General features: G+C 65.5%; 50 protein-coding genes, 3 tRNA genes, 3 rRNA genes and 1 pseudogene (2 of these 57 running past the window's edge). 40 read left to right on the top strand and 17 right to left on the bottom strand.

The annotated features are described in order from the left end of the window. The 5 genes from mnmG to ACP693_RS01425 form a co-directional block, all read left to right on the top strand. Positions 1-1,734: the 3' portion of a tRNA uridine-5-carboxymethylaminomethyl(34) synthesis enzyme MnmG gene (mnmG, locus tag ACP693_RS01445; protein ID WP_426019504.1), read on the top strand. Its footprint begins 147 nt before the window's first position; the window shows 1,734 of its 1,881 coding nt (coding positions 148-1,881); its start codon lies beyond the left edge, outside the window; it ends in the stop codon at positions 1,732-1,734. Then, entirely contained in the window at positions 1,734-2,366 is a 633-nt protein-coding gene (gene rsmG / locus ACP693_RS01440) for a 16S rRNA (guanine(527)-N(7))-methyltransferase RsmG (protein WP_426019506.1), read from the top strand. Before mnmG ends, rsmG begins: the two co-directional genes overlap by 1 nt. After that, entirely contained in the window at positions 2,347-3,168 is an 822-nt protein-coding gene (locus ACP693_RS01435; RefSeq protein ID WP_426019508.1) for a ParA family protein, read from the top strand. The genes rsmG and ACP693_RS01435 overlap by 20 nt, the downstream gene beginning before the upstream one ends. 70 nt (positions 3,169-3,238) lie before the next feature. Then, positions 3,239-4,084, top strand: coding sequence for a ParB/RepB/Spo0J family partition protein (locus ACP693_RS01430; protein WP_426019648.1), 846 nt, complete (start codon positions 3,239-3,241; stop codon positions 4,082-4,084). Between the two features lie 26 nt (positions 4,085-4,110). Continuing rightward, the gene (locus tag ACP693_RS01425; protein WP_426019510.1) at positions 4,111-4,293 is read left to right on the top strand and encodes a hypothetical protein; all 183 of its coding nucleotides are present in this window, start codon (positions 4,111-4,113) and stop codon (positions 4,291-4,293) included. Between the two features lie 40 nt (positions 4,294-4,333). On the opposite strand, the gene holA is transcribed toward ACP693_RS01425, so the two are convergent. From holA to ACP693_RS01405, 4 genes are all read right to left on the bottom strand, one after another. After that, entirely contained in the window at positions 4,334-5,386 is a 1,053-nt protein-coding gene (gene holA, locus ACP693_RS01420) for a DNA polymerase III subunit delta (protein ID WP_135194328.1), read from the bottom strand. Next, positions 5,383-5,862, bottom strand: a complete 480-nt coding sequence (gene lptE / locus ACP693_RS01415) for an LPS assembly lipoprotein LptE (protein ID WP_426019512.1) — start codon at positions 5,860-5,862, stop codon at positions 5,383-5,385. Before lptE ends, holA begins: the two co-directional genes overlap by 4 nt. Continuing rightward, on the bottom strand, positions 5,862-8,441 hold the full coding sequence (gene leuS / locus ACP693_RS01410) for a leucine--tRNA ligase (RefSeq protein WP_426019514.1): 2,580 nt from the start codon (positions 8,439-8,441) through the stop codon (positions 5,862-5,864). The genes lptE and leuS overlap by 1 nt, the downstream gene beginning before the upstream one ends. 159 nt (positions 8,442-8,600) lie before the next feature. Beyond that, entirely contained in the window at positions 8,601-9,065 is a 465-nt protein-coding gene (locus ACP693_RS01405; RefSeq protein ID WP_017505409.1) for a DUF3576 domain-containing protein, read from the bottom strand. A 364-nt stretch (positions 9,066-9,429) separates the two neighbouring features. Between ACP693_RS01405 and ACP693_RS01400 the strand changes: the two genes are divergently transcribed. After that, positions 9,430-9,810 carry an NtrZ family periplasmic regulatory protein gene (locus tag ACP693_RS01400; protein ID WP_426019515.1) on the top strand — a complete coding sequence of 127 codons (381 nt, stop codon included), beginning with the start codon at positions 9,430-9,432 and terminating at the stop codon, positions 9,808-9,810. 15 nt (positions 9,811-9,825) lie between these two features. Here the strand turns inward: ACP693_RS01400 and ACP693_RS01395 are convergent, their stop codons facing one another. Then, on the bottom strand, positions 9,826-10,479 hold the full coding sequence (locus ACP693_RS01395) for a thiamine phosphate synthase (protein ID WP_426019517.1): 654 nt from the start codon (positions 10,477-10,479) through the stop codon (positions 9,826-9,828). Here ACP693_RS01395 and ACP693_RS01390 point away from each other — a divergent pair. Continuing rightward, positions 10,478-11,176 (top strand): YggS family pyridoxal phosphate-dependent enzyme, encoded by a 699-nt coding sequence (locus ACP693_RS01390; RefSeq protein WP_426019519.1) that lies wholly within the window; start codon positions 10,478-10,480, stop codon positions 11,174-11,176. The two genes, ACP693_RS01395 and ACP693_RS01390, sit on opposite strands and share 2 nt — an antisense overlap. An 80-nt stretch (positions 11,177-11,256) precedes the next feature. Next, positions 11,257-11,943 (top strand): response regulator transcription factor, encoded by a 687-nt coding sequence (locus tag ACP693_RS01385; RefSeq protein WP_135194334.1) that lies wholly within the window; start codon positions 11,257-11,259, stop codon positions 11,941-11,943. A 3-nt stretch (positions 11,944-11,946) separates the two neighbouring features. On the opposite strand, the gene ACP693_RS01380 is transcribed toward ACP693_RS01385, so the two are convergent. Next, entirely contained in the window at positions 11,947-12,546 is a 600-nt protein-coding gene (locus ACP693_RS01380; RefSeq protein WP_426019521.1) for a YczE/YyaS/YitT family protein, read from the bottom strand. A gap of 62 nt (positions 12,547-12,608) precedes the next feature. Here ACP693_RS01380 and ACP693_RS01375 point away from each other — a divergent pair, with 62 nt between their 5' ends. Then, positions 12,609-14,063 carry a PLP-dependent aminotransferase family protein gene (locus tag ACP693_RS01375; protein WP_426019522.1) on the top strand — a complete coding sequence of 485 codons (1,455 nt, stop codon included), beginning with the start codon at positions 12,609-12,611 and terminating at the stop codon, positions 14,061-14,063. A gap of 3 nt (positions 14,064-14,066) precedes the next feature. Here the strand turns inward: ACP693_RS01375 and ACP693_RS01370 are convergent, their stop codons facing one another. The 4 genes from ACP693_RS01370 to ACP693_RS01355 all read right to left on the bottom strand — a co-directional run bounded on the left by ACP693_RS01370 (position 14,067) and on the right by ACP693_RS01355 (position 17,735). Further along, on the bottom strand, positions 14,067-14,864 hold the full coding sequence (locus tag ACP693_RS01370) for an exodeoxyribonuclease III (RefSeq protein ID WP_426019523.1): 798 nt from the start codon (positions 14,862-14,864) through the stop codon (positions 14,067-14,069). 217 nt (positions 14,865-15,081) lie between these two features. Then, on the bottom strand, positions 15,082-15,585 hold the full coding sequence (locus ACP693_RS01365) for a hypothetical protein (RefSeq protein WP_426019525.1): 504 nt from the start codon (positions 15,583-15,585) through the stop codon (positions 15,082-15,084). A gap of 48 nt (positions 15,586-15,633) precedes the next feature. Next, positions 15,634-16,566, bottom strand: coding sequence for a Gfo/Idh/MocA family protein (locus tag ACP693_RS01360; protein ID WP_426019527.1), 933 nt, complete (start codon positions 16,564-16,566; stop codon positions 15,634-15,636). A gap of 5 nt (positions 16,567-16,571) precedes the next feature. Further along, positions 16,572-17,735 (bottom strand): DegT/DnrJ/EryC1/StrS family aminotransferase, encoded by a 1,164-nt coding sequence (locus ACP693_RS01355; protein ID WP_426019529.1) that lies wholly within the window; start codon positions 17,733-17,735, stop codon positions 16,572-16,574. Positions 17,736-17,910: 175 nt separating this feature from the next. On the opposite strand from ACP693_RS01355, the gene ACP693_RS01350 reads away from it, so the two are divergent. From ACP693_RS01350 to ACP693_RS01340, 3 genes are all read left to right on the top strand, one after another. After that, positions 17,911-18,996 (top strand): AGE family epimerase/isomerase, encoded by a 1,086-nt coding sequence (locus ACP693_RS01350; protein WP_426019530.1) that lies wholly within the window; start codon positions 17,911-17,913, stop codon positions 18,994-18,996. Next, complete coding sequence (locus tag ACP693_RS01345) at positions 18,993-19,502, top strand: D-glycero-alpha-D-manno-heptose-1,7-bisphosphate 7-phosphatase (protein ID WP_426019532.1); 510 nt, start codon at positions 18,993-18,995, stop codon at positions 19,500-19,502. The genes ACP693_RS01350 and ACP693_RS01345 overlap by 4 nt, the downstream gene beginning before the upstream one ends. A 64-nt stretch (positions 19,503-19,566) precedes the next feature. After that, positions 19,567-20,448, top strand: coding sequence for an alpha/beta fold hydrolase (locus tag ACP693_RS01340; protein WP_426019534.1), 882 nt, complete (start codon positions 19,567-19,569; stop codon positions 20,446-20,448). Here ACP693_RS01340 and ACP693_RS01335 read toward each other — a convergent pair. After that, complete coding sequence (locus ACP693_RS01335; RefSeq protein WP_135194344.1) at positions 20,445-21,419, bottom strand: ABC transporter ATP-binding protein; 975 nt, start codon at positions 21,417-21,419, stop codon at positions 20,445-20,447. The two genes, ACP693_RS01340 and ACP693_RS01335, sit on opposite strands and share 4 nt — an antisense overlap. A 186-nt stretch (positions 21,420-21,605) precedes the next feature. Between ACP693_RS01335 and ACP693_RS01330 the strand changes: the two genes are divergently transcribed. From ACP693_RS01330 to polA, 5 genes are all read left to right on the top strand, one after another. Further along, positions 21,606-21,899, top strand: coding sequence for a hypothetical protein (locus ACP693_RS01330; protein ID WP_409717172.1), 294 nt, complete (start codon positions 21,606-21,608; stop codon positions 21,897-21,899). A 55-nt stretch (positions 21,900-21,954) separates the two neighbouring features. Next, a complete protein-coding gene (locus ACP693_RS01325; protein ID WP_159848963.1) occupies positions 21,955-22,194 on the top strand; it encodes a zinc-finger domain-containing protein in 240 nt (79 codons plus the stop codon). Positions 22,195-22,289: 95 nt separating this feature from the next. Then, positions 22,290-22,730, top strand: a complete 441-nt coding sequence (locus ACP693_RS01320) for a VOC family protein (protein ID WP_426019537.1) — start codon at positions 22,290-22,292, stop codon at positions 22,728-22,730. Beyond that, a complete protein-coding gene (locus tag ACP693_RS01315; protein ID WP_426019539.1) occupies positions 22,730-23,353 on the top strand; it encodes a DUF6655 family protein in 624 nt (207 codons plus the stop codon). The genes ACP693_RS01320 and ACP693_RS01315 overlap by 1 nt, the downstream gene beginning before the upstream one ends. Positions 23,354-23,492: 139 nt before the next feature. Then, complete coding sequence (gene polA / locus ACP693_RS01310) at positions 23,493-26,327, top strand: DNA polymerase I (RefSeq protein WP_426019650.1); 2,835 nt, start codon at positions 23,493-23,495, stop codon at positions 26,325-26,327. 7 nt (positions 26,328-26,334) lie between these two features. Here polA and ACP693_RS01305 read toward each other — a convergent pair whose 3' ends face one another. Further along, positions 26,335-27,489 (bottom strand): hypothetical protein, encoded by a 1,155-nt coding sequence (locus ACP693_RS01305; protein ID WP_426019541.1) that lies wholly within the window; start codon positions 27,487-27,489, stop codon positions 26,335-26,337. A gap of 106 nt (positions 27,490-27,595) precedes the next feature. Continuing rightward, positions 27,596-29,767 (bottom strand): TonB-dependent receptor domain-containing protein, encoded by a 2,172-nt coding sequence (locus tag ACP693_RS01300; RefSeq protein ID WP_426019542.1) that lies wholly within the window; start codon positions 29,765-29,767, stop codon positions 27,596-27,598. Between the two features lie 159 nt (positions 29,768-29,926). Between ACP693_RS01300 and ACP693_RS01295 the strand changes: the two genes are divergently transcribed. After that, positions 29,927-30,130 (top strand): twin transmembrane helix small protein, encoded by a 204-nt coding sequence (locus tag ACP693_RS01295; RefSeq protein ID WP_159848945.1) that lies wholly within the window; start codon positions 29,927-29,929, stop codon positions 30,128-30,130. Between the two features lie 2 nt (positions 30,131-30,132). Continuing rightward, complete coding sequence (locus ACP693_RS01290) at positions 30,133-30,705, top strand: cob(I)yrinic acid a,c-diamide adenosyltransferase (protein WP_426019543.1); 573 nt, start codon at positions 30,133-30,135, stop codon at positions 30,703-30,705. A 3-nt stretch (positions 30,706-30,708) separates the two neighbouring features. Here the strand turns inward: ACP693_RS01290 and ACP693_RS01285 are convergent, their stop codons facing one another. Beyond that, the gene (locus ACP693_RS01285; protein ID WP_426019544.1) at positions 30,709-31,053 is read right to left on the bottom strand and encodes a hypothetical protein; all 345 of its coding nucleotides are present in this window, start codon (positions 31,051-31,053) and stop codon (positions 30,709-30,711) included. Between the two features lie 116 nt (positions 31,054-31,169). Between ACP693_RS01285 and ACP693_RS01280 the strand changes: the two genes are divergently transcribed. The 21 genes and pseudogenes from ACP693_RS01280 (at position 31,170) to ACP693_RS01180 (ending at position 51,013) form a co-directional block, all read left to right on the top strand. Then, positions 31,170-31,934, top strand: a complete 765-nt coding sequence (locus tag ACP693_RS01280) for an electron transfer flavoprotein subunit beta/FixA family protein (protein ID WP_426019546.1) — start codon at positions 31,170-31,172, stop codon at positions 31,932-31,934. A 1-nt stretch (position 31,935) separates the two neighbouring features. Further along, on the top strand, positions 31,936-32,865 hold the full coding sequence (locus ACP693_RS01275) for an electron transfer flavoprotein subunit alpha/FixB family protein (protein ID WP_426019547.1): 930 nt from the start codon (positions 31,936-31,938) through the stop codon (positions 32,863-32,865). A 75-nt stretch (positions 32,866-32,940) separates the two neighbouring features. Continuing rightward, entirely contained in the window at positions 32,941-33,231 is a 291-nt protein-coding gene (locus tag ACP693_RS01270; RefSeq protein WP_426019549.1) for a DUF167 domain-containing protein, read from the top strand. A gap of 54 nt (positions 33,232-33,285) precedes the next feature. Next, positions 33,286-33,486, top strand: coding sequence for a hypothetical protein (locus ACP693_RS01265; RefSeq protein ID WP_426019551.1), 201 nt, complete (start codon positions 33,286-33,288; stop codon positions 33,484-33,486). Positions 33,487-34,156: 670 nt separating this feature from the next. Continuing rightward, positions 34,157-35,617, top strand: a 16S ribosomal RNA gene (locus ACP693_RS01260). 224 nt (positions 35,618-35,841) lie between these two features. Beyond that, positions 35,842-35,918: transfer RNA gene (locus tag ACP693_RS01255), tRNA-Ile, on the top strand. Between the two features lie 83 nt (positions 35,919-36,001). Continuing rightward, positions 36,002-36,077, top strand: a tRNA-Ala gene (locus ACP693_RS01250). 200 nt (positions 36,078-36,277) lie between these two features. Continuing rightward, positions 36,278-39,063, top strand: a 23S ribosomal RNA gene (locus tag ACP693_RS01245). 122 nt (positions 39,064-39,185) lie between these two features. Further along, a 5S ribosomal RNA gene (gene rrf, locus ACP693_RS01240) occupies positions 39,186-39,300 on the top strand. The 16S, 23S and 5S rRNA genes sit together here with 3 tRNA genes alongside, the layout of an rRNA operon. A gap of 92 nt (positions 39,301-39,392) precedes the next feature. Further along, positions 39,393-39,469 (top strand) — tRNA-Met (locus tag ACP693_RS01235). A 150-nt stretch (positions 39,470-39,619) separates the two neighbouring features. After that, positions 39,620-40,598: pseudogene (locus ACP693_RS01230) on the top strand (IS3 family transposase); the annotation flags it as partial. A gap of 172 nt (positions 40,599-40,770) precedes the next feature. Beyond that, the gene (locus tag ACP693_RS01225; protein ID WP_426016025.1) at positions 40,771-42,042 is read left to right on the top strand and encodes a cation:proton antiporter; all 1,272 of its coding nucleotides are present in this window, start codon (positions 40,771-40,773) and stop codon (positions 42,040-42,042) included. Between the two features lie 104 nt (positions 42,043-42,146). Continuing rightward, positions 42,147-42,269, top strand: a complete 123-nt coding sequence (locus ACP693_RS01220; RefSeq protein WP_409719776.1) for a hypothetical protein — start codon at positions 42,147-42,149, stop codon at positions 42,267-42,269. Further along, the gene (locus ACP693_RS01215; protein WP_105625212.1) at positions 42,266-42,355 is read left to right on the top strand and encodes a potassium-transporting ATPase subunit F; all 90 of its coding nucleotides are present in this window, start codon (positions 42,266-42,268) and stop codon (positions 42,353-42,355) included. Before ACP693_RS01220 ends, ACP693_RS01215 begins: the two co-directional genes overlap by 4 nt. Before the next feature lie 18 nt (positions 42,356-42,373). Further along, positions 42,374-44,083: a potassium-transporting ATPase subunit KdpA gene (gene kdpA, locus ACP693_RS01210; protein ID WP_426016026.1), complete on the top strand. Its 1,710-nt coding sequence runs from the start codon at positions 42,374-42,376 to the stop codon at positions 44,081-44,083. An 18-nt stretch (positions 44,084-44,101) separates the two neighbouring features. After that, positions 44,102-46,168: a potassium-transporting ATPase subunit KdpB gene (gene kdpB, locus ACP693_RS01205; protein WP_426016028.1), complete on the top strand. Its 2,067-nt coding sequence runs from the start codon at positions 44,102-44,104 to the stop codon at positions 46,166-46,168. Continuing rightward, on the top strand, positions 46,168-46,323 hold the full coding sequence (locus ACP693_RS01200) for a hypothetical protein (protein WP_426016029.1): 156 nt from the start codon (positions 46,168-46,170) through the stop codon (positions 46,321-46,323). Before kdpB ends, ACP693_RS01200 begins: the two co-directional genes overlap by 1 nt. Then, positions 46,316-47,047 carry a TorF family putative porin gene (locus ACP693_RS01195; protein ID WP_426016031.1) on the top strand — a complete coding sequence of 244 codons (732 nt, stop codon included), beginning with the start codon at positions 46,316-46,318 and terminating at the stop codon, positions 47,045-47,047. Before ACP693_RS01200 ends, ACP693_RS01195 begins: the two co-directional genes overlap by 8 nt. Positions 47,048-47,057: 10 nt before the next feature. Then, the gene (kdpC, locus tag ACP693_RS01190; RefSeq protein ID WP_426016033.1) at positions 47,058-47,636 is read left to right on the top strand and encodes a K(+)-transporting ATPase subunit C; all 579 of its coding nucleotides are present in this window, start codon (positions 47,058-47,060) and stop codon (positions 47,634-47,636) included. Further along, positions 47,637-50,324 carry a DUF4118 domain-containing protein gene (locus ACP693_RS01185; protein WP_426016035.1) on the top strand — a complete coding sequence of 896 codons (2,688 nt, stop codon included), beginning with the start codon at positions 47,637-47,639 and terminating at the stop codon, positions 50,322-50,324. Then, positions 50,324-51,013 carry a response regulator gene (locus ACP693_RS01180; RefSeq protein WP_426016036.1) on the top strand — a complete coding sequence of 230 codons (690 nt, stop codon included), beginning with the start codon at positions 50,324-50,326 and terminating at the stop codon, positions 51,011-51,013. The genes ACP693_RS01185 and ACP693_RS01180 overlap by 1 nt, the downstream gene beginning before the upstream one ends. Before the next feature lie 75 nt (positions 51,014-51,088). Here ACP693_RS01180 and ACP693_RS01175 read toward each other — a convergent pair whose 3' ends face one another. From ACP693_RS01175 to ACP693_RS01165, 3 genes are all read right to left on the bottom strand, one after another. Next, complete coding sequence (locus tag ACP693_RS01175) at positions 51,089-53,176, bottom strand: catalase (RefSeq protein WP_426016038.1); 2,088 nt, start codon at positions 53,174-53,176, stop codon at positions 51,089-51,091. A gap of 200 nt (positions 53,177-53,376) precedes the next feature. Then, a complete protein-coding gene (locus tag ACP693_RS01170; RefSeq protein WP_426016040.1) occupies positions 53,377-55,308 on the bottom strand; it encodes a methyl-accepting chemotaxis protein in 1,932 nt (643 codons plus the stop codon). A 65-nt stretch (positions 55,309-55,373) separates the two neighbouring features. Continuing rightward, positions 55,374-55,997: the 3' end of an OprO/OprP family phosphate-selective porin gene (locus ACP693_RS01165; RefSeq protein WP_426016042.1), read on the bottom strand. Its footprint extends 777 nt past the window's final position; the window shows 624 of its 1,401 coding nt (coding positions 778-1,401); its start codon lies beyond the right edge, outside the window — the gene reads right to left on this strand; its stop codon occupies positions 55,374-55,376.

The raw sequence follows: 55,997 nt of genomic DNA, 5'->3' as shown, positions 1-55,997 counted from the left end.
AACCCGGCCATCGGCGGCCTGGGTAAGGGACATCTGGTGCGTGAGATCGACGCCATGGACGGGATCATGGGGCGGCTCGCGGACGTATCGGGCATTCAGTTCCGCCTGCTGAACCGGTCGAAGGGTGCCGCCGTGCGCGGCCCCCGCAGCCAGATCGACCGGCGGCTGTATCGTGAAGCCATGCAGGCCGAACTGAAGGCGACGCCAAACCTGACCCTGATGGCGGGCACGGCCGAGAGCCTGATCCTGGACGGAGACCGTGTGGTCGGGGTGACGACGGGAGCCGGTGAGACGATGCGGGCCGGGGCGGTTGTCCTGACGACGGGCACCTTCCTGAACGGCGTCATCCACCGTGGTGACGAGCGGATTCCTGCCGGTCGTCACGGCGAGGACCCGTCCACGGGCTTGGCCGCCGACCTTCATGCCGCCGATCTGATGATGGGGCGGCTGAAGACAGGCACGCCCGCGCGCCTGGATGGGCGCACCATCGCCTGGGATCGGTTGGAGATGCAGCAGGCGGACGAGACCCCGTCGGCCTTTTCTTTCCTGACTGACAAGATCGACGTGCCCCAGATCGCTTGCGGGGTGACCCACACGACGCAAGAGACCCACAGGATCATCGCCGAGAACCTCGGCGAGAGCGCCGTCTATGGCGGCAAGCTGTCGGGGAGGGGGCCGCGCTATTGTCCGTCGATCGAGGACAAGGTGGTGCGGTTCGCCGACAAGGCCAGCCACCAGATCTTTCTCGAACCCGAGGGCCTTGATGATCCGACCGTCTATCCAAACGGGATCTCGACATCTGTCTCCGAACCGACCCAGCTGGCCTTCCTGCGCACCATCCCTGGTCTCGAAGCCGTGGAGGTGTTCCGCTATGGCTATGCCATCGAATACGACTATGTCGATCCGCGCGAGCTGAGCCCGGCGCTGGAGGTCAAGAAGAGGCCGGGTCTCTATCTGGCCGGCCAGATTAACGGCACGACCGGATATGAGGAGGCCGCCGCCCAGGGGCTGATGGCGGGGCTGAACGCGGCCCGTGCGGCGTCGGGACAGGAGGCGGTCGTGCTCGGACGGGACCAGGCCTATATCGGCGTGATGATCGATGATCTGGTGACGCGAGGTGTCACGGAGCCCTATCGCATGTTCACCAGCCGGGCGGAGTATCGGCTGACCTTGCGCTCGGACAACGCCGATCAGCGCCTGACTCCGTTGGCGATTGAGCTGGGGATCGTGGGTGACGGGCGTCGGGGGCGTTTCGAAGCCAAGGCGGCGGAGCTAGCAAGGGCGAGCGCCGTTTCACGTGAAACACTATTCACGCCCAACGAAGCGGGAGCCCTGGGGATCACCGTAAATGCGGATGGGCGTCGTCGGTCTATGCGTGAACTTCTGGCCTTCCCCGATGTCACCCTGGATCACTTCATCGCCGCTTGTCCGTCCATCGCGGACTGGAGCGCTGAAGTTCGCGAGCAGGTCGAGATCGACGCGGGATACGCCAACTACCTTGATCGGCAAACGCTCGACGCCGAGGCCTTGCGGACGGAGGAGGGAATGATCCTGCCCGCCGGTCTCGACTATGCGGCAATCGGCGGTCTGTCGAACGAGGTGAAGGAGAAGCTGTCGCGTGTTCAGCCTCGCACCCTGGGTCAGGCCGGGCGGATCGAAGGTATGACGCCCGGCGCCCTCACGGCCCTTCTGGCCCACGCGAAGAAGTCGCCCAAAGCCTCGGTCGCCGCCTGATGCTCGAAACGGAGAAGGCCGCCTTTCAGGCCAAGGCCCTGGCGACGCCGCAGCAGATGGCGGACCTTGAGGCTTTTCGTATTCGTCTCGGCGACGCCAATTCGGTGATGAACCTGGTCGGGCCCGACAGCCTGCCGGACTTCTGGAACCGACACGTCTGGGACAGCGCCCAGTTGTTGACGCATGCGCCCGAGGCGCGGACCTGGGCCGATCTGGGGGCCGGCGCCGGGTTTCCAGGCGTGGTGTTGGCAATCCTGATGAAGGGGCGGGAAGGCGCGCATGTGTGGCTGATCGACAGTCTGGGCAAGCGGTGCCGGTTCCTGCAGGAGATCGTGGATGCGCTCGATCTGCCGGCGACCGTCATCATCGGCCGGGCTGAGGAACAGCAGGTGGCATGCGACGTCGTCACCGCGCGAGCCGTGGCGCCGATGGAGAAACTGCTGGGTTATGCACAGCCCTACTTCCAAAGGGGTGCACAAGGTCTGTTCCTCAAGGGGGAGAGGGCCGAATCCGAGTTGATCGAGGCGCGGAAATCCTGGCATTTCGAAGCTGAACTGGCCCCGTCGCAAAGCGACGCGCGCGGCCGTATCGTGACAATCCGGAGTCTCCGACGTGCCCGCACACAGCGCTAGAAAGAGACCTGCCCGCGTTCTGGCGGTGTCGAACCAGAAGGGCGGGGTGGGCAAGACCACGACCGCCATCAACCTGGGCACCGCCTTGGCCGCCATTGGCGAGCGTGTGCTGATCGTGGACATGGATCCGCAGGGAAATGCCTCCACCGGCCTGGGTGTTCCACGTGAAACACGCCGGGTCACCATCTATGATGTGGTTGTGGATCAGCGCTCCGTCGACGATGCGGCGGTCCAGACGACGGTCCCCGGTCTGTGGATCGTACCGGCCGACGCCGACATGTCGGGGGTGGAGATCGAGCTAAGCCAGGCCGACCGCCGCTCCTATCGGCTGCGGGATGCGCTGCGGGCCCATGACGACGGCCCTACCGCGTATGACTACGTCCTGATCGACTGCCCGCCGTCCCTGAACCTGCTGACGCTGAATGCGATGGCGGCGGCGGATGCGGTGCTGGTGCCGCTTCAGTGCGAGTTCTTCGCCCTGGAGGGCCTTAGCCAGTTGATGCGGACCATCGATATGGTCAAGCACAGCCTCAATCCGTCTCTGGAAATCCAGGGTCTGGTTCTGACCATGTATGACCGCCGCAGCGCCCTGTCGGGGCAGGTGGCCAACGACGTGCGCGCCCATTTCGGCGACAAGGTCTATGAGAGCGTCATCCCCCGCAACGTCCGCGTCGCCGAGGCGCCGTCGTTCGGCAAGCCGGCCCTGATCTATGATCTGAAATGCGCCGGCAGCCAGGCCTATCTGCGTCTGGCCAAGGAAGTGGTGAAGCGCGAACGCCAGCGTCTGAAGCTGGCCGCCTGAGTTTTATTGGAAACGGAACAGTATCTTGGTTGAACGACAAAGAGGTTTGGGCCGCGGCCTGTCGGCATTGATGGGGCAGGACGCCGAGGCGCCGGCGGCGTCTGACGCACCGGCGCCTGCCGGCGTGCAGCGCGTGCCGATCGAGAGCCTGAAGCCCAACCCCGATCAGCCGCGCAAGACCTTCCGCCAGGAGGATCTGGAGGAACTGACTGCCTCGATCCGCGACAAGGGCGTGCTGCAGCCGATCCTGGTGCGGACCCATCCGGGCGAGGACGGCGTCTGGCAGATCATCGCCGGCGAACGCCGCTGGCGCGCCTCCCAGGCCGCGCGTCTGACCGAGGTGCCGATCGTCATCCACGAGATGGACGACGTGGAGGTGTTCGAGGTCGCCATCGTCGAGAACGTGCAGCGCGCCGACCTGAACCCGCTGGAGGAGGCGGAGGCTTACCGTGTCCTGATGGAGCGGTTCGGCCGGACCCAGGATGCGGTGGCGGGCGTCGTCGGCAAGAGCCGTAGTCACGTGGCCAACACCATGCGCCTGCTGCAACTGCCCGAGCGGGTGCTGTTCTATGTGCGTGAAGGCAAGCTGTCGGCCGGCCATGCGCGGGCCCTGATTAATACGCCCGATCCGGGCCAACTGGCGGACATCGCTTTCGTCGACGGCCTGAGCGTGCGCGAGACCGAGGCCTTGGCCCGCCGTGCGGTCGAGGGGCCCAAGGCGGTCAAGGCCAGGTCTGCATCCGCGTCCTCGGGCGGCGAGGGGGCGGCCGATGTCGTGGCGCTTCAACAGGATCTGGCCGACGCCCTGGGCCTGAAGGTCCAACTGGCGGACAAGGGCGGCAAGGGCGACCTGACCATCCGCTACGGCTCGCTGGAGCAACTCGACGACCTGTGCCGCCGTTTGATGCGGGGTTAAACGGCCGGATGTGCTAGGATGATCGCATGACCGAAGACAACACACCGACCGCCGCCGAAAAGCTGAAACAGGCGCTCGCCGCCAAGAAGGCCAAGGCGGGACACGGCTTCAACGCCCAGGCCGGCGCCAAGGCCGAAGAGAAGACCGTTTCCGCGCGCAACGTCGCCATGGCACAGCCTGCGTTCCGCAAGGCGTCCAAGCGAGGGTGATGACTTCTCCTCCCCACTCGTGGGGAGGAGACAAACGGGTTCAGAGCCCGAGCCGTCGCGCTCGTCCGGCGATTTCCAGAAGCAGGCGTTCGGCGATCAGTTGATCGGGCATGCCGGTCGTCTTGGTGGCCACGTCGGCCGTGTTGATGCTGTCCAGCACCTCGTCGAGCGCCTCCAGCCGCCAGGACCGCGCTTGGCGCAGCATTTCCGCCTCCTGTTTCCAGAAGACGCCGGCGGCCTTTGCGGCCTCCTTGGCGTTTGCGCCGTTGGCCTGCAAGATATTGATGCGGCGCAGTTTTCCTAGATGCATGGCGGCTGAACGGACGGCCAGAACCGAGGACTCGCCCTCGGCGAAGGCGCGCCTCAGCCCCGCTTGCGCCGGGCCGGGTCGGGCGCCGAAGGCCTGAAGCGCCGCGTCGGACAGGGAGGCGTCGGGCTCGACGCCCAGGTGATGCTCCAGCGCGTCCATATCCAGCGTCTTGCCCGAACCGGGGCCGATGAACAGGGCCAGGCGCTCGATCTCCTGGCGCATCAAACCCCGCTCGCGCGGCAGACGGGCGACGAAACGGTCCAGGGCGTCGGAGGTCAGGCCGACCTTGTCGGCCGCCAAGGCTTCGCGGACCATGCGGGCCACATCGCCGGTCTCGTCCTCGTAACAGACGATGCCGACGGCGCCGTTTTCCTTTTCGGCGGCCTTTCGCAGGGCGGACTCGCGACCCAGCTGGTCGGCCTCGACCACCATCATGGCGTCGGGATTGTAGCCGCCTTCGGCGTGGATTTTCAGCGCAGCGGCGACGGCCTTGTCCACGCCGGGCTTCAGCGTGGACAGACGGATCCGCACCAGACGACGGCCGCCCATCAGGGACATGGCCGTCAGGGCCTCTTCCAGCTTCGTCTCATCGCCGTCGATGTCGCTGTCGGTCAGGACGGTGACGTTGAAGGGGTCGTTCAGGTCGGGGGTGACGGTCCGGCACAGGACCTCGGCCCGTTCGGCGACGCCGGAGCGGTCCTTGCCGTGGATCACCGCCGCCCGGATCGCCGGATCGGGCGCCTTCAGAAAGCGATCGATCTCGGGGCGTTTGGCCAGGATCACGGGTTCGACAGCGCCTGCATGAGATCAAGCCGGATCAGCCGGGCTAGTTCGGAAGCGGCGCGCTCCTCGCCGTCCTGCTGGGCGGCGATGGCGGCATAGGGCTGATCGGCGGCTGCGTAGGTGGTGGTGACCGTCTCCGTTCCGCTGACGGGCGTTCCGCCAGCGGCTGGGGTCAGGGTCCAGGTCGCCTTGACCGTCAGTTCGTAGCGGGTCGCGGTGTCGTCGATCCGGCGGCCCAGCGAGCGGCGGTTCTGCTCGACCTGGGTGGTCAGGCGATAAAGGGGCGTGGAGGACCGATCCCAGGCCAGGGCGTCCTCCAGCTGTTCGCGCAGGCGATAGCCCAGCCTGTCATCCTGGGTCGTGACGGCGATCCGGCGCAGGGATGAACCGACAGCCGGTTCGGCGTACATGGGGGTGAAGCCGCAGGCGGAAACCGCCAGGGCGGACAGGACCGCGAAGGCCGCCGCGATACGCATCAGCCGGCCACCAGATTGACGATGCGGTCCTTGACCACGACGATCTTCTTCACGCTCAGACCCTCCAGCCGCGCCTGCACGGTCTCGTCGGCCAGAACGATGGCCTCGACCTCGGCGGGCTCCATGCCGCGCGGCACGCGGATTTCCGCGCGACGCTTGCCGTTGATCTGGATGGGCAGGACCACCTCGTCGTCGGCCGCGAGCGCAGCGTCCCACACGGGCCACGGCGCGTCCAGAACCATCCCGTCTTCACCCAGCCGCGTCCAGGCTTCCTCGGCCAGGTGCGGGGTGAAGGGGGCGATCAGGCGGGCCAGGGCCGACAGGGCCTGAAGTTTGGCGTCGCCCCCGGCTTGGGCGTTGTCGCGGATGGTGGCGACGAAGGCGTAGAGCTTGGCGATGGCCGAGTTGAAGCGGAAGCCCTCGACCCCTTCGGATACGGCCTTGATCGCCTTGTGCGTCTCGCGCAGCAAGTCGGCGTTGGCCTTGTCCTCGCCGGCGAAACCGGCGTCGTAAGTGTCGAACAGGGTCCAGGCGCGCTGGACGAAGCGGCTGGCGCCCTCGACGCCGCCTGGTGTCCATTGCACGTCGCGCTCGGGCGGGCTGTCGGACAGGACGAACAGACGGCCAGCGTCCACCCCGTGCGATTCCAGGATTTCGGCCGGGGCGACGACGTTCTTCTTGGACTTGGACATCTTTTCGATGTCGCCGATGATCAGGGTTTCGCCGGTCGACAGCTGGCGGGCGGAACGGACGCCATTGTCGTTGGTCAGGTCCACGTCGGTCGGCTCGACCCAGGCGCCGTCGGCGCGGCGATAGGTCTCGTGGACCACCATGCCTTGGGTGAACAGGCCCGCGAACGGCTCCTTCACCGATAGCATGCCGGCGTCGGACAGGGCGCGGGTGATGAAGCGGGCGTACAGCAGGTGCAGCACCGCGTGCTCGACGCCGCCGATATACTGATCCACCGCCAGCCAGCGATCGGCGGCGGCCTTGTCGATCGGCGCCTCGGCCGTCGGGTCGGTGAAGCGGGCGAAATACCAGCTGGAATCGACGAAGGTGTCGAGCGTGTCCGTCTCGCGCGTCGCGTCGGCGCCGCACGAGGGGCATTTGACGTGCTTCCAGGTCGCGTGGCGCGCCAACGGGTTGCCGGGCACGTCGAAGGTCACATCGTCAGGCAGGACGACCGGCAGCTGGTCGGCGGGAACCTCGACCACGCCGCAGGACGGGCAGTGGATGATCGGGATCGGGCAACCCCAATACCGCTGGCGCGAAACGCCCCAGTCACGCAGGCGATAGATGGTCTCAGCCCTGCCCTGGCCGGCGGCCTCGACCTTGGCGATGGCGACGGCCTTAGCGGCCTCGACGTCCAGCCCGTCCAGGAATTCGGAGTTGAAGATCCGGCCGGCGCCGACGTAGGCCTCCGTCCCAATCTCGATGGTCTCGACGTCGTCCGGCTTGACCACCGGCGTAACCGGCAGATCGTATTTTCGGGCGAAGTCCAGGTCGCGCTGGTCGTGGGCGGGGCAGCCGAAGATGGCGCCCGAGCCATAGGTGGACAGGACGAAGTTGGCCGCCCAGACGGGCAGGGTCTTGTCCGGATCGAAGGGGTGGCGGACGCGGACGCCCAGATCGACTCCCAGCTTGTCGGCCTTTTCGATGTCGGCTTCGCTGGTCCCGGTCTGGGCGCAGGCCTTGATGAAGTCCGCGACGTCCGGCCGGTGTTCGGCGATGGCCTTGGTCAGGGGGTGGTCGGGGGCCAGGGCCAGGAAGCTGGCGCCGAACAAGGTGTCGGGGCGAGTGGTATAGACCTCGATGGGGTCGCGGGCGTGGTTCGGCTCGCCCTCCGGCGAGGCCGGCAGGAAGGCCGGCGCCTCGGCGATGGGCCACCACAGGGTCGCGCCCTTGGACTTGCCGATCCAGTTCTCCTGCATCAGCCGGACCTTCTCGGGCCAGCGGTCCAGGGTCTTGAGGCCGTCGATCAGGTCGTCGGCATAGTCGGTGATGCGCAGGAACCACTGGTTCAGCTTGCGCTTCTCGACCAGGGCGCCGGAACGCCAGCCGCGCCCGTCGATCACCTGTTCGTTGGCCAGGACGGTGTTATCGACCGGATCCCAGTTGACCGTCCCGTCCTTGCGATAGACCAGGCCGCGCCGATACAGCTCCAGGAACCAGGCCTGCTGCTTGCCGTAGTATTCCGGGTCGCAGGTGGCGAACTCGCGAGACCAGTCCAGCGACAGGCCCAGCAGCTTCAGCTGCTCGCGCATCTGGGCGATATTGTCGTAAGTCCAGCCCTTGGGGTGGATGCCGCGCTCCATGGCGGCGTTCTCGGCCGGCATGCCGAAGGCGTCCCAGCCCATGGGGTGAAGCACGTCGAAGCCCTGGGCGCGTTTCGATCGCGCCACCACGTCGCCCATCACATAGTTGCGGGCGTGGCCCATGTGGATGTTGCCCGACGGATAGGGGAACATCTCCAGCACATAGTATTTCGGACGGCCGGTGTCCTTCGTCACAAAGGCTGACGCCTCGGCCCAGCGGGCCTGTTGGCGAGGTTCGGCGGTCTTGGGTTCGTAACGGGCCACGGTCGTCCTGAAAGTCAGAAGGGCGCTGACGCCCTCCCGGCTCAACTAGCCCGAAGGACGACAGCGCCCAAGAAGTAATGCTTCCCACAAACTCTTGGGCGCGTCGCGCTCAAGTAGCCCGAAGGGCGATAGCGCCTACAAAGAACCTAATGCTGGCGATCAGCCAGCATTAGACAGGTTCAGCTGGCGCGCCTTGGTCAGGATGGCGTTTTCCAGATCGGCCTCGGTCTGGGCGGCGACCGGGGCGGCGGTCCATTGCCCATCGGCGCCCTTCACTTCCTTGGTCACCGTGACGTTCAGCGCGTCGGCGCGCAGACGGGTGTCCAGGATGAAGACGGTCGCCTTGAAGCGCTCGTTCGGCGTCTGGGGGTTGATGTACCAGTCGTAGTTGATGACGCCGCCCCACGGATCGGCGGTCAGCAGCGGCATGAAGCTGAGGGTGTCGAGCGAGGCGCGCCACAGGAAGGCGTTGACGCCTATGCCCTGTTGCACGTTCGTCTTGGGCGCAGACTTCTTGCCGCCGACGAAGGGAATGCTTGAGCAGGCCGACAGCGACGCGCCAAGGGCCACGCCCGAGACCAGGACGACCGCGACGTTCCGAACCAGGGCCTTGTTGAGGCTCATCAAGAGAAGTCTCCGTAAACTCAGGGACGCGCGGGCCTCGCCCACACGCGCGCACGGCCAAGGAAGAATGCCGACTGCGGGGTTCTATAACACGGTGAAAAGGGGCGATGACAAGGCGAAGTCTGCGGCGGCCGCATCCGGCGTCGCGCTGTTTTGCGACAGGACCATGTCATCCAGCGGGATTCCGTCCAAATCCCGTGACGCTTGAGACACATGCGCGGACAACAATGCGCGGGAACCTTGTTATCGAAGACTCATTCCGTTGACCGCAAGGACACCCGGTGTCTAATCGCCTGGCTCACGACCATATAAGGTCGGTTCAGGGTTGAAACGCCGCGTCATGGCGGGGTTCGAAGGATTTGGTATGCGGTTCGGTGGTTTCCTGGCTGTGATGATGGCGACGACGGCGATGGCCGCGTCGACGTCGGCGCTTGCCCAGAGCACATCCACAGTCTCGCTGTCGGACGCCCAGGCGGCCCAGCGCAGCGCCCCTGCTCCCCAACGTCGTGGTCTGCGCCTGAACGACAACGGTCGCTGGGGCCTGGACTTCAACCTGAACCAGCCCGTCGGCCGCGAGACCGATTGGGGCGATGTGGAAGCGGGTGCCTATTACCGTCTGAACGACCGTCTGCGCGTCGGCGCCGCCGCCGCCGTTGGCGCACCTGAGGCCGATCCGGCCCGCGCGCCCGAAACCAATGGCCGCGCCCAGCCGCGCGTGCGCCTGGAAACGATCTTCAAGTTCTGATTTCGCCCTGATCTGTCAGCGGAACGCTGACTGGATCGCGTCGATCGCCGCCAGACCACAGGCCCCTGTGGCTGTGAGGCTCGCTGCGTTGGCGGCCTTGATTCCACCCAAGGCATAGACGGGCAGGGGAACGCTCTGCGATTTTTCCTCAAACGCCGCGATACCCAACGGCGGCTTGTCGGCCGAGGCGCCGCCGGCGGGGAAGACCGGGGATAGGATCAGCGCGTCGAGCGCTTTGATCGATGGGGGCCCGCCATGCCAGGCTGCGGTAATCAGCCAGCTAGGGTGCGCTAACCGGATCGCGGGCGCGCTATGTGTCTCGCGCTCAGGCAAGTGAACGCCGTCGGCGGCCAGGGTCTGAGCCAGATCCGCGTCCAGCCCAACCAACAGCTTCACGCCGCGATCCGTTGTCGCCTCGCGCAGACGACGGCCGGTTTCGACCGCGTCGGCCGCGTCGGCCGCGCCGAAAGCGCGATAAACCACCGCCGAGCCGGCAGGCAGGCGAGCAGCCGTCTCCCACGGGCGAGGCGTGCGTTCGGGGTCGGTGAAGAACAGCAGCGGCGGCAGGCCGGCGGCCTGCGGGCTGACAGAGGCGGCGGCGCGGTTTAGAGCGGTGGCCGCATCCCAGAGTGCGCGCGCATCGTCGCTGTAACCGGCCGGCAGGGTCATGACCTCTTCTTCCTCCGCTTTAGCTCCGTCGTCCATCGCCGAAAGGGTCGCCGACGTCCGCGCCCGCATCGACGCCGCCTGCCGCGCGGCCGGTCGCGATCCGGGCGACGTGACCCTGACTGCCGTATCAAAGACCCAGCCGCCCGAGGCCATCGATGCGATCCTGGCGACGGGGCAGCGAGTCTTCGGCGAGAATCGGGTGCAGGAGGCTCAGGGGCGCTGGACCGAACGCCGCGCGGCGCTGCCGGACCTGGAACTTCGGCTGATTGGACCTTTGCAAACGAACAAGGCCGAGGACGCCGTCGATCTGTTCGACGTGATCGAAACCCTGGATCGCGACAAGCTGGCCCGCGCCCTGGCCCAGGCGGCCGAGAAACGCGGCCGATCGCCGCGGGTCCTGGTCCAGGTCAATACCGGCATGGAGCCTCAGAAGGCCGGCGTCCTGCCCGATGCGGCCGATGCCCTGATCGCGGCGGCGCGCCAGACCTATGGGCTGACGGTCGAGGGCCTGATGTGTATTCCCCCGGCGGATCGGGACGCAGCACCGCATTTCGAGATGTTGCGCGATCTGGCCGAACGGAATGGCCTGTCGGTCCTGTCGATGGGAATGAGCGGCGACTATGAGACCGCGATCCGGTGCGGCGCGACCCATGTGCGGGTCGGAACCGCGTTGTTCGGGGAACGAAATCGACCTTAAAGCCCCTCTAGGCCGTAACCCGATGTGAATTCGCACCCCCAAGCCTTGGCGCGGGGGCCAAGCCTCGCCATTGTCAGCTCATGCCCACGCCCAAGACCATTCTGATCATCGACGACGACGACGACCTGCGCGAGGCGCTGGCCGAGCAGTTGAACCTGCATGAGGAGTTCAAGACCCAGCAGGCCGCGACTGCGACCGACGGGGTGCGAATGGGACGCGAGATCCGCGCGGACCTGATCCTGCTGGACGTGGACCTGCCGGACATGGACGGTCGCGAGGCCTGTCGCCTGTTGCGCAAGGACGGGGTTTCGACCCCGGTGATAATGCTGACGGCGCAGTCGGCCGATGCTGACGCCATCCTGGGTCTGGACGCCGGGGCCAACGACTATGTCACCAAGCCTTTCCGGTTCGCCGTGCTTCTGGCCCGCATCCGCGCCCATCTGCGCAGCCACGAACAGTCCGAGGACGCGGTTTTCTCGATCGGGCCTTACGAGTTCCGTCCAGCCGCCAAGGTGCTGATGGACGCCAAGGGCAAGAAGGTGCGGTTGACCGAGAAGGAAACCAATATCCTGAAATACCTCTATCGCGCCGGGGCCAAGCCGGTGTCGCGCGAGGAGCTGCTGACCGAGGTCTGGGGCTATAACGCCGGGGTTACGACCCACACGCTGGAAACCCACATCTATCGCCTGCGCCAGAAGATCGAGCCGGAGCCGGGCCACGCACGGCTGTTGCTCACCGACGCGGGCGGATACCGGCTGCAGCCGTAAGGCTCAGTCGGTCGTCTTCGGGCGGATCGTGAACATCGGCAGGAAGACGTGCACTAGAGGACCGATGGTCACGGCGTAAAGCACTGTGCCCAGCCCGACCGAGCCGCCCAGCAGCCAGCCGACGGCGATGACGGCCAGCTCGATACTGGTCCGCACCCATTTGACCGGCCAGCCGGTGCGGGCGACGATCCCGGTCATCAGGCCGTCGCGCGGGCCGGGACCAAGGCCGGCGCCGATATAGGCCCCGCTGGCGACGCCGTTCAGAACGATCCCGCCGATCAGCAGGCTTGCTTGCAGCGGTAGGCCCAGGTCCGACGGGATCCAGTTCAGGCCGAAGTTGGCGACCGTGCCGATGACCAGAACATTGGCCACCGTGCCGATTCCCGGCTTCTGGCGCAAGGGAATCCACAGCAGCAACACGGCCATACCGATCAGATTGACGACCAGACCGAAGCTGATACCCGCCGGCCCGGCGAACCGTTCGAACACGCCCTGGTTCAGCACATCCCACGGATCCAGCCCCAGATCGGCGCGCACGATCAGGGCGATGGACAGGCCATAGAGGACGAGGCCGATAAAGAGCTGGATCAGGCGACGGGTCATAAATGACCCAAATGCGCCAAACCGGCTATGGAAAAAAGGGCCAGTCATGGCATTCTGGCCTGATGCCCCTCCGTTCCATCGGTCTTGTCTCCCTGACCCGCCATCTCGGCGCCTGGCGCGCGCCAGGCGCAGGGGCCGCCTATCGGCAGCTGGCGGGGGCGGTACGACTGCTGATCCTGGATGGCCGACTGCCGTTGGCGGCGCGGTTGCCTGGCGAGCGCGAACTGGCGCAGGCGCTGGGTTTGAGCCGCACGACCGTGTCGGCCGCCTATGGACGACTGCGGGATGACGGCTTTCTGACAGGCGGGCAGGGGGCGGCGGCGCGCACCAGCCTGCCGGCCGGGCCGGGACCAGGCCGCGAGGCCGCCGCAGAGGTGTCCGCAAAGTCGGGCCTGATCGACCTGACCGCCGCCGTCCTGCCGGCCGATCCGAATGTCCATGCCGCCTATGTGCGTGCTCTGGAGCGATTGCCGGCGAATCTGCCGGGACACGGCTATGAGACGGCGGGTCTGGAGGAACTGCGCGAGGCGGTGGCGGCGGGATACCGGCGGCGCGGCCTGGCGACCTCGCCGGGCCAGATCCTGATCACCCACGGCGCCCACAACGGCCTGGTCCATCTGCTGCGGCTGACGACGCGGCCCGGCGCCCCGGTGGTGTTCGATCATCCCACCTACCCGCAGGCCATCGACGCCATCCTGGCGGCGGGCGGTCGCGCCGTGCCGGTGGCCTTGCCCGACGGCGAAGGCGAGGAGGGCTGGGACGTTGAGGGGCTCATTGCGGCCTGTCGCAGCAGCGGCGCGGCGATGGCCTATCTGGTGCTGGACCACAACAATCCGACGGGGCGGATGATGCGGGCGTCGGATCGGACGCGGCTGCTGGCGGGGCTGAAGGGGTCCGAAACCTTGCTGGTGTTGGACGAGACCCTCGTCGAACTGACCTTGAGTGGACCCCCGGCGCTCAGCGCCTCCGCCGTCGATGCCCCGCGCATGGTCCGGCTGGGGTCCATGTCCAAGAGCGTCTGGGGCGGCCTGCGAATCGGCTGGATCCGCGCCGACCGGGCGGTGATCCAGCGCCTGGCCCAAAGCCGCGCTAGTTTCGATCTGGGGGTGCCGATCCTGGAGCAGTTGGCGGCGGTCGAGCTGTTGAGCGACGGCGGAAAGGCGCTGGCCGTGCGACGGCCCTTGCTGCGGGCGAGACGGGATCACCTTCGGGCGCGGTTGGCTGAACGGTTGCCCGACTGGGCCTGCCCGCGACCGGCCGGCGGCCTGTCGCTATGGGCGCGATTGCCTGCATCGATCAGTTCCGCCCTGACGATCCGGGCCGAGGCCGAAGGCCTGCGCCTCGCCGCCGGTCCGCGATTCGGCGTCGACGGCGCCTTCGAACGCCGTCTGCGCCTGCCCTACACCTTGCCTGAGGCTGATCTGGACGAGGCGGTGACCCGCCTGGCCCGCGCGGCGAAGAAGGTCGGCCGAGGCGGCAAGCCCGTGACGGCGACCAAGCCGGTCGCCGTCTATTAGGGATCAGACGTCCAGGTCGACGGTCACCGGAGCATGGTCGCTGGGGCGTTCCCACTCGCGGACGTCGTCGTGGATGCGGGCGGTGTCCCTGACCACGGCGGGGGTCAGGCCGGGCGAGGTCCAGATATGGTCCAGGCGCAGGCCGCGGTTGGACTTGCGGAAGTCGGCGGCGCGATAGCTCCACCAGCTGGCCAGCTTCTGCGGCTCGGGGAAACGGTCGCGCAGGACGTCGGCGAAACCGCCGGTTTCCTGAAGCCGGTTCAGGGTCTCGACCTCCAGCGGGGTGTGGCTGACGATCTTGGACATGTAGCGGTGGTTCCACACGTCGCCCTCGCCCGGCGCGATGTTGAAATCGCCGGCCATGACCAGGGCGCGTGACTTGTCCTGCTTGGCCACGATGGCGGTCAGCTGTTCGTAGAAGTCCATCTTGTGATCGAACTTGGGGTTCAGCGCGCGGTCGGGCACGTCGCCGCCGGCCGGGATGTAGAAGTTCTGGACGTCGATCCCCGCGACACGGGCGGACACGCAGCGGGCGTGGCCCAGCTTGCAGACCTGGAAGGTGTCACTGTCCTCAAGCGGCAGGCGGCTGGCGATGGCCACGCCGTGCCAGCCCTTCTGGCCCGCCACCCGCAGATGGGGCATGCCCATGTCCTCGAAGGCGCCGCGCGGAAACTGGTCCGTGGTGCATTTTATCTCCTGCAGCATCAGGACATCGGGCGCGCGCTCGGCGACGAAGCGCGCGACCTGGTCGATGCGCAGGCGGACGGAGTTGATGTTCCAGGTGGCGAGGCGAAGGGTCATGCCCCCGTCTAGCAGGCGCGCGGCGTAAAAAAAGCCCGGCCGCAACGGGCCGGGCTATGGGAGGTTCGTCTCTCTCGCCGCCGGGGAGGGGATATTGTCCGTGGCGGTAGAACGGCCGCCGCCGTTCATGTGGTCAAAGTGTCACTCGCGAACACAAAAGTCAAATCGTCACAATCAACGCTTGCGCGTGCTTATTAGGAAACAGTCCGAGGTCGGATCAGTCCGGCGTGTTGCGCGTCAGAGGGGCCGTCGCCCATTCGCCACGCCATTCGTAGGTCAGGGTGACGCAATGTCGATAGGCGCCGTCCGACCACCGTCCGACCGCCTGCATGGTCAGCGGGCGGGGCGCCCGCACCCGGCTCATGATCAGCCAGACCTCGTCCGAGCCAGGGCACAGGGCGCGAGCCAGACCGCGGCCGTCGCCGTCCTGATCCACGCCATAGATGTCGCTTTCCTCGGCCCCCGGCGGCAGGGCGCGTCTCGCCGCATCGGGGCCGCCACGCGTGAAGCCGGCCGTGCCGCGCGCCGAGGTCGAATAAAGCCTTTCGACCTGGACCGCGCCGAACAGGCCGCGGCGGACCTCCAGCGTCACGCCCTTGGTCAGGGCCTGGGTGATGCGGTCCGACGCATTGTAGGACAGGAACCGGGTGTCGGCCTGGGCCGGCGCAGCGGCTGAAGCCACGGCGGCGAGAGCGAGGGCGGAGGCGATGAAACGGCGCATGCGTCCCTCTTCGTCAGGCTTTGCGGCGAGAACTAGGCTTCGCCCCGATCAGTGCTCGCCAAGACAGCGCAGGGCGACTTCCAGATTGCGCAGGCCGTCCTCGCCCGTCACCGCCGGTGTTTCGCCGGTTGTGATGGTGCGCGCGAAGGCTTCCAGCTCCTTGCGAAGGGGCTCGGCGGGCCAGCTGTTCAGCATGCGGGTGGAATAGGAGCCGTCGGGCTGCTGGCCGAAATACTCCGTCACCTGGCGGGTGATCAGGTCGGCGACGATGAATTTGGTCTTGGTGGCGACCTGAAGCGTGCGGGTCTTGTAAGGGGTGACCCAGTTGGTGGTGATGTGGGCGATCACCCCATTGTCCAGCCGGAACTGGAGCAGGGCCGTGTCCTCGCGGTCGGCCCGGGTTCGGGCCAGTTGCGGCTGGACCTCGACGATTTCCGAACCCGTCAGATGGCGGATGATGTCGATGTCGTGGACCGCCAGGTCGATGACCACCCCGACCTCGCCCATGCGCGGCGGGAAGGGACCGACGCGGGTGATCTGGATGGAGATGATCTCGTCGTCGGCTACGGCGCGCTTGACCGTCTCGACCGCCGGATTGAACCGTTCGACCTGGCCGACCATCAGGACGCGGTCGTTGGCCTTTGCCGCGTCGATCATGCGCTGGGCGTCGGCGACGCTGGCGGCGATCGGTTTCTCAACCAGGACGTGGACGCCCTTTTCCAGCAGCGCCACGCCGATCTCGGCATGGAATCGATTGGGCGTGGCCACGATGGCGGCGTCCAGACCGGCGTCGACGAAGGCCTGGGCCGTGGTGACCGCGTTCGCTTCATAGGCGGCGGCGACGCCCTCGGCCGTCACCGCGTCGGGATCGAAGACGGTGGTCAGGTCGAACTCGCGCATCTCGGAGGCGACGCGCGCATGGTTGCGGCCCATGACGCCGACGCCGGCGACGCCGATCTTGAGGGCTGGAGTGTTCGGCATCAGATTCAACCCTTGTAGCTGGCGACGGCGACGATGACCTTGTCCTGGGTCGCCTCGTCCAGATCGGCGTGCATCGGCAGGCTGATGACCCGATCCTTGAGCCGTTCGGTTACGGGAAGGCCGCCTTCACCGCGCGGGAAACGCTGATAGGCCGGCTGCAGGTGCATGGGCACCGGATAATAGACGGCGGTGGGCACGCCCTGATCCTTGAGGTGGGCCGCCAGACCGTCCCGATCCTCATGCTCGACCGTATATTGGGCCCAGATCGACACGCCGCCGTCGATCACACGGGGCACGGCCGCGACGTGGGGCGCCAGCTTCTCGTTGTAGCGCGCGGCGATCCGGTTGCGCCATTCGATCTCCTGACCGAAGACATTCAGCTTCTCGATCAGGATGGCGGCCTGGATGGTGTCCAGGCGGCTGTTCATGCCGATGCGCATGGCCAGGTATTTGGGATCGTGAGCGAACGCGGCGGCGCCCGCCTGAAGGTCCTTGGCGACGACCTTTCCGTGGACGCGCAGCGAATCCATCTCCTGCGCCAGGTCGTCGTCGTCGGTCAGCACCGCCCCGCCGTCGCCATAGCAACCTAGCGGCTTGGCCGGAAAGAAGCTGGTCGTGGTCACGTCGGCCCATTTCAGCGGGTGGTCGCCGTTCAGGGTGCAGCCGAAGCCCTGGGCCGAATCCGAGATCAGCTTCAATCCGTGGCGGTCGCAGATCGCGCGGATGGCGGGATAGTCCGCTGGTTGGCCGAAAAGATCGACGGCGATGACCACCTTGGGCGTGAGGCGACCCTCGGCCTTGACCGCCTCGATGGCGGCTTCCAGGTGCGTCGGGTCCATATTGTAGGTGCGCGGATCGACATCCACGAATACGGGCGAGGCGCCCAGCCAAGGCACGACCTCGGCCGTCGCGGTGAAGGTGAAGCTGGGGCAGAAGACCGCGTCGCCCGTCCTTATGCCCCAGGCGATCAGGGGCAGGATCAGGGCGTCGGTGCCGTTGCCGCAACCCAGGGCGTGTTTGGCCTGACCGAAGGCGGCGAGGTCGGATTCGAACTGGCGGACCTGTGGCCCCATGACCCAGGCGCCCCCGACGACGGCTTCCTGGACGGCGGCCTCGATCCTGCCGGCGAGGCGCAGGCGCTGGGCCTGAAGGTCGATGAAGGGGATCATGAGGGACGCTCTCCACGGGGGATCGGGCGGCGACTCGACAAGGACGGGCCGCGAATGTCGGGCCGTCCTAGCAAGATCGCGCGCAGGGGCCAAATCGCGCGGCGTCACATCGCGTTGCCCTTTGCTACCACATCCGCCCCTTGGCGCCCGAAAGGATGCATCCTAATCCAGCGCCATGATGTCTCTCGCCGCCGCCCGGATCAGGGTCTCGAACTGGCTGTTCGACCATGCCCTGCCGCTGTGGGCCGACAAGGGCGTGGACGCGCAGGGCCGCTTCTTCGAGCAGCTTGATTTCGACGGTCGGCCCGTCACGGGCGTGCGTCGCCGCACCCGCGTTCAGGCCCGCCAGATCTATGTCTTCTGCGAAGCGGCCGCCCTGGGTTGGGAGCAGGGACGAGCCCCGGCCCAGGCGGGCCTCGACTGCCTGATCTCGACTTGTCGCAGGGATGACGGTTTGTGGATCGCAGCGACCGACGACGCCAGCGCGGTGATCGATGAGACATCTGATCTTTATGATCTGGCCTTTGTGCTGTTCGCCCTTGCGGCCTCGCATCGCATGCTGGGAGATGCGCGTGCGCGGCCGTTGGCGCTGGAGACCGTGACGGCGATCAATCTGAAGATGGCGTCGCCGCATGGCGGTTGGGAGGAGGGCTTGCCGCCGCGCCTGCCGCGCCGCCAGAATCCTCATATGCACATGCTGGAGGCCATGCTGGCCTGGCAGGCGGCGGCTCCCGATCCTGTGTTCGAGGCGGCGGCTCAGGTTTCGCTTGATCTCTGTCGGCGTCATTTCCTGATCGACGGGGCGATCCGGGAGTATTTCACCGACGATTGGCTGGTGGACCCCAGCGAGGGTCACGTCATCGAGCCGGGCCATCTGCAAGAATGGGCCTGGCTCCTGAAACAAGCGGGTAGTGCCGGCCCAGGCGCAGGCGTCGCCGAGGGGCTGCATCGCCGAGCGGTGGCGCAAGGCCGTTGCGATGGTTTCACGATCCGCGAGATCGACCCGTCCGGCGCGCCGCGTGACGCCGGTCGTCGGCTGTGGGCCCAGACCGAGGCCATTCGCACAGGCCTGAGTTTTGGCGACGCCGCCGCTCCAGCCTTGATCGCCAAGGTCTTCGACACCCATCTGGCCACCGACGTTCCGGGCCTGTGGGTGGACAGTTATGATGCTGACGGTCGGTCGCATGACCAGGCCGTACCGGCGTCCAGCCTGTACCACCTGATGACGGCCTTTTCCGAAGTCCTGAGATACAAGCCATGACCGGTGTTCCCGCCGCCTTTCTGGATCGGGACGGCGTCCTGATCGAGGACAGCGGCTATCCGCATCGGCCCGAGGATCTGAAGCTGATTCCCGGCGCGGCGGCGGCTGTGCGACGCATGAACCAGGGCGGCTATCGCACCGTCATCGTCACCAACCAGTCGGGCGTGGCGCGGGGGCTGTTCAGTGAGGCGCAGATGGAAGCCTTCAATGACTTGTTGGTCGCCCGGCTGGTCCAGGACGGGGCCGTCATCGACGCGGTCTATGCCGCGCCCTTCCACCCCGATGCGGTCGAGGCGCGTTATCGCCATCCCGATCACCCCGACCGCAAGCCCAATCCCGGCATGTTGCTGCGGGCGATCGCCGAGCATGATCTGGACCCGGCGCGATCCTTCATCATCGGCGATCAGAAGCGCGATCTGCAGGCGGGCGAGCGGGCAGGCGTGGCGGGGTTCCTGTTCGAGGGCGGCGACCTGGACGCCTTCGTGCGCGATGTGGTGGGTCTCTAAAGACCGGACGTCGCATTTCCTCGTCTGGTGAATTACTCTGATCGAAAATCGGAGGAGATCGCCAATGAACGCGCCCTATCCCTTTGTCGAACGGCGCTGGACCTCGCCGGATGGTCTCAGCCTTTTCGCGCGCGACTATGCGCCCGGCCCCGGCGTCGCGCGCCCGCCGGTCATCGCCATCCATGGCCTGACCCGCAACAGCGCCGATTTCGAAGCCATTGCGCCTTTATTGGCCCAGAGCGGGCGGCGGGTGCTGGCGGTGGACGTGCGCGGGCGAGGCCTGTCGGATCGTGCGCCCGACCCTATGACCTACATGCCCGACGTCTATGCGAAGGATGTGCTGGCCCTGATGGAGCAGTCGGGGATCGACCGTGCGATCTTCCTTGGCACCTCCATGGGCGGGCTGATCACCATGGCGCTGACGGCGATGAAGCCCAGAGCGGTGGTCGCGGCGATCCTGAACGACATCGGGCCGGAAGTGGCGCCCGAGGGGCTGGCGCGCATCGCGGCCTATAGCGGTCAGCCGGTCGAGATCGGGTCGTGGGCCGATGCGGCCGTCTATGCGAAGCGGATCAATGCGGTCGCCTTTCCGCACTATTCGGACGCGGACTGGGACGCCTTCGCCCGGCGCATCTTCCGCCAGCAGCCGGGTGGGGAGATCGGGCTGGACTACGACCCCGACATCGCCGTGCCGATCCGCGCGGCGGGCGCCAAGGCGCTGGTTCCCAATCTTTGGCCCATGTTCCGGCGACTGGCGCGGAAAAAGCCGACCCTGCTGGTGCGCGGCGCCAACTCGGATCTGCTGAGCGCCGACATCGCCGAGCGGATGAAGAAGGCCGCGCCCGCCATGGCCTATGTCGAGGTTCCCGGTATCGGCCACGCCCCCATGCTGGACGAGCCGGAGGCCAGGGCGGCGATCTTCGAGTTCCTGTCCGAGGTCTATTAGTCCTTGGTGGGATCGACCTGCGACGCATCCCCATAGGTCAGGGCCAGGAAGACGTCTTCCAGGTCCGGATCCTCGGTGGTGATGTCGGCGATGGTGACGCCGGCGGCGCGGACGGCGTTGATGACCTGTTCCACCGACGACTGACCCTTCTTGTAGGTTACGGCGAAGGCGCCGCCGGGACGGGGCGTGACCTGGAAGCCGTCAAGGATCGGCGGAGTCATCTGCGGCGTCTCTGGGGTCACGACCACATTGCGGCTGTCCAGACGACGCAGAAGCTGCGGCGTCGGTTCGCAGGCCACGACCTCGCCCCGGTTGACGATGGCGATGGTGTCGCAGAGCTCCTGCGCCTCTTCGAGATAGTGGGTGGTCAGGACGATGGTCACGCCCTCGGCGTTGATCTGGCGGACATAGGCCCACAGCTGGCGGCGCAGTTCGACGTCCACGCCGGCCGTCGGTTCGTCCAGGATCAGGATCGGCGGATTATGGACCAGCGCCTTGGCCACCATCAGGCGACGCTTCATGCCGCCGGACAGGGCGCGGACATAGGCGTTGGCCTTGTCCGACAGGCCCAGCGCCGCCAGCAGTTCGTCCGAGCGACGCTCGTTCTTCGGCACGCCATAGAAACCGGCCTGGACCTCCAGCGACTCGCGCGGGGTGAAGAAGACGTCGGCGACGATCTCCTGCGGCACGACGCCCAGGGCGGCGGCGGCGTCGCGCGGCTCCTTGTCGATGTCGCGGCCCCAGATTTTCACCGAGCCTTCCGACTTTTTCACAACCCCGGCCAGAATGTTGATCAGGGTGGACTTGCCTGCCCCGTTCGGACCCAGCAGGCCGAAGACCGATCCGCGGGGAATGACCAGATCGACCCCGCGCAGGGCCGTCTTGGGCGCGGCCTTCTTGGACCCGGCGTAGGTCTTCTTCAGCCCGTGCACCTCGATGGCGTTGTCGGGCAGGGCGGGGGTCTCTGACATGATCGGCTATTCACTCGGGCGGGACGGCGAGCGGCATAGGTAGGGCGCGCGGCTGTATTCGCCAACCTGTCCCATGGCGAGGGTGCGACAAGCGTGCCTGTCCTTGTGTCAATGATGCTTGACTGACTGCAAATTTATGTCTAGGTTGCTTGTCATAAAGACAACCTAGCTTGATGGAGACAGTCAATGACCACCGTTCAAAAAGCCAAGACGCCCCTGACCCGCACCCGCCTGATCGGCTTCATCGCCATGGGCGTCTGCGCCATCGGCTATATCGGCGGGGGACTGGCGCTGCTGGCGGGCAAGACCGATCAGATCGAGATGACGCATGCCGCCATCGCCGGCGCCGCCTTGTTGGTCATCGGCGAGATCGGTCTGTGGGTCGGCGCCGGCTGCCTGGGTCTGACCCTGTTCAAGAAGCGCAAGGCGATGCTGAACCGTCTTCTGGGCCGTCGCCCGGCGGCGCCCACCGAGGTTTGACCTTCGGGGCCGGTCCGCCTAGGAAGCCCGCAAGCCTTCCACACCGGACCGCATCATGCCCCCCCGCCATTCCGACGCCATCATCCCGCCGCCCGAAGAGATCGTGGTCTCCACCAAGCGCGTGGCCTGCGACGGTGGCGGTGGTGCGCTGGGTCACCCGCTGGTCTACATGGACATGGGCGAGGACGACTTCATCGAGTGCGGCTATTGCGACCGGCGTTTCGTCCTGTCGGCCCATCCGCACGACGAGAACGAATATCTGAGCCCGGCCGCCCGCGCGCCCGAGGCCCACTGAGCCCGAGTCCCTGAGTTCGTAACCTCAGTTCAGTCGCGGTGTGACGGCGTCTGGGTCTATAGAGCGCTGACACGCTGTTCGGACGGAGACGAGCCTTGCGCTATCTGCATACCATGGTCCGGGTAAAGGACATCGACGCCTCGCTGCATTTCTACTGCGACCTTCTGGGTCTGCAGGAGGTGCGGCGCACCGAGAACGAGGCGGGGCGGTTCACCCTGGTCTTCCTCGCCGCGCCCAAGAACCTGGCGCAGTCGGCGGCGGAACGCTGTCCTGAAGTCGAGCTGACGTTCAACTGGGACCCGGAAGAGTATCAGGGCGGCCGCAACTTCGGCCATCTGGCCTACAAGGTCGACGACATCTACGCCGCCTGCCAGACGTTGATGGACGGCGGGGTGACGATCAACCGCCCGCCGCGCGACGGCAACATGGCCTTCGTGCGCTCGCCCGACGGCATCTCCATCGAACTGCTGCAGGAAGGCGCGCCGCTGGCGCCGGCCGAGCCCTGGGTCTCGATGCTCAATACCGGAGCATGGTGATGCGTGGGGGGCAGGGTCTATCGCTGACCTTGGCGGCGTTGGCCCTGACCCTGTCGGCCTGCGCCTCGACCACCGAGAGCAATACGGGCCGTACAGCGACGGAGCAGCTTCTTCTGGCGCGGGCGTCGGACAAGGCGGTCGAAGGCCTGGTCTTGCCGCTGCCGCTCGGGGCCTCGGTCTTCGTCGATGACGCCTATTTCCAGGGCGAGGGCACGCGTTACGCCGTCAGCGCCATTCGCAGCGGCATCTCCGACGCCGGTTTCAGCCTGGCGCGCAACAAGGACGAGGCGAACGCGGTGTTCGAAATCCGCGCCGGCGCCCTGTCGCTGGAGCAGATGCGGCGCGTGTTCGGCATTCCCGAGATGCGGATCCCGATCAACGAGACCCTGAACGTCGTCTCCCTGCCGGAACTGTCGGTCTACAGCCACCGCGACCGTGTCGGCGTCGCCGAGTTTTCAGGCTTCCTCTACGAGGCCAAGACGGGTGCGCCTCTGGGCGCCGTGGTGCCGATGATCGGGACGTATCGCATCCGCAGCCACAAGGCCTTCATGGTGGTGGCCTGGGGCCAGCAGCAGGCTCAGCCGGGTCAACGCGATCCCGGATCGAGCTGGACCGAATTCTGACGCTGACGCGGGGGCTTCGGCCCCCTATGTTCCGGCCATGACCGAGACGACCGCCCCCGAAACGACCGAGACCGAACATCCCCAAGATCGGGCCCAAGATCGAACACTGACGCAGGACGGCCCCGCGCTGCGGCTGTGGATGATCGACGCCTCGGCCTATATCTTCCGCGCCTATCACGCCCTGCCGCCGCTGACGCGCAAGTCGGACGGCCTGCCGGTGGGGGCGGTCCAGGGCTACTGCAACATGTTGTGGAAGCTGCTCAAGGACATGAAGGGCGCCGACGGTCCGACGCACCTGGTGGCCATATTCGACCATTCGGAAAAGACGTTCCGCAACACCCTGTACGACCAGTACAAGGCCCACCGCCCGCCGCCGCCCGAGGACCTGATCCCGCAGTTTCCGCTGGTGCGCGAGGCGACGGCGGCGTTCGGCGTCCATTGCGTCGAACTGCCCGGCTACGAGGCCGACGACCTGATTGCGACATACGCCTGCAAGGCGCGCGATGCGGGCGGCGAGGCGGTGATCGTCTCGTCCGACAAGGATCTGATGCAGTTGATCGGCGGCGGCGTCGTGATGTGGGATCCGATGAAGGACCGGCGTCTGGCCGAGGCCGAGGTGTTCGAGAAGTTCGGCGTCGGCCCCGAAAAGATGGTCGATCTGCAGGCCCTGATCGGCGACAGCGTCGACAACGTCCCCGGCGCGCCGGGCATCGGGCCGAAGACGGCGGCCCAGCTGCTGGACGAATACGGCGATCTGGACACCCTGCTGGCCCGCGCCGACGAGATCAAACAACCCAAGCGGCGCGAGACCCTGATCGCCTTCGCCGATCAGATCCGCCTGTCGCGCGAACTGGTGCGCCTGACGTGCGATGCGCCGGCGCCGGAGCTGATCGACGACTTCGCCGTGCGCGATCCCGATCCCGAAATCCTGTCGGCCTTTCTGGAGACGATGGAGTTTCGCTCGCTTCAGCGCCGGGTCGGCGACGGCAAGGCCGGCCCCAGCGACGTCTCGGCCTTTGCGCCCAAGCGCGCGCCGAACCTGAACGCCCCCATCGCCACGCCGCGTTACGGGCAGGTCGTGGAAGGCCCGACCGAGGTTCAGACATTCGACCACGCCGTCTATGAATGCGTTCAGACCGAAGAGGCGCTGGATCGGTGGATCGCGCGGGCGACCGAGGTCGGCGTCGTCGGCTTCGACACCGAGACCGACGCCCTGTCGGCGACCCATGCGGGCCTGTGCGGCATGTCGCTGGCGGTGGGGCCGAACGAGGCCTGCTACATCCCCCTGACCCACGAGCATGAGCCGCAGGCGAACGACGGCGGCCTGTTCGGCGAGCCGGGAGAGGCGCGCGAGCCGATCCATCAGCTGGACAAGCCGACGACCCTGGCGAAGCTGAAGACGCTGCTGGAAGACCCGTCGGTCCTGAAGGTGTTGCAGAACGCCAAATACGACATCGCCGTCATGGCGCGTCGAGGCATTCGCGTCGCGCCCTATGACGATACCATGCTGATCTCCTATGTGCTTGAGGGCGGGCTGCACGGGCACGGCATGGACGAGCTGTCACGCCTGCACCTCGGCCACGAACCGATTCCGTTCAAGCGCGTGGCGGGGACCGGCAAGAGCCAGAAATCCTTCAAGCACGTCGCCCTGAAGCCGGCGGCGGAATATGCGGCCGAGGATGCGGACGTGACGCTACGGCTGTGGCGCATCCTCAAGCCCCGGCTGGCGCGCGAGGGCCTGTCCACCGTCTATGAGACGCTGGAGCGTGGGATGCCGACCGTGCTGGCGGACATGGAGCTGAACGGCGTCCGTATCGATCCCGACCGTCTCAAACGCCTGTCCAGCGAGTTCGGCCTGCGCATGGCCGAGCTGGAGGCCCAGGCCCACGAGATCGCCGGACGGCCCTTCAACATCGGCTCGCCGCGTCAGATCGGCGAGATCCTGTTCGGCGAGCTGAACCTGCCGGGCGGCAAGAAGACCGCCTCCGGTCAATGGGGCACAGACGCCAGCGTGCTGGAGGAACTAGCGCTCAGTCACGATCTGCCGCGCGTTCTGCTGGACTGGCGCCAACTGTCCAAGTTGAAGGGCACCTATACCGACGCCCTGACCGCCGCCGCCGACCCCAGGACCGACCGCGTCCACACCAGCTATCAACTGGCCGCCGCCACCACCGGCCGTCTGGCGTCCAGCGATCCAAATCTTCAAAACATTCCGATCCGCACCGAGACCGGCCGCGAAATCCGCCAGGCCTTCATCGCCGCGCCCGGCAATGTTCTGATCAGCGCCGACTACAGCCAGATCGAACTGCGCCTGCTGGCCCATATCGGCGACATCCCCGAGCTGAAGCGCGCCTTCAAGGCGGGGCTAGACATTCACGCCGCCACGGCGTCCGAGATGTTCGGCGTTCCTGTCGAGGGCATGCCGTCCGAGACCCGGCGCCGCGCCAAGGCCATCAACTTCGGCATCGTCTACGGCATCTCGGCCTTCGGCCTAGCCAACCAGCTGGGCATCGATCAGGGCGAGGCCGGGGCCTATATCAAGACCTATTTCGAACGCTTCCCCGGCATCCGCGCCTATATGGACAAGACCAAGGCCGAGGTCCGCCAGGCCGGCTTCGTCTCCACCGTCTTCGGCCGCCGTATCCACATCCCCGCCATCCACTCGAAATCGGGCGCCGAACGCCAGTTCGGCGAGCGCGCCGCCATAAACGCCCCGATCCAGGGCGCCGCCGCCGACATCATCCGCCGCGCGATGATCCGCATGCCCGCCGCCCTGACCGAGGCTGGCCTTTCCACGCGCATGCTGCTGCAAGTCCACGACGAACTGGTCTTCGAAGCCCCCGAGGCCGAAGCCGACCGCGCCATAACCGTCATCAAGCGTGTGATGGAAAACGCATCCGACCCGGCCGTCGCCCTGACCGTGCCGCTGGTGGTGGACGCACGCGCGGCGTCGAACTGGGACGCCGCGCACTGATCTGGCTTCAGGCCGCCATCATGCCGATGTCGTCGGGGACTTCGCCGCGGCCCAGAAGGCCGGTTTCGAAGTCCATGAAGATGTCCATCAGCTCTTCGACGTTCACCGGGGCGGCGCCGGGGCCGAAGCGGAAGCGCCAGTAGCTGACGATGTGCTGCACCGCGCCCAGCTGGTCGCCCAGCTTGGCGAACATCGAGGGGGCGTCCAGCAGGAAGTCGCGGAAGGCGGTGGGGCGACCCTCCTGCGTCAGCTTGGCGTAGGCGTCGTCATAGATGCGAAGGGTGCGGCTGACTTCGTCGCAGGTCTTGATGATGCGACCGCGCAGGACGTCGCGGCTGCGGGCCAGATATTCCTTGGCGGCGCGATCGGTCTTGCCGACGGGCTTGATGGTGCGCACGGCCTCGGCGACGGCGGCGACCTCGCCCAGCAATGCGGCCAGGGTCCATTTGTAATAGAGGAAGCCCTTCCAGCAGAAGACGCCCTCCTGATACTGCTCCGGCGCCAGGCGCAGGGTCAGGCGCAGGGCGTCGAGTTGGTCTCCTGGCGTGTTGGACAGGATCTTGGACGCCATCCGCCCGGCCGAATCTGAGTTCACCGCGATGGTGTCGGGCCCCAGGCTGAGGGTCACCAGCGGTTCGATCTCGCTGCGGACGAAGGCCAGCATGCGCTGAAGATCGCTGTCGCTGATCGAGAAATAGCAGGGCGAGGGATCCAGGCCGCCGCGCCGCAACTGCTCGCGCAGCAGGAAGGGATCCAGCGACGGCAGTTTGTCGATCAGGCGCAGGGTCTCGATGTCCGGATGGGTGGCGGCGACGCCGAACGCCTCCATCATCATCCGCTCGAACCCGATCTGATTGACGAAGACGTAGCGGCCGCCAGTTTTGAGATCCGCGTCGTCGATGGGGATGACCACCTTGGTGGCGACCTGGCGACGGCCGGTGAACAGGTCGGTCTCGTTGCGACGCAGCCGGTGCTTGATGATCAGGCCGCGGTTCAGGGCCGGGGTGCGGAAGATCGGACGCGCGGCCCAATCAGGATTGCGCACGGCGCCGTCGGCGGAGCTGTCGCCGTTCTCTTCCCACACGCGCAGCAAGTTGAGCACGCGGGCGGTGGAGGCCGAGCTCTTGAGATGTTCGAGATTGCGGACGGCGCGATCAGTCATGTCGTGCAGATTGCACCGGCAATCGTGACCAAATGGCTTAGCTTGGTGCAAAAAAGAACGGGGGTCGCCGAAGCGCGCCCCCGTCAGATGACTTCAGCTATGGGGATCAGAAGGCGGCCGTGACCGAGATCCACAGGCGGCGCGGCTCCTGATTGTTGGCGAACTCGGGGGCATAGGCGACCGGGCTGCCGTAGGGCAGCAGGCTGACGAAGTCCTTGTCGAACAGGTTATAGACGACCGCATTGACCGTCAGATTGTCGTCGATGCGGTAGGCGCCGCCGAGGTGGAACAGGCTGTAGGCCTCATAGTCGCCCAGCGCCGTCTGGGCGTCGCCGGCGCCGCGATAGCGCGCCGAACGGTATTCGCCCCGCAGCCACAGGTTCATCCGGTCGGTGGCGTTCCAGCGCAGATTGGCGTTGACCATATGCTCGGGCGTGTCGGTCAGGGGCTGGCCGGCGGCGGCGCCCGACTTCTGTTCGCTGTCGGTGAAGGTGTAGTTGCCCTGAAGCGTCCAGGCGTCATTGAAGCGGTAACGCGCTGTCGCCTCGACCCCCTGCGTGACCGCCTCGTCGATATTGATGCTCTGGCCGAAGGTGGGGACGGTCGAGATATAGGCCGTATAGAAGCCTACGTCGAAACAGCCCGATGTGTTGTAGCCGCCGGCCGCATACTGGGCTGGGGTCAGGCCGAACAGGCAGTTGGCGATGGGCACGCCGGTTGCGATCTTGTCGTCGAACTGGTTGTGGAAGACGGTGATCCCTGCGCGCAGGCGGTCATGATCGTCATAGAGAACGGCGAACTCGGTCGAGGTCGAGGTTTCCGGCATCAGACCCGGGCTGCCCAGCAAGGGCAGGCGGCCCTGGGCGCCGAAGCCGTTGATGCCTGAGGCCAGCTGTTCCAGGCGCGGGGTCTTGAAGCCCTGGCTGACGCCGCCCTTGACCGTCCAGACGTCGGTCGGATTCCACACCAGATAGGCGCGCGGGCTGAAGTGCGAGCCGAAGGTCGAGTGGTCGTCGTGACGCGCGCCGACCGTCAGAGCCAGGGTGTCAGTGAAACGCCATTCGTCCTCGGCGAAGACGGCCCACTGGGTGTGGTTGAACGTGCCAGAGACCACGCCGTCCGTCATCTCGGCTTCCCAGTGCTGGCCGCCGACGGTGAAGGTGTGGTTGCGCCACTGCGAGAACAGCTTGGTGTCGAAGATGCGGTTCTCGCTCTCCAAATCGCGCGGGCTGCCGGCGCCGGCGACGCCATTTGGGATGATCCGGCCCTTGGTCTCGGTCGTGGCGATCGAATAGTTGGATTCCAGTGTGCCGAACGGCAGGCGCCAGTTATGGGCGATGGCGATCTGGTCGCGGTTGAACTCCAGGAACTTGTCATAGCCGCCGGCGGTGGTGGCGGTGCCCATCTGGCCCTTGGCGTTGTCGTACCACTGGCGGCCGACGTCGGCGTCGATCCACAGGTCGTGGTCGGGGTGCAGGTCGAAGGCCAGGCGCGCGCCGGCCGACCAGATTTCGTTGGCGGTGGCGCTGCGGCCGAAACCTGTGACCGGGGTTTCCGCGCCGGCGACGTTTTCGAACGTCAGGCGCGACTGTTCGCGTTCCGAACGCGAGCCGCGGATCGACAGTCCCACGCGGTCCTTGATCAACGGGCCGGCCAGATAGACGTCCCCGCCGCGGATCGGCCCGAACTCGTCATCGCCCTGGATCGTGTAATGGGCGCTGGCCGAGCCGTGCCATTCGTCACCGATCTTGCGGGTGATGATGTTGACCACGCCGCCCATGGCGTCGGATCCATAAAGGGTCGAGACGGGGCCGCGCACGACCTCGACCCGTTCGATGGCCGAGACGGGGGGCAGGAAGCTGGTGGACGTTTCGCCGAAACCGTTGGGGGTCACGCTGCCGGCCGTGTTCTGGCGGCGGCCGTCGATCAGGATCAGGGTGTAGTCAGAGCCCATGCCCCGGATGTTGATGGTCTGGCCGCCGGACTTGCCGACGGCGGCGCCGGTATCGACGCCTTCGACATTGTTCAGGATCTCGGCGAGCGAGACGGCGCGGACCTCTTCGATTTCGGCGCGGGGAATGACGCTGATCGAGGCGGGGGCCTGGTTGATGCGCTGTTCGAAGCCCGAGGCGGTGACCACGATCTCGCTCAGCTCGGCCGTCTGCGTCGCCTGTCCGGCCGTGACCGGCTGAACGGTCTCCGCCAGGGCGGCGCCCGAGGTCAGGCCGAAAGCGCAGGAAGCGCCGGCCAACAGGCGAGCGCGGGTCGAGAAGGTCATGATCGGAATAGCCCCTGATATTTGCGAGCGCCTCTCAACAGCATTCGCAATCATAGTCCAAGGGGGGTGCGCCCATCCGTCGCAAGCGGCGCCGTATCGCCACAGGCTGTGATGGGGCGCCGCTGGCGTGTGATGGTGATCCGGGTTTAGAACGACGGCATGCAGATCTTCGACATCCTGATCATCGTCGCCATCGCCGCCGTGACGATCACCCTGGGCTTTGGCCTCTATTCCCTGTTCCGGGGCGGGGACTATGCGCGGACCAATTCCAACAAGCTGATGCGGCTGAGGGTCGGGCTTCAGGCGCTGGCCGTGATCCTTCTGGTCGTCGGCATGATGTGGAAGGCGGCGAAGGGGGCCTGATCATGGTGACGCTGAACAAGATCTATACCCGGACGGGCGATGACGGACGGACGCGGCTGGCGTCGGGCGCCCCGGCGTCCAAGAGCGACGCCCGTGTCGAGGCCTATGGCGCTGTGGACGAGTTGAACGCCGTAATCGGCGTGGCGCGGCTGAACAGCGGCCAGAACGACCGCATCGACGCCATGCTTGGCCGTATACAGAATGAGCTGTTCGACCTGGGCGCCGATCTGGCGACGCCGCTGGATCCGCCCCCGGCCTGGGAGGCTCTGCGGATCATCGACACCCAGGTGGCGCGGCTGGAGCAGGAAATCGACTGGATGAACGAGAGCCTCAAGGCCCTCGACAGCTTCATCCTGCCGGGCGGCGCCCCGCTGTCGGCGCATCTGCATGTGGCGCGCACCGTCTGCCGCCGGGCGGAACGCGAGGCCGTGCGACTGGTCGAAAGCGGCGAGGCGGTGAATATCGAGGCGGTCAAATATCTGAACCGCCTGTCGGACCATCTTTTCGTCGCGGCCCGCCGCGCCAATGCGAACGGCGCCAGTGACGTGAAATGGAAACCGGGCGCGACCCGTTAGTCGTTACGCGGCGGGCCTTGCCGCAGCCAGGGCCGCCTTCTGGCGTTCGACCTCGACGGCGCGGGCGCGGTCCTCGGCGGCGAGTTGCTGTTCGATGCGGACCAGTTCCCGGTTCTTTTCGGCCGAGGCTTCCTCGCGCGAGACGCCGTTGGGCCGGCCCGTGATCTGGGCGATGGAGATGGGCTGGGCGCAGATACGGCTGTCCATGTCGTACCATTTGCCGGCCGCTTCGCACCGCTTGCCCGGTGCGACCCAATAATCCTGCAGGATGAAAATCCCCACGATGGCGACGCCGAACAGGCCAAAGAAAATCATCGCCAGGCGGGGAAAGGTCAGGAAACGCTTCATCTCGTGGTCCGTTGGGTGAGGGTCGCAGCCACAGCTTGACCCCGCGTTACGTTGACAGGCCTTCGCGACCGCTCCATGTCCTGCCCTCACATTCAGGCGATTTCACGGATAGACCCATGAAGGTACTCGTCCCCGTCAAACGGGTGATCGACTATAACGTCAAGGCCCGCGTGAAGGCGGACCAGTCAGGCGTCGATCTGGCCAACGTCAAGATGAGCATGAATCCCTTCGACGAGATCGCCGTCGAAGAGGCGGTTCGTCTGAAGGAAGGCAAGGAACATCACGCCGCCGGCACCGCGACCGAGATCGTCGTGGTTTCCATCGGCGTGACCCAGGCCCAGGAGACCATCCGCACCGCCCTGGCCATGGGCGCGGATCGGGGCATCCTGATCCAGTCGGACACGGACCTGGAGCCGCTGGCGGTCGCCAAGCTGCTGAAGGCGGTGGTCGAGGAAGAAAAGCCCGACCTGGTGCTGATGGGCAAACAGTCCATCGACGGCGACAATAATGCGGTGGGCCAGATGCTGGCCGCCCTGCTGGACTGGCCCCAGGCGACCTTCGCCGGCAAGCTGGTGATCGAAGGCGGCAAGGCGACGGTGACGCGCGAGGTCGACGGCGGTCTGCAGACCCTGGCCGCCGAACTGCCGGCGGTGGTGACGGTGGACCTGCGGCTGAACACGCCGCGCTACGCGTCTCTGCCCAACATCATGAAGGCCAAGAAGAAGGAGATCGCCGTCAAGGCGGTCGCCGACTATGGCGTCGATGTCGCCGACCGTCTGAAGGTGCTGAAGGTCACCGAGCCGCCCAAGCGGTCGGCCGGCGTCAAGGTGGCCGATGCGGCCGAACTGGTTTCCAAGCTCAAGTCCGTGGGAGCGCTGTAATATGGCTGTCCTCGTCATCGCCGATCACGACGGCTCGACCGTTCGCGACACCACAAACAAGACCGTGACCGCCGCGCTGGGCCTGTCGTCCGACGTGGATGTCCTGGTCGTCGGGCAGGGGGCGCAGGCCGCTGCTGATGCGGCTTCGAAAATCGCCGGCGTCCGCAAGGTGCTGCTGGCCGAGAGCGGCGGCCTGGGCCACGGCTTGGCCGAGGCGGTGACGGACACCGTCACGCCCCTGGCCGCCGGCTACGACGCCATCCTGACGCCCGCCTCGACCGACGGGAAGAATTTCGCCCCCCGGATCGCCGCCATGCTGGACGTCGCCCCGATCTCGGACATCATCGAGGTGGTCTCGGCCGATACCTTCGTGCGGCCGATCTACGCCGGCAACGCCCTGGAGACGGTCCAGTCGGCGGACGCCAAGAAGGTGATCACCGTGCGTCCGACGGCCTTCGCCGCAGCCGCCGAGGGCGGGTCCACCCCGGTCGAGAGCGTCGCCGGCGCCGAGGCGCCCAAGACGGCCTTCGTCTCCGAGGAAATGGTCAAGTCGGATCGCCCGGATTTGGGCGCCGCCAAGATCGTGGTCTCGGGCGGTCGCGCCCTGGGCTCCGCGGACGAGTTCCATGCCGTGCTGGAGCCCCTGGCCGACAAGCTGGGCGCCGCCATCGGCGCCTCGCGCGCGGCGGTCGACGCCGGCTACGCCCCCAACGACTACCAGGTCGGCCAGACCGGCAAGGTCGTGGCCCCGGCCCTGTACATCGCCATCGGCATCTCGGGCGCCATCCAGCACCTGGCCGGGATGAAGGACTCCAAAACCATCGTCGCCATCAACAAGGACCCCGACGCCCCGATCTTCCAGGTCGCGGATTACGGCCTGGTCGGCGACTACAAGACCATCGTACCGGAGCTGATGACCGCTCTGGGCTAAGTCTTGGTTAGACCAATATGCGAGGGCGCGGCTTCGAACGGAGCTGCGCCCTTTTTCTTGCCCGTAGAGGATCGGATGGCGAACCTGCCCATAAGGCTGCAGCCCGGCGCGGCGGTGGATCGCATCGAGGGCTGGGAGGCGGACCCCGAGGGACGGCGCGTGCTCAAGGTGCGCGTCCGCGCCCGTCCCATAGATGGAGAGGCCAATGACGCACTGATCCGGCTGCTGGCCAAGAGCCTCGGCGTGTCGAAGTCTTCCGTGACCGTGGTGCGCGGCGGCCAGTCGCGGTCGAAGATGGTTGTCGTCGATGGCCTAGATGACGAGACGCTGGGCGCACGAATCGCCGAAATCCTTTCCGACGACTGAGGGCGACCGTTTCGGTGATTGGCGCGTTCTCCATACAAGTTGGAGAACAGACCCATGACCACGGACGCCCGTATCCTTCACGCCCGCAGCGGCGTCGTTCTCGAACAGAGGGGCGAAGCCTTCGCCGTCTCAAGCCTGCGCCTGGCGGAGCCGTTGGCCTTCACGGATGTATCCCAGGCGCAGCTCGCGTTCGACAAAGAGGTCACGGCTTCCGAGCAGGACCCGGAGCTGATGTCCCGTTTAGGCGGGGCCTGAGGCAGCCGAGTTGCCTGGAACCTGCCGGCTTACATAGCGGGCTGACGGTGTGTTCCGCCGCTGGCTGACCATGACTCTTTGAGAAACTTTCCCCGAACTGTCAGAATCTGGTTGCGGACAAAAGTGGGTCTACGTATAGAGCCGCCTCGCTCGGAAACGGGCCGGCCGACGGGGTCGCGGGGGTCTTGATCCTCACGGTTTCACGGAAGGAGGGGTTGAAAAACTTCTTGCTTTCATCGGTTGGTTTCACTAGGTTCCGCGCTCCAATCGAATGACGGGTTTTTAGAGGTAAGCCTCGCTTTCCTCCGGTGGTTTCTTGCGGTCTGAAGGGTTCGCCTTTCTCTCCAAAAGATCTCTGAAAAGAGCGGTTGACATGAGGTTCGGCGGTCTTTAAATCCCCGCCTCCGCCGACGACACGGCGCTAAACAAGTCGGGCCGCTGATGCGGTTTAGGTCTTTGACATTGTTGATTTGGAAAGAGAAACGCAGGCGGCGGTGTTCTTGCGATGATCCTAGAAGGTCATCATACGACACTGACTATCTGCGGTCTTTTTGAAAAGATACCATGCGTCGGTCTTCGGATCGATGAATGGGAACTCGTCAATAAAATACGTAGAACTAATGCCAAGACGTCCTTCGGGATGTTCTTAAGCTTAGGTCAGAAGTCAACTCAACCTGAGAGTTTGATCCTGGCTCAGAGCGAACGCTGGCGGCAGGCCTAACACATGCAAGTCGAACGAACTCTTCGGAGTTAGTGGCGGACGGGTGAGTAACACGTGGGAACGTGCCTTTTGGTTCGGAATAACTCAGGGAAACTTGTGCTAATACCGAATGTGCCCTTCGGGGGAAAGATTTATCGCCATTAGAGCGGCCCGCGTCTGATTAGCTAGTTGGTGAGGTAAAGGCTCACCAAGGCGACGATCAGTAGCTGGTCTGAGAGGATGATCAGCCACATTGGGACTGAGACACGGCCCAAACTCCTACGGGAGGCAGCAGTGGGGAATCTTGCGCAATGGGCGAAAGCCTGACGCAGCCATGCCGCGTGAATGATGAAGGTCTTAGGATTGTAAAATTCTTTCACCGGGGACGATAATGACGGTACCCGGAGAAGAAGCCCCGGCTAACTTCGTGCCAGCAGCCGCGGTAATACGAAGGGGGCTAGCGTTGCTCGGAATTACTGGGCGTAAAGGGAGCGTAGGCGGACATTTAAGTCAGGGGTGAAATCCCGGGGCTCAACCTCGGAATTGCCTTTGATACTGGGTGTCTTGAGTATGAGAGAGGTATGTGGAACTCCGAGTGTAGAGGTGAAATTCGTAGATATTCGGAAGAACACCAGTGGCGAAGGCGACATACTGGCTCATTACTGACGCTGAGGCTCGAAAGCGTGGGGAGCAAACAGGATTAGATACCCTGGTAGTCCACGCCGTAAACGATGATTGCTAGTTGTCGGGATGCATGCATTTCGGTGACGCAGCTAACGCATTAAGCAATCCGCCTGGGGAGTACGGTCGCAAGATTAAAACTCAAAGGAATTGACGGGGGCCCGCACAAGCGGTGGAGCATGTGGTTTAATTCGAAGCAACGCGCAGAACCTTACCACCTTTTGACATGCCTGGACCGCCAGAGAGATCTGGCTTTCTCTTCGGAGACTAGGACACAGGTGCTGCATGGCTGTCGTCAGCTCGTGTCGTGAGATGTTGGGTTAAGTCCCGCAACGAGCGCAACCCTCGCCATTAGTTGCCATCATTTAGTTGGGAACTCTAATGGGACTGCCGGTGCTAAGCCGGAGGAAGGTGGGGATGACGTCAAGTCCTCATGGCCCTTACAGGGTGGGCTACACACGTGCTACAATGGCGACTACAGAGGGTTAATCCTTAAAAGTCGTCTCAGTTCGGATTGTCCTCTGCAACTCGAGGGCATGAAGTTGGAATCGCTAGTAATCGCGGATCAGCATGCCGCGGTGAATACGTTCCCGGGCCTTGTACACACCGCCCGTCACACCATGGGAGTTGGTTCTACCCGAAGGCGCTGCGCTGACCGCAAGGGGGCAGGCGACCACGGTAGGGTCAGCGACTGGGGTGAAGTCGTAACAAGGTAGCCGTAGGGGAACCTGCGGCTGGATCACCTCCTTTCTAAGGATGCTTCTCCAGGCCGTCTCTCACGAGGCTGTCTATTGAGGCTCCAATAGCGAAGCGCTTCACAGCGCCGAGCACAAACGGCGGAACGCCGCCGTCTCCGTTTCTCTTTCCACTTTCGTCATCGACGCATCGACCATTCGGGTCGTTGTATTGGTGACGCGATCGCGAGCCTGGGTCGCCATTTTCACTTGAAGAATGGGCCCGGCTGTCGCTGCCATAGGCCCGTAGCTCAGGTGGTTAGAGCGTACGCCTGATAAGCGTAAGGTCGGCAGTTCGAGTCTGCCCGGGCCTACCAGGACTTCTGGTTCGCCGGGGTTCTCAGCCTCAAGACGGCATCGCCGACAGCTCTCCTGGGCTTCGCACTATTCCTGTTGGAATGGGGCCATAGCTCAGTTGGTAGAGCGCCTGCTTTGCAAGCAGGATGTCGTCGGTTCGACTCCGTCTGGCTCCACCAGGATCTTGTGATCGCATTCAAGTTTGCCGTCGGCCTCAGGGTTGGCGTGCATTGAAATCGTAAAGGAAGAACGCAACCGGCTCCCCTGAGCTTTTAGGTTATGTTCGAGAAGAAGACATTGTCTGACAAATATCAGGCTTGGTCCCCCGGCAACTTTCCAGTCGGGCGGAATAAACCAAGCATGAGTTTTGCTGAGAAACGATCAAACGTTGAAGGGCTTCTGACGGATGCCTTGGCGTAGAGAGGCGATGAAGGACGTGGCAAGCTGCGATAAGAACCGGGGAGGCGCTAGCACCCTTTGATCCGGTTATTTCCGAATGGGGAAACCCACCTTTACAGTCTTCCAACTTCGTTCTGACTTCGGTCAGGGCGGCGATTGGCGGATTGTTAAAAGGTATAATGAACTGAATACATAGGTTCATTAAGCGAACCCGGGGAACTGAAACATCTCAGTACCCGGAGGAAAGGACATCAACCGAGACTCCCGTAGTAGTGGCGAGCGAACCGGGACCAGGCCAGTGCTCTTGTGAAATAAAGACGAACGATCTGGAAAGGTCGGCCATAGTGGGTGAAAGCCCCGTAGTCATCAAATAGCAAGAGACTCGAGTAGGGCGGGACACGTGAAATCCTGTCTGAACATGGGGGGACCACCCTCCAAGCCTAAGTACTCCTCTACGACCGATAGTGAACAAGTACCGTGAGGGAAAGGTGAAAAGCACCCCGACAAGGGGAGTGAAACAGATCCTGAAATCGGAAGCCTACAAGCAGTCGGAGCCCCCAAGCGGGGTGACGGCGTACCTTTTGTATAATGGGTCAGCGACTTCATGTGTCGAGCAAGCTTAAGCCGTTAGGTGTAGGCGCAGCGAAAGCGAGTCTGAATAGGGCGCTAAGTTCGACGTATGACGACCCGAAACCAGGTGATCTATCCATGAGCAGGTTGAAGGTTGGGTAACACCAACTGGAGGACCGAACCCGTGAATGTTGAAAAATTCTGGGATGACTTGTGGATAGGGGTGAAAGGCCAATCAAACCTGGACATAGCTGGTTCTCCGCGAAATCTATTTAGGTAGAGCGTCCGACGAATTCCTTGGGGGGTAGAGCACTGGATGGTTGCGGGCTGCGCGAGCGGTACCAATACTAACCAAACTCCGAATACCCAAGAGAACTATCGGGCAGACACACGGCGGGTGCTAACGTCCGTCGTGAAAAGGGAAACAACCCTAACCATCATCTAAGGCCCCCAAGTCACGGCTAAGTGGGAAACGATGTGGGATTGCTTTGACAATCAGGAGGTTGGCTTAGAAGCAGCCATCCTTTAAAGAAAGCGTAACAGCTCACTGATCAAGCGATCCTGCGCGGAAAATGTAACGGGGCTCAAGCCGTGCGCCGAAGATATGGGTTTGCAGTTTACTGCAAGCGGTAGCGGAGCGTTCCGTAGGCCGGTGAAGGTCAGGCGTGAGCCTGGCTGGAGGTATCGGAAGTGAGAATGCTGACATGAGTAACGATAGGAGTGTGAGAGACACTCCCGCCGAAAGACCAAGGGTTCCTGCGTAAAGCTAATCTGCGCAGGGTTAGTCGGCCCCTAAGGCGAGGCTGAAAAGCGTAGTCGATGGGAAGCAGGTAAATATTCCTGCACCAGCTGGAAGTGACGGATGGCTTAACTCGTACCCACTTATTGGATTGTGTGTGCGGGGGCGTTGTCCCAGGAAATAACTCCAGCAGAGACCGTACCCGAAACCGACACAGGTGGTCAGGTAGAGCATACCAAGGCGTTTGAGAGAACTATGCTGAAGGAACTCGGCAAATTGCACGCGTAACTTCGGAATAAGCGTGACTCACCCTGGGCAACCAGGACTGAGTGGCACAAGCCAGGGGGTAGCGACTGTTTAGCAAAAACACAGGGCTCTGCGAAGCAGCAATGCGACGTATAGGGTCTGACGCCTGCCCGGTGCCTGAAGGTTAAAGGGAGTTGTGAAAGCGACGAACTGAAGCCCAGGTAAACGGCGGCCGTAACTATAACGGTCCTAAGGTAGCGAAATTCCTTGTCGGGTAAGTTCCGACCTGCACGAATGGCGTAACGACTTCCCCACTGTCTCCAGCATAGGCTCAGTGAAATTGAATTCCCCGTGAAGATGCGGGGTTCCCGCGGTCAGACGGAAAGACCCTATGAACCTTTACTATAGCTTCGCCTTGGCGTTAGCGACCGTATGTGTAGGATAGGTGGGAGGCTATGAAACCGGGGCGCCAGCTCTGGTGGAGTCGTCCTTGAAATACCACCCTTACTGTCGTTGACGTCTAACCGAGGGCCGTTATCCGGTCCCGGGACATGGCGTGGTGGGTAGTTTGACTGGGGCGGTCGCCTCCTAAAGTGTAACGGAGGCGCGCGATGGTGGGCTCAGACCGGTCGGAAATCGGTCGTCGAGTGCAATGGCATAAGCCCGCCTGACTGCGAGACTGACAAGTCGAGCAGAGACGAAAGTCGGCCATAGTGATCCGGTGGTCCCGAGTGGAAGGGCCATCGCTCAACGGATAAAAGGTACTCTAGGGATAACAGGCTGATTTTGCCCAAGAGTCCATATCGACGGCAAAGTTTGGCACCTCGATGTCGGCTCATCACATCCTGGGGCTGGAGCAGGTCCCAAGGGTATGGCTGTTCGCCATTTAAAGTGGTACGTGAGCTGGGTTCAGAACGTCGTGAGACAGTTTGGTCCCTATCTGCCGTGGGTGTTCGAAGCTTGAGAGGATCTGTCCCTAGTACGAGAGGACCGGGATGGACATACCTCTGGTGTACCTGTCATGGCGCCAGCTGTGCAGCAGGGTAGCTAAGTATGGAATAGATAACCGCTGAAAGCATCTAAGCGGGAAACTAACCTCAAAACAAGGCTTCGCTGAGGATCGTGGAAGACTACCACGTTGATAGGCCAGGTGTGGAAGTGGGGCGACCCATGAAGCTTACTGGTACTAATAATCCGATCGGTTTGATCGTTTCTCAGCAAAACTCATTCGATGATTGCTCCTTGACCGAAGCAATCTCAGACAATGTCTTCTTCTCCTGACCTCAAGTAGCGCGAATGCGCGATAGGTCAGGATTCATGTGTGCTTGGTTGACCTGGTGACTATGTCGGAGGTTCCCCACCCGATCCCATTCCGAACTCGGTCGTTAAGCCCTCCAGAGCCAATGGTACTTCGTCTCAAGGCGCGGGAGAGTAGGTCGTCGCCGGGTCTACCAAGCACACATGATTTACGCGCTAACGGCCTTCGGCCTACTTGAGCGCGCTTCTCGAACCGTTCTTCCTTCACGACACTACCGTTTGCCGCGGGATGGAGCAGCCCGGTAGCTCGTCAGGCTCATAACCTGAAGGTCGTAGGTTCAAATCCTACTCCCGCACCCAAGAATACCTCACATTCCGGCGTGAGACTCTGATCTGAAGAACCCCACGCGCTATCGCCGTGGGGTTTTCTGCGTCATGGGCGCTCCCCAAGCCAACAGGCCGGCGGCTGTGACGTGACACCCTGAAACTCCTCCAGCAATAGCTGGAGGGCGCGTAAGCAGCATGGACGTGTCGGAGGCCAGGCGTCTGAAGGCGCTGGAGGGTGGAGAACGCCAAGCTCAAGCGGATGCTGGCGGAATCGATGCTGGACAACGTCGCGCTGAAAGATCTGCTGGGGGAAAAGTGGTTACGCCCGCTGCGCATCGAGCGGCGGCGGCGCACCTCCAGTCGGTCTATGCGATGAGCTAACGTCGGGCCTGCCGGGTGCTGGGCGCTGATCGGACGAGCGTGCGCTATCAGGCGACGCGACCGGACGACGGCGTCCTGCGGGATCGACTGAAGGCTCTGGCTCGGGAGCGTCGGCGGTTGGGCTATCGCCGCGTGCACGTGATTCTTCGGCGCGAGGGCCATGCGGTCAAGAAGCGGGTCCAGCGGATCTACCTCAAGCAGAAGTTGACCGCGCGTCGGCGCGGCGGGCGCAAACGGGCCATGGGAACTCGGCGTCCGCTGGCGATTCCTCTGGCCGCGAACCAGCGCTGGTCGCTCCACTTCGTATCGGATCAGATGACTGACGGGCGGCGCTTCCGCATCCTGATGGTGATCGAACCGAAGGCCGGCGTAGCCACAACTGCACGCGGGAATGCCTCGGCCTCGTCGCCGACACCTCGCTGTCGGGCCGACGGGTAGCGCGCGAGCAGGACGCCATTATCCTTCGACGAGGGCGACCTGAGACGATCATCGCCGACAACGGCACGGAGTATAGGTCCAAAGTCATCCTGGCCTGGGTCGATGACGTCGGCGTGGGCTGGCACTGCATGGCCCGGGCAAACCCTGGCAGAACGGCTTCAACGAGAGCTTCAACGGCCGGCTGCGCGACTAGCCGCTGTTCCGATCCCTGCCGCACGCCCGTGGCGTGCTTGAGGCCTGGCGGCGCGACGACAACGAAACCCGGCCGCACTCGAAGCTAGGATGGCTGACGACCAAGGCCTACGCACAGGCGCTCACCGGACAGAGCGGCCGGTCTGGTGCGCTGGTTAATAGCTGCTCAGACCAGCCTATTGCCAACCCCGCCAACACCAGTTCAGATCACCAAAGGACCCCTCGTTATGGCTGGATGAGAAACGGGGGTCACGTCACTTCTTCACCCGTTTTGACGGAAAGTTGCTCCGCGCGCACCGTGCTTCCAAGGGGAGGAAAAAGGCATGACGAATGCGGAACTGAGCGTGGCCTTCTTCCTGCAGATGGCCGTGATCATCGCCGTCTGCCGCATCGTCGGCTGGCTGGCCAAACGCTACCTCGGCCAGCCGCAGGTGGTGGGGGAGATGATCGCCGGGGTGATCCTGGGCCCGTCGCTGTTCGGCCTTCTGGCGCCTGATCTTCAGGCGGCCCTGTTCCCCAAGGAATCGAAGTCGATCCTGTTCGTCGGCGCCCAGTTGGGCGTGGGCCTCTATATGTTCCTGGTCGGGCTGGGCTTCCGGCGCGATCACTTCAAGGCCAATGCGAAAAGCGCGGCGGCCGTGTCGTTGGCGGGGATGGCGGCGCCCTTTCTGATCGCGGTGGCTATTGCGCCCTGGCTGGTCAGCCAAGGCCTGTTCGGTCAGGGCATCCAGACCTGGCAGGCCATGCTCTTCATGGGCGCGGCCATCTCGATCACCGCCTTCCCCATGCTGGCGCGCATCATCCATGAGCGGGGTCTGAGCGGCACGCGGCTGGGTTCGCTGTCGCTGGCAGCCGGGGCCATCGACGACGCCGGCGCCTGGTGCGTTCTGGCCATCGTCCTGGCCAGCTTCGGCGCAGGGCCGATGGTGGCGGTGATGGCCATCGCGGGCGGCGGCGCGTTCGCACTGTTCATGCTGACGGTCGGACCGAAACTGCTGGCGCCGCTGGGCCGCATCGTCGAGCGTGAAGGGCGGTTGAGCCCCACGGTGCTGGGGATCGTGCTGATCCTGTTCATGCTCAGCGCCTGGGCCATGGACGCGGTCGGCATTCACGCCGTCTTCGGCGGCTTCATCCTGGGCGTCGCCATGCCGCGCGGCCTGCTGAGCCAGGAGGTCAAGCGTCAGCTGGAGCCGTTCGCGGTGCTGGTGCTGCTGCCGATGTTCTTCACCTTCTCGGGCTTGAACACCCAACTGACCATGGTCAACAGCCTGGGCCTGCTGGCCGTGACCGCCGTCATCCTCTTGGGCTCCATCCTGGCCAAGGGCGGGGCCTGCTGGGCCGCCGCGCGCTTGACGGGCCAGGACAACGCCACGGCCATGGGCATCGGCGCCCTGATGAACGCCCGCGGCCTGATGGAGCTGATCATCATCAACATCGGCCTGCAGCGCGGCATCATCGGCCCGGCCCTGTTCTCGATCCTGGTGATGATGGCCATCATCACCACCCTGATGGCCTCGCCCCTGTTCGAATGGGTCTATGGCAGGAAGGCGCGCCGGCGAGGGGAACTGGGCCAGGTGGCCGACGAGGAATCCTGAGGCGATAGGACCACGCCGGCCTTCGATTTCCGTCCAGGCGCCCTCAATTTTATGAAACCTTTAGGTGCACGGCGAGGACTCACATCGCGCCATTACGTGGCTCCATGGTCCTGTCCCGCTCCAACTTGAGCGAGGAGGCCGGATTGGCCGACGTGATCTTTCTGGCGGTGGGGGCAGGGGCGTTCGCCGCCTTCGCCCTGCTCGCCACAGCATTGAAACGGGTATGACCATGATCGCCATGCTCTGGGGGGCGGGGGCGCTGGTCGTCGCCGTCTATATGGTCGCGGCGCTGCTGCGGCCCGAGCGGTTCTAAGGGACCGGGACTGAAATCATGAACATTCAAGGATGGGGCGAGATCGCCCTGACTCTTGGGCTGGCCGTCATGCTCGGCTGGCCCATCGGCGTTTATATGTCGCGCGTCTGGAACGGCGAGCGGACCTGGCTGGATCCGGTGCTGAGGCCGGTGGAGGCCGTCTTCTATGGCGCGGCGGGCGTCGATCCGAAGCGCAGCCAGGGCTGGCTGGGCTATTCCGGCGCCCTGCTGGCCTTCAACCTGGCGGGCTTTGTGCTGCTGTACGGGATACTGCGTCTGCAGGGCGTTCTGCCGATGAACCCGCAAGGTTTCGCGGGCGTCTCGCCGCACCTGGCCTTCAACACCGCCGTCAGCTTCGTCACCAACACCAACTGGCAGAGCTATGGTGGGGAGACGACGATGTCGACCTTCAGCCAGATGGTCGGTCTGACGGTGCAGAACTTCTTATCGGCGGCCACCGGCGCGACCATCGCGGCCGCCCTGGCGCGGGCCTTCGTCGCCAATCGGGGCGAGGGCGTCGGCAATTTCTGGGCCGACCTGACGCGCACCACCCTTTATGTGCTGCTGCCCGCCGCCCTGATCCTGGCCGTGGCCCTGTCCGGCCTCGGCATCGTCCAGAGCCTGGCGGCCAACGTCCATGCGACCGGCGTCGAGGGCGGGTCGCAGACCCTGCCGCTGTTCCCGGCGGCCAGCCAGGTGGCGATCAAGCAGTTGGGTATCAATGGCGGCGGCGTCTTCAACGTCAACGGCGCCCATCCGTTCGAGAACCCGAACGCCATCACCAACCTGCTGAGCGCCGTGGCGATCAACGTCATGGGCTGGGCCGCCTTCTTCGCCTTCGGCCGCACGGCCCTGGCGGGACGCGACATCAAGGCCCTGGCTGCGGCGGCCCTGATCATCCTGACCGTCTCAAGCGCGGCTATGTATGTGATCGAGACCCAGCCGGCCCCGGCCCTTGTCGCAGTCCAGGTGGACGCGTCGGTGAACATGGAGGGCAAGGAGGTCCGCTTCGGCGCACCGGCCTCCACCGTCTGGTCCGTCGTCACGACCGGCGCCTCGAACGGTTCGGTCAACTCGATGCACGCCAGCTATATGCCGCTGGGCGGCGCCTTGCAGATGTTCCTGATGCAGTTGGGCGAGATCCTGCCGGGCGGGATCGGTTCGGGGATCGCCATAATGGTGGTGATGGCCCTGCTGTCGGTCTTCGTCGCCGGCCTGATGGTCGGTCGCACCCCGGAATATCTGGGCAAGAAGATCGAGGCGCGCGAGATTCAGTTCGCCATGATCGCGGTTCTGATCCTGCCGCTTTCGGTGCTGGGTTTCTCGGCGATCTCCGCCGTTTTCCCGACGGCGCTGGCGGGCCTGCTGAACAAGGGGCCGCATGGGTTGTCCGAGATCCTATACGCCTACACCTCGGCGGCGGCGAACAACGGTTCGGCCTTTGCGGGCCTGACCGCCAATGCCCCCTGGTGGAACACGACCCTGGGGCTGGGGATGCTGTTCGGGCGGTTCGTTCCGGCCGTCGCGGTGCTGGCCATCGCCGGCAGCCTAGTGGTCAAGCCCAAGCTGGCGCCCTCCACCGGCACCCTGCCCACCGACAACGGCCTGTTCATCGGCCTGCTGATCGGCGTGATCCTCATCCTCGGGGGCCTGCAGTTCCTGCCCGCCCTCGCCCTGGGACCGATCGTCGAGCACTTCCAGGTGCTCGCGGCGGTCGCCGGCGCCTGATCCTTCGGACATCCTGACATGACACAACTTACATTGGATCCACGCGAGGGCGGCCGTTCGTCGCCCCTCGCGGGCGGGCTATCGGGACAGATGATCGGCCGGGCCGTGGGCGACGCCTTCGTCAAGCTGAACCCCGTCAAACTGATCAAGAACCCGGTCATCTTCACCACCTGGATCGTGGCGCTTCTGTCCACGATCTCGGCGGCGGCGGCCATCGCGGGCGGTCAGTCGGCGGGCTTTGCGGTGCAACTGGCCGTATGGCTGTGGGCCACGGTCCTGTTCGCCAACGTCGCCGAAAGCATCGCCGAAGGGCGGGGCAAGGCGGCCGCCGACAGCCTTCGCGCCACCCGCGTCACGACAAAGGCCAAGCTGATCGTCGATCCCAAGACCGGCACGGTGGTCCCGACCAACGCCTCCGAGCTTGAGGTCGGGTCGATCATCCTGGTCGAGGCCGGCGACGTGATCGCCTCGGACGGCGAGATCATCGAGGGCGTGGCCTCGGTCAACGAGGCCGCCATCACCGGCGAGAGCGCCCCGGTGATCCGCGAAAGCGGCGGCGACCGATCGGCCGTGACCGGCGGCACCACCGTCGTCTCCGACTGGATCAAGGTCCGCATCACCGCCAAGCCCGGCTCGACCTTCCTCGACCGTATGATCGCCATGGTTGAGGGCGCGGACCGGCGCAAGACGCCGAACGAACTGGCCCTGGCCGTGCTGCTGGCCGGCCTGACCCTGATCTTCCTGATCGCGGTCGTGACCCTGGTCGGTCTGGGCGCCTATTCGGGCGTCCGTATCGATCCGCTGGTGCTGGGCGCCCTGTTCATCACCCTGATCCCGACCACGATCGGGGGCCTTTTGTCCGCCGTCGGCATCGCCGGCATGGACCGCTTGCTGAAGGTCAATGTGCTGGCCACCTCGGGCCGTGCGGTGGAGGCGGCCGGCGACGTCGACACCCTGCTGCTCGACAAGACCGGCACCATCACCTTCGGCAACCGCATGGCGACCGAGGTAGTTCCGGTTCCGGGCGTGCGTCCGGAAGCCGCCCTGGCCGCCGCCGTCATGGCGTCCCTGGCCGACGAGACGCCAGAGGGCCGCTCCATCGTCGAACTGGGCCGCAACGCGGGCGTCTCGGGGGAACAGCCGGCCGGCGCCGTCGCCATTCCCTTCACCGCCGTCACCCGCCAGTCGGGCCTGGACGTCGGCAAGGACAGCTGGCGCAAGGGCGCCGTCGATGCGGTGCTGAAGGATCTGGGCCTGAGCGACGGTTCCGCCCCGGCAGAGTTCCGTCAGTCCGTGGACCGGATCGCCCGCTCGGGCGGCACGCCCCTGGCCATCACCCAGAACGGCGTGCTGGTGGGCGTCATCCACCTGAAGGACGTGGTCAAACCGGGCGTAAAGGCGCGCTTCGCCGACCTGCGGCGGATGGGGCTGCGCACCGTCATGATCACCGGCGACAATCCGGTGACGGCCGCCGCCATCGCTTCGGAAGCCGGGGTCGACGACTACCTCGCCGAGGCGACGCCCGAGGACAAGATGCGGCTGATCAAGGCCGAACAAGCCAAGGGCCGTCTGGTGGCCATGTGCGGCGACGGCGCCAACGACGCGCCCGCCCTGGCTCAGGCCGACGTCGGCGTGGCCATGCAGACCGGGGCCCAGGCCGCCCGCGAGGCCGGCAATATGGTCGATCTCGACAGCGACCCGACCAAGGTCATCGAGATCGTCGAGGTCGGCAAGCAACTGTTGATCACGCGCGGCGCCCTGACCACCTTCTCTGTCGCCAACGACGTGGCCAAGTATTTCGCCATCATCCCGGCGATGTTCGTGGTCGCCCTGCCGTCGCTGGGCGCGCTGAACGTTATGCGGCTGCACAGCCCCGAGAGCGCCATTCTGTCGGCGGTCATCTTCAACGCCCTGGTCATCGTCGCCCTGATCCCCCTGGCGCTGAAGGGCGTCAAATACCGGGCCATCGGCGCGGGCGCCCTCCTGGGTCGCAACCTTCTGATCTACGGCCTGGGCGGCCTGATCGCCCCGTTCGTCGGCATCAAGCTGATCGACCTCGTCATCTCCGGCCTGGGCCTGGCCTGATGCGCCAGGAGGTTTCCCGCATCCTTCAACTCGTCCTCGCAGTGCTGGTCATTGCGGCCCTGTGGGGCGTCGCGACGATGCGGGAAACCGACCAGCGCAACGGTTCGAACCTCAGAGCCATCCATCCTGTTCAGAATGAGAATCCCAATGCGTAAACCCCTCTCCAAGGCCTCGGGCCGTAACGACGCCTGGTTCGCCGCCGCCTGTATCATCGGCATCGCCGGCCTGGGCCTGTGCAGCGAAGCCAAGGCGCAGGACGTCTCGGCGCCCCATATCTCGGGCAACGTCGCCCTGACTTCTGATTACGTCTTCCGCGGCGTCAGCCAGACCCAGGAAAACCCGGCGATCTCGGCCGGCGTCGACCTGACCAGCAACGGCTTCTACGCCGGCGGCTGGGCCTCCAACGTCGATTTCGGCGACGACACCGACGCCGAGGTCGACCTCTACGCCGGCTATCGGCCCGAGGTCGCCGGCTATGCCCTGGACTTCGGCGTGATCGGCTACCTCTACGCCGGTCAGCCGGACGGCGCGGACTATGACTATGTCGAGCTGAAAGCCGCTGCCTCGCGCGCCGTTGGTCCCGCGACCTTGGGCGCGGCGGTCTATTATTCGCCCGACTTCTTCGGCGCATCCGAGGACGAGGCGACCTATGCCGAAATCAACGGCGCCGTCAGCCCGGCCGACAAATGGACCCTCTCGGGCGCCGTCGGGCGTCAGTGGGTCTCGTCGGACCTGGACTACACCACCTGGAACCTGGGCGCGGCCTATCAGCTGACCAGCAATCTGGCTTTGGACGTCCGTTATCACGACACCGATCAACACGACTTCGGCGACATCTACGGCGCGCGCGCCGTGGCGACGCTGAAGGCCAGCTTCTGAGGCGACGACCATGGTCAATCAACTTCGCCCGGCCCTCGTCATGACGGCCCTGTTCACCCTGCTGCTGGGGCTGGCCTATCCGCTGGCCGTCACCGGCGTGGCCCAGGTCGCCTTCCCGGATCAGGCCAACGGCAGTCTGGTGCGCGACGCCGGCGGTCAGGTGGTCGGTTCCTCGTTGATCGGTCAGCCGTTCGCGGGCGCGACCTATCTGCATCCGCGCCCCTCGGCGGCGGGCGACGGCTATGACGCCGCCGCCTCGTCCGGCTTGAACCTGGGGCCGCTGAATCCGGACCTGACGATGCGGGTCGCCGAAACCGCCCAGGCCATTCGCGCCGAGGACGGTCCGGGCGTCATCCCCGCCGATGCGGTGACGACCTCGGGTTCGGGCCTCGACCCGGACGTGTCTCCGGCCTACGCTCGGCTTCAGGCCGCGCGGATCGCCCGCGCCAGAGGCGTTCCCGTGCAGCAGGTCCAGAGCATCATCGACGCGCGGACCGAGGGAGCCTTCCTCGGCTTCATCGGCCAGCCGCATGTCAATGTCCTGATGACCAATCGCGCGCTGGACGCCCGCTTCGGCGCGGAGGGCTGATTGCCCGAGATCGAGGCCGAAACGCCCGCGACTTCAGCCGTTCCGCGCCGCAAGCGCGGGCGGCTGAAGGTGTTTCTGGGCATGTCGCCCGGCGTGGGCAAGACCTATGAGATGCTGCGCGCCGCGCGTCGGCGAAAGGCCGAGGGGCTGGATGTCGTCGTCGGCGTGGTCGAGACCCACGGCCGCAAGGAGACGATGAGCCTGCTGCGCGGCCTGGACGTCATGCCGCGCGCCCCCATCGACCACCGCGACCGCGCCCTGATGGAGTTCGACCTCGACGGCGCCCTGGCGCGGCGACCCGAACTGCTGCTGGTCGATGAATACGCCCACTCCAATGCGCCGGGGTCGCGCCATCCGAAACGGTGGCAGGACGTGGAGGAACTGCGCGATGCAGGCATCGACGTCTGGACGACGCTGAACATCCAGCATCTGGAGAGCCTGTCCGACGTCGTCCTGCGCATCACAGGCGTGCGCCAGAGGGAGGCCGTGCCCGACAGCGCCTTGACCGGCGCCGACGACATCGAGGTCGTAGACATCACGCCCGAGGACCTGCGGGCGCGTCTGGCCGAGGGCAAGGTCTATGTGCCCGAGACGGCGCGGGTCGCGTCCGAGAACTTCTTCAAGATCGAGAACCTGACGGCGCTTCGCGAACTGGCCCTGCGCCGCGCGGCCCAGACGGTGGACGATCAGTTGCTGTCGCATCTGCGCGAGCGCGGCGTGGCGGGGCCATGGGCGGCGAACGAGCGGATCCTGGTCCTGGTCGGCGGCGACGCCATGACCGCCTCGCTGGTGCGCACCGGGCGGCGGATGTCGGACATGATGATGGACGCCCCCTGGTCGGTCGCTCATGTCGAACGGCCCAGCGGATCGCGCGCCGACGCCCGCTCGGCGGGCCGCCTGTCCGAGGCCTTCAAGCTGGCCGAGCAGTTGGGCGGGCGGCCGGTGACGATCAGCGGCGACGACGTGGTGCGCGCCGTGCTGGACCATGCCCACCGTAACAACGTCACCCAGATCGTCATCGGCAAGACGCGCGGCGGGCGGTTCGCCGAATGGACCGGTCGGGCGCTGGCGACCGAACTGTTGCGCAAGGCCCAGGGCGTGGCCGTCCACGTCGTGACCGAAGGCGATCTGACGGCGCCCGAACCTGCGCTCAAGCCCGGTCCACGAGCGGCGCTGGAATGGCGCGCCTATACGACCGGCGCGGGCTTCGTCGTGGCCGCGACCGGCGTCGCCCTGTTGCTGGACACGCGGTTCGAGCGGGTCGATCTGGGCGTCATCTATCTGGCGGCGGTGGTGGCGGCGGGGGTTTTGAACGGCTTGCGGCCTGCGCTGGCGGCGGCGACCCTGGCCTTCCTGACCTACAACTTCCTGTTCCTTCAGCCGCTCTACAGCTTCCTGATCGGTTCGCCGACGGACGTGCTGACCCTGATCCTCTTCTGGGCCGTGGCCCTGGGGACCGGCGCCCTGGCGGGGAGGGTGCGCGAACAGGCCAGAGCGGCCCAGCGTCGCGCCGCCGCCGTCTCGGCCCTTCTGGCCGCCAGCCAGACCCTGTCGGCGGGCCAGGATCGCGCGACCACGGCCCGCACCCTGGCCGAACAGGCCTCGGCCGCCGCCGGGGCCGGTGCGGTCGTCCTGCTGCCCGAGGACGACGATTTGACCCTGACCGCCGCCAGTCCCGACGGCCTGACGCTGGCGCCCGACGCCATGGCCGCCGCCCGCTGGGCCTGGACCCATGGCGAGGTCACGGGACACGGCACCGGCACCCTGCCGCAGACCCATTGGCGGTTTCAGCCTTTGCAGGGCGTGCGCGGGCGGGCCGGCGTAGCGGGCATCGACGCCTCGGCCGTGGCGGCGGGCTCGGACGAGGAACGCCTGGCCATGGCCCTGCTGGACCAGGGCGCGGTGGCGCTGGAGCGGGCCGACCTGGCGGGGCAGGCGCTGGAGACCGAGACCCTGCGTCGCGCCGACCGTTTCCGCGCCGCCCTGATGAACTCGGTCAGCCACGATCTGCGCACGCCCCTGTCCACCGTCCTGGGCTCGGCGACGACCCTGATCGACTATGGCGCGACCCTGAAGCCCGAGGTCCGCGACGACCTGCTGCTCAGCATCCGCGAGGAGGCCGAACGCCTGTCGCGCTATGTCGGCGACCTGCTGGACATGACCCGGTTGGAGGGCGGGGGGCTGAACGTCCGCACCGACTGGAGCGATGTGCGCGACATCCTGAACGCCGCCGCCGACCGGGTGTCGCGCCGCCTGGGCCAGCGCCGCATCACGCGCGACTTTCCGGCCCAGCTCAGCATGGTCGAGGCCGATCCGGGCCTGCTGGAACAGGCGGTGGTCAATATCTTGGAAAACGCCATCGCCTACAGCCCCGACGGCACCACCATCGAACTGGCGGCCTATGAGGATCGCGGCGCCGTCGTCATCTCCATCGAGGACGAGGGGCGCGGCATTCCCGCCGCCGAGCTGGAGCGCGTGTTCGACAAGTTCCGCCGCATGGAGGAATCCACCGACCGCGCAAAAGGCGCCGGCCTGGGCCTGGCCATCGCCAAGGGTTTCGTCGAGGCCATGCGCGGCCGTATCGCCGCCGCCAGCCCGATCCACGACGGACCGGACGGCGGCAAGCTTGGCACCCGCATCCTGATCAGCCTGCCCAAGTCCATCGCCACCCACCCGGATCTGCTGTGATGTCCGCCGTTCGCCCCCAGGTTCTGGTCATCGACGACGAGCCCCAGATCCACCGCTTCCTGGCCCCCGCCCTGGACGCCGCCGGCTATGAACCGCGCCGCGCAGACAGCGGTCAGGAGGGCCTGCGCGCCATCGCCCTATGGAGCCCCGACGCGGTGGTGCTGGACCTGGGTCTGCCCGACATGGACGGCAAGGACGTCCTGACGCGGGCGCGGGACTTCTATCAGGGACCGATCATCGTCCTGTCGGCGCGCGACCGAGAGGCCGAGAAGATCACGGCCCTGGACCTGGGCGCCAACGACTATGTGGAAAAGCCGTTCGGCGTCGGCGAGCTGCTGGCCCGCATCCGCGCGGGTCTGCGTCAGGGCGCGCTGACGCCGGTGGCGGGCGGTGTGGTCACGGCGGGCGATGTCGTGATCGACCTGGATCGCCGCATCGTCACCCGCGCCGGCGAGCGCGTGAAGCTGAGGCCCAAGGAGTACGACGTGCTGGCCTATCTGGCGCGCAACGCCGGCAAGGTGCTGGGCCACGTCGATCTGCTCAAGACCGTCTGGGGCGCCGGCCATGCCGACGACGTCCAGTATCTGCGTGTGGTCGTGGGCCAGTTGCGGCACAAGCTGGAGGCAGACCCCGCACAGCCCGCTCTGCTCGTGACAGAACCGGGCGTGGGTTACCGGCTAATAAGCTGAGTTCACCCAAGACTGCATTCAGTCTGACCCAGACTCCGTCATGAAACAGGCGTCCGGGTCAGGATGTGCAACTCATCAGGCCAACATGCGCACCTTGGGCTCACGATCCCACTGGCGGGTGCGGGCGGGGGCCAGAAAGGCCTCGGCGTCCTTGGACAGGTCGATCACGCCTGCGTCCGGCTCGACGCCCGCCTTGTCCAGCAGGGGCTGGGCCTCGGGGGTGTAGCCGACGGCCTTGAGGTGACCGAAGGCGTCCTTGGCGAAGTCGACCGCGGCGCCTTCCTTCATCAACTGGGCGCAACCTTCCTCGGACAGGACGATGGCGACCGCGTCGAACAGGACCGAAGGGCTGCCGGCCAGCTGACCGTCGGCGACCAGGGTCTTGCCGCCTTTCAGCTTTGCGCCGCCGATCTTGGGGGCGACGATGAAGACCGAACCGCCGTCGCCTTCGACCGTCGCACGCACGGATTCGATGACCGCGCCGTCAGAGCCGTCGGCGACCAGGATGGCGACCTTTCGGCCCTTCAGGGTGTCGGGATATTTGCCGACGATACGAAGCGCAGGTGAGGCGTCCAGATCGATGGGGGCGACGGCCGGTTCCGACGCCTTGGGCAGGGGCAGGTTCAGGCCGTCGGCGACACGCTGGGCCAGGGTTTCATCGACGTTCTGCAGATTGGCCAGAACGCGCTCGCGGACGTGGGCCAGAGACACCTTGGACAGTTCGAACACGATGGCGCTTGCCAAATGGGCCTGTTCGATTTCGGTCTGCGAGCGGAAGAACAGCCGCGCCTGGCTGTAGTGGTCGGCGAAGGTCTCTGCGCGCAGCCGGACCTTTTCGACCTCGACCGGAACGGGCGCGGTGCGGAAGCCGCCCTTGGGATCTTCGCGCGGGCCGCCGTCCTCGCCCGCCTCGGCCAGGCTGTTGGGTTCATAGTTGGCGCGGCCCTTCGGCACGGCCATCTGCATATGGCCATCGCGCTGGAAGTTCTGGAAGGGGCAGCCCTTGGCCTGGTTGATTGGGATCTGGTGGAAGTTGACCGTGCCCAGGCGCGACAGCTGGGTGTCCTGATAGGAGAACAGCCGGCCCTGCAGCAGCGGATCTTCCGAGAAGTCGATGCCCGGCACGATATTGGTCGGCAGGAAGGCCACCTGTTCGGTCTCGGCGAAGAAGTTGTCGGGGTTACGGTCCAGGACCATGCGGCCGATCACGCGGATCGGATAGTCCTCCTCCGGCACCAGTTTGGTGGCGTCCAGAATGTCGAACGGCAGGGCGTCGGCCTGTTCCTGGGTAAACAGTTGCACGCCGAACTCCCATTCGGGGAAGTCGCCCTGGTCGATGGCTTCATACAGGTCGCGGCGGTGATAGTCGGGGTCGGCGCCAGCGATCTTGACCGCCTCGTCCCAGCAGGTGGATTGCGTGCCCAGCTTTGGCCGCCAGTGGAACTTGACCAGGGTGGCGACGCCCTCTGCGTTCAGCAGTCGGAAGGTGTTGACGCCGAAGCCTTCCATCATGCGCAGGCTGCGCGGGATGCCGCGATCCGACATGGCCCACATGACCATATGCATGCTCTCGGGCATCAGGCCGATGAAGTCCCAGAAGGTGTCGTGCGCGCTGGCCGCCTGGGGATAGCCCTTGTCCGCCTCCATCTTCACCGAATGGATCAGGTCCGGGAACTTGATCGCGTCCTGGATGAAGAAGACGGGGATGTTGTTGCCAACCAGGTCCCAGTTGCCCTCGGTCGTATAGAATTTGACCGCAAAGCCGCGCACGTCGCGCGGCGTGTCCACCGACCCCGCGCCGCCGGCGACAGTCGAGAAGCGCGTGAACAGTTCGGTCTTCTTGCCGACCTCGGTCAGGATCTTGGCGGTGGTGAACTCCGACAGGCTGTCGGTCAGTTCGAAGAAGCCGTGGGCGGCCGACCCGCGAGCGTGAACAATCCGTTCGGGGATCCGCTCATGGTCGAAATGCTGGATCTTCTCGCGAAGGATGAAGTCCTCCAGCAGGGTCGAGCCGCGCGGCCCGGCCTTCAAGGAGTTCTGGTTGTCGCTGATCGGCACGCCGTGATTGGTGGTGATGCGGGTCTGCGGCGTGGCGGCGGTCTGGTGAAGCTCGCCGGCGTTGCCGAGCGGGGACGCACCGGCGGGGGTGGGGGTCTTGGCCATCTGGAAACCTTGGGGCGACGGCGTCCACAAAGCGCGGCGCGCATCGTGACCGTAACGTCCCTCAGGGTCGATGGTTCTGCGCGGCATCGTTCATAACGATCAATGCCGCAGAGAGATGTCACTCAAGCCTTCTGACCGTCAGTGTTAGCGTGATCGGTTTCACCTCTGGCAGCAGCGGCTAAGTCGCGGCGCTCACCGTGTCAGAACTCTTCCCAGCCATCGCTGTTCGCGCCGACCGCGATGTCCCGGCCGCCGGCGACCTTGATCACGCGCTGTTCGATGCGAGGCGAGGGGCGCGTCATGCTGCGGCTTGACGCCGCGGCGGGCGCATGGCGCGCGGCGCCTTTTCCAGCGGAGACCTGGAAGAAGGCGACCTCGGATGACAGTTCGGCGGTTTCCTGACGCAGGGCGGTGCTGGCGGCGGTGGCTTGTTCGACCATGGCGGCGTTCTGCTGGGTCACCTGATCCATCTGGTTCACGGCGACATTGATCTCCTGAAGGCCGGTCGCCTGTTCCTTGGCGGAGGCGGCGATCTCGACGACCAGGGCGCTGATGTCGTCGACCTGCGAGGCGATGGCCTGCAGGGCCGAACCGGCCTGGCTGACCAGGCGCACGCCGTTCTCGACTTCGGAGCCGGACTTGGAGATCAGGGTCTTGATCTCTTTCGCGGCCTCGGCCGAACGTTGGGCCAGGGCGCGGACCTCGGAGGCCACGACGGCGAAGCCGCGACCCGACTCTCCGGCCCGCGCCGCCTCGACGCCGGCGTTCAGGGCCAGCAGATTGGTCTGGAAAGCGATCTCGTCGATGACGCCGACGATCTGGCTGATCTGTCGCGAGCCGTCCTCGATCTTCTGCATGGCCTCGACGGCGTTCATGACGACTGCGCCGGAGGCCTCGGCGCTCTTGCGAGCGCCATTGGTGACATCGGCGGCCTGGTTTGCGGCCTCGGCGGTCTTCTTGACCGTGACGGTGATTTCGTCGAGCGCGGCGGCGGTTTCTTCCAGGGCGGCGGCCTGCTGTTCGGTGCGACGCGACAGGTCCTCCGATGCCTGGCTGATCTCGCCGGCGCCGGAATCGATGCCCTGAACCGAACCCAGCACGCCCGTGACGGTCTCTTCCAGGCGGGAGATGGAGCGGTTGAAGTCGGTTTTCAAAATCTCGCTGCGGTCAGGGAAGGGGGCGTCGATGCGGTAGATCAGATCGCCTTCGGCCAAGGCCGACAGGCCCTTGCCCAGGCTTTCGATGACGACGGTGTTCTCGGCGGCTTCCTGCTGCGCCAGGGCTTCACGGCGGCGACGTTCGACTTCGGACTGGTCACGCATCGATTCCGTTTCCGTCTCCAGCGCCTCGGCGCGCAGGCCGTTGTCGCGGAAGACCTGCATGGCCTGGGCCATGGCCCCGACTTCGTCCTTGCGGTCGGTGTCGGGAATGGCGACGTCCAGCTTGCCGTTGGCCATGACCGACATGGCCCCGGTCATTCGGCGGACGGGCGCGACCATCAGGATGGACAGTTGCACGCCCAGGAAGACGGCGGCGGCGACCAGGATCAGCCCCCCGACCGCCAGGGCGATGAAGGAGGCGGTGATCGCCGACGCCTGTTCGGCGTCGCGCACGTTCATCCGCTCGACTTCCATATCGCGAAGGTCGGTGATGGCCTTGGTGATGTGGGTGACGCGCACCCTGTCGCCGGAATCGATCACGACGCGGCGCGCGGCCTCGATACGGGCAGGGTCCAGCGCCGCCTCGGTCAGCGGCGTGCCGAACTCGGTGCGCCAGGCGGCGGCGTCGGCCTGGGCCTTCTCGACCAGCGCCTTCTCTTCGGGCGTCAGGTTGGCGGCGCCGAGAGCGGCCACCGAGGCTTCGAACTGTTCCCAGCCCTTTTTGTAAACGTCCAGATAGTCGGCGTTCCCGGTCAGCAGCACGCCGCGCATCTGCGAGTTCAGGCGAATGAAACCCTTCTCGGCCACATGGGTGTGGTCGATGATCGACTTGCTTTCGGCGTTCAGTTCGGCCGCCGTCTTCATCGCCGACAATTGGAAGAAGACCGCCCCGATCATGGCGGCCGCTACAGTCAGCAAAAGGGCGAAGGCGATCGCCAGTTTCCGCTGCATCGGGATGTTCTTCGGGTTCATGCGGTCATCTCGGCGGCTTTGGGGCGGAAGCCCGGAACGGCGGACCGTTCCGGGCAAGATGTAGTCTAGAAGGCGGTCTGGACGCGGACGGTGGCGGTGTTGCCGTTGTCGTCGCCGATGAAGGTCCCGGTGCGGTTATCGACCGACCAGGCGCTCCAGTGGGCGGAGACGCGGGTGTTGTTCGTCGGGTACCAGTTGACGCCCAGCAACCAGGTGTCGGCTTCGCCGCCGGTCGGGTTGTCGCTGTAGTCGGCGGTGTCGTAGCGGCCGACGATCTCGACCGCGCCGTAGCCGTCGGTTCCCAGCGGGTTCAGCACCTTGGGTCGGCCCCAGGTTCCGGTGCGGGGCGAAAGCGGCGGTTTCTCGCCCGTGATGAAGAAGCCGGCGGAGAGGCTGTAGGCGTCCTGATCGAAGTCGCGCGCGGCGGTCTCGACCACGCGCTTGCCGCCTTCGGCCATCAGCCAGCCCGAGCGATGCACGCCGCCCAGTTCCAGCCCCAGACCCTTGCTGCCCTTGGGATCGGCGATCGTTCCGCCCGACAGGCGCAGATTATCATTGCCGCGCGACGAGAGGACCAGGCTGCGCGAGGCGATCGACGCGTTCGGCGTCAGGTCCTCGACAAAGCCCCAGCCGCCGAGATGTAGGAAGCCGGCGTCGGTCTTGAACGGCGACCAGTGGGTGCGGCCCAT

Origin of the sequence: Brevundimonas sp. TWP1-3 (assembly GCF_049896085.1) — a bacterium.
GTDB lineage: Bacteria > Pseudomonadota > Alphaproteobacteria > Caulobacterales > Caulobacteraceae > Brevundimonas.
Note: the sequence above shows the minus strand (reverse complement) of the source record. Positions and strands in the feature narration are given on the sequence as shown.

What these genes read in the sequence shown, in the direction of transcription:
- ACP693_RS01400 (WP_426019515.1), top strand. Translation starts at nt 9,430, where the DNA reads ATGCGGTTCGGTGGTTTCCTGGCTGTGATGATGGCGACGACGGCGATG.
- ACP693_RS01340 (WP_426019534.1), top strand. Translation starts at nt 19,567, where the DNA reads ATGAACGCGCCCTATCCCTTTGTCGAACGGCGCTGGACCTCGCCGGAT.
- ACP693_RS01180 (WP_426016036.1), top strand. Translation starts at nt 50,324, where the DNA reads ATGTCCGCCGTTCGCCCCCAGGTTCTGGTCATCGACGACGAGCCCCAG.
- ACP693_RS01275 (WP_426019547.1), top strand. Translation starts at nt 31,936, where the DNA reads ATGGCTGTCCTCGTCATCGCCGATCACGACGGCTCGACCGTTCGCGAC.
- ACP693_RS01385 (WP_135194334.1), top strand. Translation starts at nt 11,257, where the DNA reads ATGCCCACGCCCAAGACCATTCTGATCATCGACGACGACGACGACCTG.
- ACP693_RS01290 (WP_426019543.1), top strand. Translation starts at nt 30,133, where the DNA reads ATGGTGACGCTGAACAAGATCTATACCCGGACGGGCGATGACGGACGG.
- ACP693_RS01425 (WP_426019510.1), top strand. Translation starts at nt 4,111, where the DNA reads ATGACCGAAGACAACACACCGACCGCCGCCGAAAAGCTGAAACAGGCG.
- ACP693_RS01350 (WP_426019530.1), top strand. Translation starts at nt 17,911, where the DNA reads ATGATGTCTCTCGCCGCCGCCCGGATCAGGGTCTCGAACTGGCTGTTC.
- ACP693_RS01270 (WP_426019549.1), top strand. Translation starts at nt 32,941, where the DNA reads ATGGCGAACCTGCCCATAAGGCTGCAGCCCGGCGCGGCGGTGGATCGC.
- ACP693_RS01300 (WP_426019542.1), bottom strand. Translation starts at nt 29,767, where the DNA reads ATGACCTTCTCGACCCGCGCTCGCCTGTTGGCCGGCGCTTCCTGCGCT.
- ACP693_RS01375 (WP_426019522.1), top strand. Translation starts at nt 12,609, where the DNA reads ATGCCCCTCCGTTCCATCGGTCTTGTCTCCCTGACCCGCCATCTCGGC.
- ACP693_RS01360 (WP_426019527.1), bottom strand. Translation starts at nt 16,566, where the DNA reads ATGCCGAACACTCCAGCCCTCAAGATCGGCGTCGCCGGCGTCGGCGTC.
- ACP693_RS01215 (WP_105625212.1), top strand. Translation starts at nt 42,266, where the DNA reads ATGACCATGATCGCCATGCTCTGGGGGGCGGGGGCGCTGGTCGTCGCC.
- ACP693_RS01265 (WP_426019551.1), top strand. Translation starts at nt 33,286, where the DNA reads ATGACCACGGACGCCCGTATCCTTCACGCCCGCAGCGGCGTCGTTCTC.
- ACP693_RS01305 (WP_426019541.1), bottom strand. Translation starts at nt 27,489, where the DNA reads ATGACTGATCGCGCCGTCCGCAATCTCGAACATCTCAAGAGCTCGGCC.
- ACP693_RS01325 (WP_159848963.1), top strand. Translation starts at nt 21,955, where the DNA reads ATGCCCCCCCGCCATTCCGACGCCATCATCCCGCCGCCCGAAGAGATC.
- ACP693_RS01365 (WP_426019525.1), bottom strand. Translation starts at nt 15,585, where the DNA reads ATGCGCCGTTTCATCGCCTCCGCCCTCGCTCTCGCCGCCGTGGCTTCA.
- kdpB (WP_426016028.1), top strand. Translation starts at nt 44,102, where the DNA reads ATGACACAACTTACATTGGATCCACGCGAGGGCGGCCGTTCGTCGCCC.
- ACP693_RS01335 (WP_135194344.1), bottom strand. Translation starts at nt 21,419, where the DNA reads ATGTCAGAGACCCCCGCCCTGCCCGACAACGCCATCGAGGTGCACGGG.
- ACP693_RS01370 (WP_426019523.1), bottom strand. Translation starts at nt 14,864, where the DNA reads ATGACCCTTCGCCTCGCCACCTGGAACATCAACTCCGTCCGCCTGCGC.
- kdpC (WP_426016033.1), top strand. Translation starts at nt 47,058, where the DNA reads ATGGTCAATCAACTTCGCCCGGCCCTCGTCATGACGGCCCTGTTCACC.
- ACP693_RS01175 (WP_426016038.1), bottom strand. Translation starts at nt 53,176, where the DNA reads ATGGCCAAGACCCCCACCCCCGCCGGTGCGTCCCCGCTCGGCAACGCC.
- ACP693_RS01390 (WP_426019519.1), top strand. Translation starts at nt 10,478, where the DNA reads ATGACCTCTTCTTCCTCCGCTTTAGCTCCGTCGTCCATCGCCGAAAGG.
- rsmG (WP_426019506.1), top strand. Translation starts at nt 1,734, where the DNA reads ATGCTCGAAACGGAGAAGGCCGCCTTTCAGGCCAAGGCCCTGGCGACG.
- ACP693_RS01395 (WP_426019517.1), bottom strand. Translation starts at nt 10,479, where the DNA reads ATGACCCTGCCGGCCGGTTACAGCGACGATGCGCGCGCACTCTGGGAT.
- ACP693_RS01170 (WP_426016040.1), bottom strand. Translation starts at nt 55,308, where the DNA reads ATGAACCCGAAGAACATCCCGATGCAGCGGAAACTGGCGATCGCCTTC.
- lptE (WP_426019512.1), bottom strand. Translation starts at nt 5,862, where the DNA reads ATGCGTATCGCGGCGGCCTTCGCGGTCCTGTCCGCCCTGGCGGTTTCC.
- ACP693_RS01280 (WP_426019546.1), top strand. Translation starts at nt 31,170, where the DNA reads ATGAAGGTACTCGTCCCCGTCAAACGGGTGATCGACTATAACGTCAAG.
- ACP693_RS01225 (WP_426016025.1), top strand. Translation starts at nt 40,771, where the DNA reads ATGACGAATGCGGAACTGAGCGTGGCCTTCTTCCTGCAGATGGCCGTG.
- ACP693_RS01200 (WP_426016029.1), top strand. Translation starts at nt 46,168, where the DNA reads ATGCGCCAGGAGGTTTCCCGCATCCTTCAACTCGTCCTCGCAGTGCTG.
- ACP693_RS01220 (WP_409719776.1), top strand. Translation starts at nt 42,147, where the DNA reads ATGGTCCTGTCCCGCTCCAACTTGAGCGAGGAGGCCGGATTGGCCGAC.
- kdpA (WP_426016026.1), top strand. Translation starts at nt 42,374, where the DNA reads ATGAACATTCAAGGATGGGGCGAGATCGCCCTGACTCTTGGGCTGGCC.
- ACP693_RS01405 (WP_017505409.1), bottom strand. Translation starts at nt 9,065, where the DNA reads ATGAGCCTCAACAAGGCCCTGGTTCGGAACGTCGCGGTCGTCCTGGTC.
- polA (WP_426019650.1), top strand. Translation starts at nt 23,493, where the DNA reads ATGATCGACGCCTCGGCCTATATCTTCCGCGCCTATCACGCCCTGCCG.
- ACP693_RS01380 (WP_426019521.1), bottom strand. Translation starts at nt 12,546, where the DNA reads ATGACCCGTCGCCTGATCCAGCTCTTTATCGGCCTCGTCCTCTATGGC.
- ACP693_RS01315 (WP_426019539.1), top strand. Translation starts at nt 22,730, where the DNA reads ATGCGTGGGGGGCAGGGTCTATCGCTGACCTTGGCGGCGTTGGCCCTG.
- ACP693_RS01285 (WP_426019544.1), bottom strand. Translation starts at nt 31,053, where the DNA reads ATGAAGCGTTTCCTGACCTTTCCCCGCCTGGCGATGATTTTCTTTGGC.
- ACP693_RS01295 (WP_159848945.1), top strand. Translation starts at nt 29,927, where the DNA reads ATGCAGATCTTCGACATCCTGATCATCGTCGCCATCGCCGCCGTGACG.
- ACP693_RS01345 (WP_426019532.1), top strand. Translation starts at nt 18,993, where the DNA reads ATGACCGGTGTTCCCGCCGCCTTTCTGGATCGGGACGGCGTCCTGATC.
- ACP693_RS01330 (WP_409717172.1), top strand. Translation starts at nt 21,606, where the DNA reads ATGACCACCGTTCAAAAAGCCAAGACGCCCCTGACCCGCACCCGCCTG.
- ACP693_RS01195 (WP_426016031.1), top strand. Translation starts at nt 46,316, where the DNA reads ATGCGTAAACCCCTCTCCAAGGCCTCGGGCCGTAACGACGCCTGGTTC.
- ACP693_RS01430 (WP_426019648.1), top strand. Translation starts at nt 3,239, where the DNA reads ATGGGGCAGGACGCCGAGGCGCCGGCGGCGTCTGACGCACCGGCGCCT.
- ACP693_RS01355 (WP_426019529.1), bottom strand. Translation starts at nt 17,735, where the DNA reads ATGATCCCCTTCATCGACCTTCAGGCCCAGCGCCTGCGCCTCGCCGGC.